Source organism: Nocardia araoensis NBRC 100135 (assembly GCF_000308435.1).
Lineage (GTDB): Bacteria > Actinomycetota > Actinomycetes > Mycobacteriales > Mycobacteriaceae > Nocardia > Nocardia araoensis.
The window spans coordinates 115,344-171,647 of the sequence record NZ_BAFR01000107.1; the positions used below are offsets into that span (position 1 = coordinate 115,344).

General features: G+C 69.2%; 56 protein-coding genes and 2 pseudogenes (2 of these 58 running past the window's edge). 29 read left to right on the forward strand and 29 right to left on the reverse strand.

All coding sequences use genetic code 11. From position 1 onward, the window contains the following. The 3 genes from ON21_RS13610 to ON21_RS13620 all read right to left on the reverse strand — a co-directional run. Positions 1–1,232: the 5' portion of an AMP-dependent synthetase/ligase gene (locus ON21_RS13610; RefSeq protein ID WP_039798202.1), read on the reverse strand. 601 nt of this gene lie to the left of the window's left edge; the window shows 1,232 of its 1,833 coding nt (coding positions 1–1,232); the start codon lies at positions 1,230–1,232; its stop codon lies beyond the left edge, outside the window. A 190-nt stretch (positions 1,233–1,422) separates the two neighbouring features. Next, entirely contained in the window at positions 1,423–2,160 is a 738-nt protein-coding gene (locus ON21_RS13615; protein ID WP_063821066.1) for a GTP cyclohydrolase II, read from the reverse strand. Then, the gene (locus ON21_RS13620; protein ID WP_245562591.1) at positions 2,157–3,638 is read right to left on the reverse strand and encodes a carbohydrate kinase family protein; all 1,482 of its coding nucleotides are present in this window, start codon (positions 3,636–3,638) and stop codon (positions 2,157–2,159) included. The genes ON21_RS13615 and ON21_RS13620 overlap by 4 nt, the downstream gene beginning before the upstream one ends. 764 nt (positions 3,639–4,402) lie before the next feature. Here ON21_RS13620 and ON21_RS13625 point away from each other — a divergent pair. Continuing rightward, positions 4,403–4,792, forward strand: coding sequence for a hypothetical protein (locus ON21_RS13625; protein ID WP_039798204.1), 390 nt, complete (start codon positions 4,403–4,405; stop codon positions 4,790–4,792). A 9-nt stretch (positions 4,793–4,801) separates the two neighbouring features. Here ON21_RS13625 and ON21_RS13630 read toward each other — a convergent pair whose 3' ends face one another. The 3 genes from ON21_RS13630 to ON21_RS13640 are packed head-to-tail and all read right to left on the reverse strand — an operon-like array spanning position 4,802 to position 7,195. Continuing rightward, a complete protein-coding gene (locus ON21_RS13630; RefSeq protein WP_039798206.1) occupies positions 4,802–5,878 on the reverse strand; it encodes a quinone-dependent dihydroorotate dehydrogenase in 1,077 nt (358 codons plus the stop codon). A gap of 4 nt (positions 5,879–5,882) precedes the next feature. Beyond that, positions 5,883–6,182, reverse strand: a complete 300-nt coding sequence (locus ON21_RS13635; RefSeq protein WP_245562592.1) for a DUF5703 family protein — start codon at positions 6,180–6,182, stop codon at positions 5,883–5,885. Further along, positions 6,182–7,195 carry a YncE family protein gene (locus ON21_RS13640; RefSeq protein ID WP_039798207.1) on the reverse strand — a complete coding sequence of 338 codons (1,014 nt, stop codon included), beginning with the start codon at positions 7,193–7,195 and terminating at the stop codon, positions 6,182–6,184. Before ON21_RS13640 ends, ON21_RS13635 begins: the two co-directional genes overlap by 1 nt. Positions 7,196–7,348: 153 nt before the next feature. Between ON21_RS13640 and ON21_RS13645 the strand changes: the two genes are divergently transcribed. Genes ON21_RS13645 through ON21_RS13655 form a run of 3 tightly spaced genes read left to right on the forward strand, consistent with a single transcriptional unit; the run spans position 7,349 to position 10,350 of the window. Further along, the gene (locus tag ON21_RS13645; RefSeq protein ID WP_039798208.1) at positions 7,349–7,705 is read left to right on the forward strand and encodes a hypothetical protein; all 357 of its coding nucleotides are present in this window, start codon (positions 7,349–7,351) and stop codon (positions 7,703–7,705) included. Between the two features lie 6 nt (positions 7,706–7,711). Then, a complete protein-coding gene (locus tag ON21_RS13650; RefSeq protein WP_039798209.1) occupies positions 7,712–8,245 on the forward strand; it encodes a WKL family lipoprotein in 534 nt (177 codons plus the stop codon). Next, positions 8,197–10,350, forward strand: coding sequence for an MMPL family transporter (locus ON21_RS13655; protein ID WP_245562593.1), 2,154 nt, complete (start codon positions 8,197–8,199; stop codon positions 10,348–10,350). The genes ON21_RS13650 and ON21_RS13655 overlap by 49 nt, the downstream gene beginning before the upstream one ends. 349 nt (positions 10,351–10,699) lie before the next feature. On the opposite strand, the gene ON21_RS13660 is transcribed toward ON21_RS13655, so the two are convergent. From ON21_RS13660 to ON21_RS13675, 4 genes are read right to left on the reverse strand one after another with little or no spacing between them, the layout of a single operon-like run. Beyond that, positions 10,700–11,518, reverse strand: coding sequence for a heme ABC transporter ATP-binding protein (locus ON21_RS13660; RefSeq protein WP_051020769.1), 819 nt, complete (start codon positions 11,516–11,518; stop codon positions 10,700–10,702). A 59-nt stretch (positions 11,519–11,577) separates the two neighbouring features. Continuing rightward, a complete protein-coding gene (locus tag ON21_RS13665; RefSeq protein WP_039798211.1) occupies positions 11,578–12,663 on the reverse strand; it encodes a FecCD family ABC transporter permease in 1,086 nt (361 codons plus the stop codon). Next, positions 12,660–13,718 (reverse strand): heme/hemin ABC transporter substrate-binding protein, encoded by a 1,059-nt coding sequence (locus ON21_RS13670; RefSeq protein ID WP_051020770.1) that lies wholly within the window; start codon positions 13,716–13,718, stop codon positions 12,660–12,662. Before ON21_RS13670 ends, ON21_RS13665 begins: the two co-directional genes overlap by 4 nt. A 20-nt stretch (positions 13,719–13,738) precedes the next feature. After that, the gene (locus ON21_RS13675; RefSeq protein WP_039798213.1) at positions 13,739–14,698 is read right to left on the reverse strand and encodes an aldo/keto reductase; all 960 of its coding nucleotides are present in this window, start codon (positions 14,696–14,698) and stop codon (positions 13,739–13,741) included. Positions 14,699–14,974: 276 nt separating this feature from the next. Here ON21_RS13675 and ON21_RS13680 point away from each other — a divergent pair, with 276 nt between their 5' ends. The 7 genes from ON21_RS13680 (at position 14,975) to ON21_RS13710 (ending at position 21,149) form a co-directional block, all read left to right on the forward strand. Next, positions 14,975–15,904, forward strand: coding sequence for an undecaprenyl-diphosphate phosphatase (locus ON21_RS13680; protein WP_063821067.1), 930 nt, complete (start codon positions 14,975–14,977; stop codon positions 15,902–15,904). A 16-nt stretch (positions 15,905–15,920) separates the two neighbouring features. Next, positions 15,921–16,679: a histidine phosphatase family protein gene (locus tag ON21_RS13685; protein ID WP_039798215.1), complete on the forward strand. Its 759-nt coding sequence runs from the start codon at positions 15,921–15,923 to the stop codon at positions 16,677–16,679. 71 nt (positions 16,680–16,750) lie between these two features. Beyond that, positions 16,751–17,335, forward strand: coding sequence for a DUF3090 domain-containing protein (locus tag ON21_RS13690; protein ID WP_039798216.1), 585 nt, complete (start codon positions 16,751–16,753; stop codon positions 17,333–17,335). A gap of 4 nt (positions 17,336–17,339) precedes the next feature. Then, a complete protein-coding gene (locus ON21_RS13695; RefSeq protein WP_039798217.1) occupies positions 17,340–18,149 on the forward strand; it encodes an SCO1664 family protein in 810 nt (269 codons plus the stop codon). Positions 18,150–18,227: 78 nt separating this feature from the next. Beyond that, the gene (locus ON21_RS13700) at positions 18,228–18,650 is read left to right on the forward strand and encodes a hypothetical protein (protein ID WP_051020771.1); all 423 of its coding nucleotides are present in this window, start codon (positions 18,228–18,230) and stop codon (positions 18,648–18,650) included. A gap of 137 nt (positions 18,651–18,787) precedes the next feature. Then, positions 18,788–20,026, forward strand: coding sequence for a cysteine--1-D-myo-inosityl 2-amino-2-deoxy-alpha-D-glucopyranoside ligase (gene mshC / locus ON21_RS13705; protein WP_039798218.1), 1,239 nt, complete (start codon positions 18,788–18,790; stop codon positions 20,024–20,026). 43 nt (positions 20,027–20,069) lie between these two features. Further along, positions 20,070–21,149 (forward strand): MBL fold metallo-hydrolase, encoded by a 1,080-nt coding sequence (locus ON21_RS13710; protein ID WP_039798219.1) that lies wholly within the window; start codon positions 20,070–20,072, stop codon positions 21,147–21,149. Here ON21_RS13710 and fadD11 read toward each other — a convergent pair. The 3 genes and pseudogenes from fadD11 to ON21_RS13725 all read right to left on the reverse strand — a co-directional run bounded on the left by fadD11 (position 21,133) and on the right by ON21_RS13725 (position 24,907). Beyond that, positions 21,133–22,968 (reverse strand): annotated as a pseudogene (fadD11, locus tag ON21_RS13715) (fatty acid--CoA ligase FadD11). The gene ON21_RS13710 and the pseudogene fadD11 overlap by 17 nt on opposite strands. Positions 22,969–23,619: 651 nt before the next feature. Continuing rightward, a complete protein-coding gene (locus ON21_RS13720) occupies positions 23,620–24,270 on the reverse strand; it encodes an enoyl-CoA hydratase-related protein (protein ID WP_039798221.1) in 651 nt (216 codons plus the stop codon). Between the two features lie 34 nt (positions 24,271–24,304). Further along, positions 24,305–24,907: a TetR/AcrR family transcriptional regulator gene (locus ON21_RS13725; protein ID WP_039798222.1), complete on the reverse strand. Its 603-nt coding sequence runs from the start codon at positions 24,905–24,907 to the stop codon at positions 24,305–24,307. Positions 24,908–25,118: 211 nt separating this feature from the next. Between ON21_RS13725 and ON21_RS13730 the strand changes: the two genes are divergently transcribed. Beyond that, positions 25,119–25,667, forward strand: a complete 549-nt coding sequence (locus ON21_RS13730; protein ID WP_039798223.1) for a TetR/AcrR family transcriptional regulator — start codon at positions 25,119–25,121, stop codon at positions 25,665–25,667. Positions 25,668–25,673: 6 nt separating this feature from the next. Here ON21_RS13730 and ON21_RS13735 read toward each other — a convergent pair whose 3' ends face one another. Beyond that, positions 25,674–27,530: a Na+/H+ antiporter gene (locus ON21_RS13735; protein WP_039798224.1), complete on the reverse strand. Its 1,857-nt coding sequence runs from the start codon at positions 27,528–27,530 to the stop codon at positions 25,674–25,676. Between the two features lie 127 nt (positions 27,531–27,657). Here ON21_RS13735 and ON21_RS13740 point away from each other — a divergent pair, with 127 nt between their 5' ends. Together ON21_RS13740 and ON21_RS13745 are read left to right on the forward strand one after the other, a co-directional pair. After that, positions 27,658–28,560, forward strand: a complete 903-nt coding sequence (locus ON21_RS13740) for an alpha/beta fold hydrolase (protein ID WP_039798292.1) — start codon at positions 27,658–27,660, stop codon at positions 28,558–28,560. 173 nt (positions 28,561–28,733) lie between these two features. Further along, on the forward strand, positions 28,734–29,705 hold the full coding sequence (locus ON21_RS13745; RefSeq protein WP_039798225.1) for an enoyl-CoA hydratase/isomerase family protein: 972 nt from the start codon (positions 28,734–28,736) through the stop codon (positions 29,703–29,705). A 208-nt stretch (positions 29,706–29,913) separates the two neighbouring features. Here ON21_RS13745 and ON21_RS13750 read toward each other — a convergent pair whose 3' ends face one another. The 4 genes from ON21_RS13750 to ON21_RS13765 form a co-directional block, all read right to left on the reverse strand. Continuing rightward, positions 29,914–32,127 carry a molybdopterin oxidoreductase family protein gene (locus ON21_RS13750; RefSeq protein ID WP_051020772.1) on the reverse strand — a complete coding sequence of 738 codons (2,214 nt, stop codon included), beginning with the start codon at positions 32,125–32,127 and terminating at the stop codon, positions 29,914–29,916. A gap of 216 nt (positions 32,128–32,343) precedes the next feature. Continuing rightward, positions 32,344–32,931 carry a membrane protein YczE gene (gene yczE, locus ON21_RS13755; protein WP_245562598.1) on the reverse strand — a complete coding sequence of 196 codons (588 nt, stop codon included), beginning with the start codon at positions 32,929–32,931 and terminating at the stop codon, positions 32,344–32,346. A gap of 772 nt (positions 32,932–33,703) precedes the next feature. Then, on the reverse strand, positions 33,704–34,339 hold the full coding sequence (locus tag ON21_RS13760) for a histidine phosphatase family protein (RefSeq protein WP_039798226.1): 636 nt from the start codon (positions 34,337–34,339) through the stop codon (positions 33,704–33,706). A gap of 117 nt (positions 34,340–34,456) precedes the next feature. Beyond that, a complete protein-coding gene (locus tag ON21_RS13765; RefSeq protein WP_039798227.1) occupies positions 34,457–35,491 on the reverse strand; it encodes a uroporphyrinogen decarboxylase/cobalamine-independent methonine synthase family protein in 1,035 nt (344 codons plus the stop codon). A gap of 132 nt (positions 35,492–35,623) precedes the next feature. Here ON21_RS13765 and ON21_RS13770 point away from each other — a divergent pair, with 132 nt between their 5' ends. The 4 genes from ON21_RS13770 (at position 35,624) to ON21_RS13785 (ending at position 40,030) form a co-directional block, all read left to right on the forward strand. Next, entirely contained in the window at positions 35,624–36,328 is a 705-nt protein-coding gene (locus ON21_RS13770; protein ID WP_083880599.1) for a P-loop nucleotide/nucleoside kinase family protein, read from the forward strand. A gap of 369 nt (positions 36,329–36,697) precedes the next feature. Further along, the gene (locus ON21_RS13775; protein ID WP_245562594.1) at positions 36,698–37,417 is read left to right on the forward strand and encodes a metal-dependent hydrolase; all 720 of its coding nucleotides are present in this window, start codon (positions 36,698–36,700) and stop codon (positions 37,415–37,417) included. A gap of 330 nt (positions 37,418–37,747) precedes the next feature. Next, complete coding sequence (locus ON21_RS13780; RefSeq protein ID WP_245562595.1) at positions 37,748–38,746, forward strand: SMP-30/gluconolactonase/LRE family protein; 999 nt, start codon at positions 37,748–37,750, stop codon at positions 38,744–38,746. A gap of 36 nt (positions 38,747–38,782) precedes the next feature. Beyond that, positions 38,783–40,030 carry an esterase/lipase family protein gene (locus tag ON21_RS13785; RefSeq protein WP_039798229.1) on the forward strand — a complete coding sequence of 416 codons (1,248 nt, stop codon included), beginning with the start codon at positions 38,783–38,785 and terminating at the stop codon, positions 40,028–40,030. A 44-nt stretch (positions 40,031–40,074) separates the two neighbouring features. Here the strand turns inward: ON21_RS13785 and ON21_RS13790 are convergent, their stop codons facing one another. After that, a complete protein-coding gene (locus tag ON21_RS13790; RefSeq protein WP_051020774.1) occupies positions 40,075–41,166 on the reverse strand; it encodes a hypothetical protein in 1,092 nt (363 codons plus the stop codon). A 102-nt stretch (positions 41,167–41,268) separates the two neighbouring features. On the opposite strand from ON21_RS13790, the pseudogene ON21_RS40075 reads away from it, so the two are divergent. The 4 genes and pseudogenes from ON21_RS40075 to ON21_RS13805 form a co-directional block, all read left to right on the forward strand. Then, a pseudogene (locus ON21_RS40075) lies at positions 41,269–41,677 on the forward strand (pyridoxamine 5'-phosphate oxidase); the annotation flags it as partial. 72 nt (positions 41,678–41,749) lie between these two features. Continuing rightward, on the forward strand, positions 41,750–43,069 hold the full coding sequence (locus ON21_RS13795) for a family 1 glycosylhydrolase (protein ID WP_039798230.1): 1,320 nt from the start codon (positions 41,750–41,752) through the stop codon (positions 43,067–43,069). Between the two features lie 100 nt (positions 43,070–43,169). Next, positions 43,170–43,991, forward strand: a complete 822-nt coding sequence (prcB, locus tag ON21_RS13800; protein ID WP_039798231.1) for a proteasome subunit beta — start codon at positions 43,170–43,172, stop codon at positions 43,989–43,991. A 551-nt stretch (positions 43,992–44,542) separates the two neighbouring features. Continuing rightward, positions 44,543–45,337: a hypothetical protein gene (locus tag ON21_RS13805; protein WP_039798232.1), complete on the forward strand. Its 795-nt coding sequence runs from the start codon at positions 44,543–44,545 to the stop codon at positions 45,335–45,337. Here ON21_RS13805 and ON21_RS13810 read toward each other — a convergent pair. From ON21_RS13810 to ON21_RS13820, 3 genes are all read right to left on the reverse strand, one after another. Beyond that, entirely contained in the window at positions 45,334–45,723 is a 390-nt protein-coding gene (locus ON21_RS13810) for a VOC family protein (RefSeq protein ID WP_039798298.1), read from the reverse strand. The genes ON21_RS13805 and ON21_RS13810 overlap by 4 nt on opposite strands. 96 nt (positions 45,724–45,819) lie before the next feature. Then, on the reverse strand, positions 45,820–47,118 hold the full coding sequence (locus ON21_RS13815) for an NtaA/DmoA family FMN-dependent monooxygenase (protein WP_039798233.1): 1,299 nt from the start codon (positions 47,116–47,118) through the stop codon (positions 45,820–45,822). A gap of 147 nt (positions 47,119–47,265) precedes the next feature. Further along, positions 47,266–47,445, reverse strand: coding sequence for a hypothetical protein (locus ON21_RS13820; RefSeq protein WP_039798234.1), 180 nt, complete (start codon positions 47,443–47,445; stop codon positions 47,266–47,268). A 227-nt stretch (positions 47,446–47,672) separates the two neighbouring features. Between ON21_RS13820 and ON21_RS13825 the strand changes: the two genes are divergently transcribed. Next, on the forward strand, positions 47,673–47,924 hold the full coding sequence (locus ON21_RS13825; RefSeq protein WP_039798235.1) for a hypothetical protein: 252 nt from the start codon (positions 47,673–47,675) through the stop codon (positions 47,922–47,924). Between the two features lie 12 nt (positions 47,925–47,936). On the opposite strand, the gene ON21_RS13830 is transcribed toward ON21_RS13825, so the two are convergent. Further along, positions 47,937–48,575: a TetR family transcriptional regulator gene (locus tag ON21_RS13830; protein ID WP_039798237.1), complete on the reverse strand. Its 639-nt coding sequence runs from the start codon at positions 48,573–48,575 to the stop codon at positions 47,937–47,939. 76 nt (positions 48,576–48,651) lie between these two features. On the opposite strand from ON21_RS13830, the gene ON21_RS13835 reads away from it, so the two are divergent. The 3 genes from ON21_RS13835 to ON21_RS13845 all read left to right on the forward strand — a co-directional run bounded on the left by ON21_RS13835 (position 48,652) and on the right by ON21_RS13845 (position 50,918). Next, entirely contained in the window at positions 48,652–49,401 is a 750-nt protein-coding gene (locus tag ON21_RS13835) for an SDR family NAD(P)-dependent oxidoreductase (RefSeq protein ID WP_157170833.1), read from the forward strand. Further along, entirely contained in the window at positions 49,398–49,901 is a 504-nt protein-coding gene (locus ON21_RS13840) for a VOC family protein (RefSeq protein ID WP_039798239.1), read from the forward strand. Before ON21_RS13835 ends, ON21_RS13840 begins: the two co-directional genes overlap by 4 nt. A 141-nt stretch (positions 49,902–50,042) precedes the next feature. Next, on the forward strand, positions 50,043–50,918 hold the full coding sequence (locus ON21_RS13845) for a TIGR03619 family F420-dependent LLM class oxidoreductase (protein WP_039798240.1): 876 nt from the start codon (positions 50,043–50,045) through the stop codon (positions 50,916–50,918). Between the two features lie 13 nt (positions 50,919–50,931). On the opposite strand, the gene ON21_RS13850 is transcribed toward ON21_RS13845, so the two are convergent. The 5 genes from ON21_RS13850 to ON21_RS13870 form a co-directional block, all read right to left on the reverse strand. Further along, positions 50,932–51,789 carry a fructosamine kinase family protein gene (locus ON21_RS13850; RefSeq protein ID WP_051020776.1) on the reverse strand — a complete coding sequence of 286 codons (858 nt, stop codon included), beginning with the start codon at positions 51,787–51,789 and terminating at the stop codon, positions 50,932–50,934. Next, positions 51,786–52,565: a helix-turn-helix domain-containing protein gene (locus tag ON21_RS13855; protein WP_039798241.1), complete on the reverse strand. Its 780-nt coding sequence runs from the start codon at positions 52,563–52,565 to the stop codon at positions 51,786–51,788. The genes ON21_RS13850 and ON21_RS13855 overlap by 4 nt, the downstream gene beginning before the upstream one ends. A gap of 168 nt (positions 52,566–52,733) precedes the next feature. Continuing rightward, complete coding sequence (locus tag ON21_RS13860) at positions 52,734–53,315, reverse strand: hypothetical protein (RefSeq protein WP_051020777.1); 582 nt, start codon at positions 53,313–53,315, stop codon at positions 52,734–52,736. Between the two features lie 136 nt (positions 53,316–53,451). Further along, entirely contained in the window at positions 53,452–54,015 is a 564-nt protein-coding gene (locus ON21_RS13865) for a TetR/AcrR family transcriptional regulator (RefSeq protein WP_039798243.1), read from the reverse strand. Further along, entirely contained in the window at positions 54,012–54,953 is a 942-nt protein-coding gene (locus ON21_RS13870; protein ID WP_063821070.1) for an esterase/lipase family protein, read from the reverse strand. The genes ON21_RS13865 and ON21_RS13870 overlap by 4 nt, the downstream gene beginning before the upstream one ends. A gap of 164 nt (positions 54,954–55,117) precedes the next feature. Between ON21_RS13870 and ON21_RS13875 the strand changes: the two genes are divergently transcribed. Genes ON21_RS13875 through ON21_RS13880 form a run of 3 tightly spaced genes read left to right on the forward strand, consistent with a single transcriptional unit; the run spans position 55,118 to position 55,904 of the window. After that, positions 55,118–55,498: an inorganic diphosphatase gene (locus tag ON21_RS13875; RefSeq protein WP_086006413.1), complete on the forward strand. Its 381-nt coding sequence runs from the start codon at positions 55,118–55,120 to the stop codon at positions 55,496–55,498. Between the two features lie 49 nt (positions 55,499–55,547). After that, positions 55,548–55,664 carry an LPXTG cell wall anchor domain-containing protein gene (locus ON21_RS38400; RefSeq protein WP_157170834.1) on the forward strand — a complete coding sequence of 39 codons (117 nt, stop codon included), beginning with the start codon at positions 55,548–55,550 and terminating at the stop codon, positions 55,662–55,664. 9 nt (positions 55,665–55,673) lie between these two features. Then, positions 55,674–55,904, forward strand: coding sequence for a DUF6480 family protein (locus ON21_RS13880; protein WP_039798244.1), 231 nt, complete (start codon positions 55,674–55,676; stop codon positions 55,902–55,904). Between the two features lie 67 nt (positions 55,905–55,971). Here ON21_RS13880 and ON21_RS13885 read toward each other — a convergent pair whose 3' ends face one another. Then, positions 55,972–56,304 carry the 3' portion of an SDR family oxidoreductase gene (locus ON21_RS13885; protein ID WP_039798245.1) on the reverse strand. Its footprint extends 507 nt past the window's final position, so only the last 333 of its 840 coding nucleotides appear in the window; its start codon lies off the right edge, out of view; the stop codon is at positions 55,972–55,974.

Below are 56,304 nucleotides of genomic sequence, written 5' to 3' on the forward strand. Positions count from 1 at the left end.
TCGGCGTCCAGTCGTAGCTCCACGCCGTCGGCCGCGCGCCCGACCGAACCGGGCCGGGGCTTGTCCAGTTCGGTGTAGGTGCCCACGCCGGTGGTCTCCGACATGCCCCACACCTCGCTGACGGTGAAGCCCAGGCCGAGGAAGTACTCCAGGGTCTCCGGCGGGATGGGCGCGGCGCCGGACGAGGCGACCTTCAGTTGATCCAGGCCCAGAGCATGGCGCAGCTTGGACAGCACCAGCGTCTCGGCGATCTTGTGCTGCGCGCTCAGCAGGGGACCGCGGCCGTGACCCGCCAGATCGGCGCGGGCGGCCGCGATTCCGGTGCCGATCGCCCAGTTGGCCAGCGCCTTCTTCACCGGGCTCGGTTCTTCGGCGAGTTTGCCCTCGACACCGGCCTTGATCTTCTGCCAGACGCGCGGGACGCCGAAGAAGGTGGTCGGGCGCGCGTCGGGCAGGGCGGCGGCGACTTCGCGCGGATCGGGCACGGTGGTGATCTGGATGCCGGTGAGCAGGTTGAGCGCGTGCGCGGAGATGCGGTCGGCGACGTGCGCGGCCGGCAGGTAGGACACCACCCGATCGTCCGGGCCGACCTGTAGCGGGCCGCTGAGCAGGACGATGATCTGGGCGAGCACGTTGCGGTGGGTGATCTCCACCCCCTTGGACGGCCCGGTGGTGCCGGAGGTGTAGATCAAGGTGGCCAGGTCGTCGGCCCCGACAGCCTGCCAGGCGGCGTCGAAATCGAAGTCGGCGGCGGGCGCGGCCTCCACCTCTTCCAGGGTGACGGCGCCCTCGGCGGGACCGTCGACCATGACGATGTGCTCGACCGGCACACCGGAGGCGGTGATCCGGTCGAGGAAGACCTGCTCTGTCACCACCACTTTGTTGCCCGCGTTGGTGAACAGATGGGCGATCTGCTCGGAGGAGCTGGTGTTGTAGACGGAGAACGGGGTGGCGCCCAGGTGCAGCGCGGCGGTGTCGACGAGATTGAATTCGGGGCGGTTGGTGAGCATGATGCCGACCGTGTCGCCGTGGCCGACGCCGAGCCCGGCCAGGCCCGCGGCGATCGAGCGCACCCGTTCGGCGTACTCGCGCCAGGTGTACTGCTGTGCGCCGCCCACCTTGCGCAAGGCGATCTGGTCGGGGCGCAGCCGCGCGGTCTCCTGGAATGCGGCGGGAACGGTGTACACCGTTTTGCCCGACCGATGCGCGTATCCGATTTCTGTTGTCGTCATATCCCTGTTCCCGATAGCGCTGGCGTGAACCGGGCGCCGGCCTGCGCCGGCGCCCGATCCGGGACTCGGATCCCCGACAGGGCGCGACGAAGGCGCTGCCGGTCTCGCGAGTGAGCCGTGCCACATGTGGCACGGCTCACTCATGGTAGCCACATGTGGGAAGCCGGGTGGGGCAAACTTCAACAATCCTTCAGGCACCGATCAGATCCGGCGCGGCGCCGGGTCCGGGACGCGGACGGACGTTCTCACCGGGCGCCAGCGCGACCGGGTCCACGGCCCGCGACTCGCCGCCGGGATCGCCGCCGTGCTCGTCCGACGCCCACGGTGCGGAATCGGTCGGGATCCAGTGCTTGCGACGGGTGCGCTTGGCCTCCAGGTACTCGCGGGCGCGTTCGCTCAGCGCCCGCGTGCGCAACGGCACGGGGGTGACTCGCAACCCTTCCTGCCGCAAAGCCTCCACCTTGGCGGGATTGTTGGTCAACAGCTGCACCGAACGCAGTCCGAGGCCGGCCAGCGCGCGTGCGGTGGCCACGTAGGTGCGCCCGTCGGCGGGGTAGCCGAGGGCTTCGTAGCTGGTGAAGGTGTCCGCGCCGGAGCGCTCGCTTTCCCGGTAACCCAGCGCCTTGGCGATCAGCCCCGCGCCGCGGCCCTCCTGTTCGAGGTAGACCAGCACCCCCGAGCCCGCGGCCTGGATGAGATCCAGCGCCTTGTCCAGTTCCGGCCCGCAGTCGCAGTCCTGTGATCGCAGCGCCTCGCCGTACAGGCAGCGCGAGTGCACCCGCACCAGGCAACCGTCGGCGACCGCGCCGAACAACAACAGGTGCCCCTTCTCGCCGTCGGCGTCCAACTCCACCACTCGAACTCGCAGATCTTGCCCGTTGCGACGGAACCGATGCTCGGTGTCGGCAGGATCCACAGCGTTGGTCAATGCTCCTCCGTAGCGAGTTTGTAAATTCGCTCGACCTCACTCACCAGTGGCATTGCCCCGGGGACATCCCCGATCGATTGCGTCGCCACCATCGCGGCGGTCGCCCAGACGTAGTCGTTGCGTTCGGCGGGGCGGCGCGTCGAAACGAGACGATATACCAGCGCGGCGGAGAAGGCAGCGTGAGCGCCCACCGAGTCCTCCAGCGCTGTGGGGAACGGCTGGAAACGGTCGCTGACCTGGTCCGACCACACTTCGCACCGGAAATCCTGGATCGCGCAGACCGCTCCGACGCCGAGTGCGCGCAACCGCGTGGCGATCTGCTCGCCGCCGGGTGTGGCGTCCTCGCCCGCCATCGCCAGCGCGTGCAGGTCCCGGTCGCCGCCGACGAGGTAGTCCACCGCCGCGAGATGCTGATACAGGTACTGGGGACGGTCCAGCCGCGGCGCCGGATGCACCACCACCAGCGGCCGGTCCGGCAGTCCGCGCAGCTGCCCCATGATCTGCTCGATGACGCCGGTGGGCTGCTCGAAGGTCAGCAGCACCGCATCCGAGGTGGCGAGCGCCGAGCGGATCGCGTCGGTGCGTAATTCCTGTGCGCTCAAGCGGATTCGTTCGTCCTTGCAGCCGATCGTGCTGGCCGCGCCGGTGCGGGCCACGACCACCGCGGTCACCGGTGTCGGAGCGAAGGGCACCACCTTGACCAGTTCGGTGTCGACGCGTTCGCTGCGCAGGTATTCCAGGATGCGATCGCCCGCGTCGTCGTCACCGACCGCCGAGATCAGCCGAACCCGCAGTCCCAGCCGGGCCGCCGCGACGGCGCGGGTGAGGCCCTTGCCGCCGGGATGCTCCCGATAGCTGCCGCGCGCGGTCGCGCCGGAGCCGGGGATGCGGTCGACGACGTACATGTGGTCGATGACCGCGTCACCGATCACCGTGACCACACCGCGGTCGTCCGCGGTAACCGTCTCGGAGGCAATGTCTTGCGAGGACGCACCGAAGTCGACGACGTGTGCGCCGTCGAACACCGTTGCCGTGGCCAGTCGCGCGGCCAGCTCGGTGAACGCCCGGCGCTCGGGCGCGCCGCGCAGCGAACGCACCGTCAGCGTGCCGGGAACCGGTTGCACCCCAACGGCTTCGTGCAGCTGCGCCCACCGCTCGGCGAGATACTCGCGCCGCTCACCCAGATCCGCCGCGTAGAGCCGACCGGGATCCACTCCGGCGGGCGGGTTTTCGCGCAACAGCCCCAGCGCCAGTTCCGCGTCGACGACGAGCCGGTCGGTGGGATCCAACCGCAGCGCCAGATCGCGCACCAGCGGCAGCACCGCCTCTTCCCGGTCGACGCCCGCACGCCGCGCGTACTGCCGCACGGCCAGCAGATCCAGCAGGGGTAGTACGTCGATTTCGGTGCTGCGCAAGCGATCCGAGCTCAGCCCGGAGCGTTTGCACAAGCGGGTGAGGATATTGCGAACGGCAACCATTCCCGAATCCTGCGGGACCATGGCGATGCCACCCTCCTCTATCGGTGCGACACCGGGCCGTCGCACGCACGTTGGCCACGCAAATCGGGTTTAGCCAGCGGGCAAATTGTCAATTACCAAATTACAACGGCAATTGCGCGCGGGGAACGGCAAATGCCACACTGAATGTGGCGATCCCCCATCGCACCACCAGGCACATCGGGAGGGCTGGTGATGAGAGTGATCCTTCAGATACGGCAGCCGCGACGGCGACGGCGACACCGCCCCGCCGGATCCGATACCGAGCTGGTGCCCAAGCCGGTGAGGGACTGAACGAGCCGCCGGACACATCCCGTGGCACCGCACCGGTCATCACCCGCCGCACCGCGGCGCACCGGCGCGCCCACCACACGCCGTAGCGCAACCGGCCCCTCGGCGCCGCCACCGCTACCCACCCCGCCCCCTGAACCCGACCACGGCCGTGGCGCACGCCACCGCGCCGATCAGGCCCCGCACGCCGGCACCGGCACGCGACGGCAACCGGCTCGCCCGGCGTCGCGGCCGCCCCGACCGCGGCACACCGGCGAGCAACCCCCTGGACCACCCGGCCCGGCAGCGGAATTCTCCGGCCGGGACACCCCCACCACGCCCGCCGGACCGGCGGAACACACGATGCGGCACAACCACCGCGCCGCACCGGCGGATGCACGACAGGAGGCATTCGTGAGCATCGAACTCAGCATCCTGGAGCAGGCCTCACTCCACCCGTCGCACCGGAGACCGCGATGACCATCCACACCACCGAATGGACGATGACCAGTGACATAACCCCGGAATCGGCCTGCCGCGACACCGACGCGACCGACAGCTGGCGGCTGAGCTGGCTACCGGACCGGCAGCTGACCCGCGGCCAGGCACTGGCCGGGATGTCCCTGGACGAACTGCTCAGCGACCCGCACGTCGTGCACGACCGGATGACCCAGGCCCGCGTCGAGGCCTATGCCGACCAACTGGGCATCCTGCGCGACCACGCGGTGATCCTGCTCGCCAAGCGAATGGCCGCCCGGCTGGGTCAGGAACTACGGCCGAAGGGAGATCCCGCGCCGCCGGGGCGGCGACCACGGTCGCGGCGAGTGCGCGCCCGCACTGTCGAACCGCCGTTCGCACACCGCTGAATCCCTGATTCAGGCGTGGGCCTTGTGCTCCGCGCCGACCGCGTCACCGATGCTGCGGTAGCCCCCGGCCCGCAGCCGCTGCGCCAATCCGCGATGGATCCTGCGCATCCAGAACGGGCCGCCGTAGATGAAACCGGTGTAGCCCTGCAACAGCGTCGCCCCGGCGAGAACGCGTTCCCATGCCTGGTCGACGGTCTCGATGCCACCGACCGAGATCAGCACCAGCCGATCACCCACCCGCCGGTAGAGCCGCCGCAGCACCTCGAGCGAACGGTCGGCGACCGGCGGACCGGACAACCCGCCCGCGCCCATGGCGGCGACCTGCGCCGCGTCGGTGCGCAGACCGTCACGGCGGATGGTGGTGTTGGTCGCCACGATGCCCGCCAACCCCAGTTCCACGGCCAGATCGGCGACCGCGTCGATGTCCTCGTCGGACAGATCCGGCGCGATCTTCACCAGCACCGGCACCCGCACACTGTCCAGCACCGCCGCCAGCAGCGGCCGCAGCGACTCCACCGCCTGCAGATCCCGCAGGCCCGGGGTGTTGGGGGAGCTGACGTTGACCACGACGAAATCGGCCAGCGGCCCCAGCAGCGCGGCGCTGGTGGCGTAGTCCGCGGCCGCGGCCTCGGGTGCCACGATCTTGGTCTTGCCGATGTTCGCGCCGATCGGCACCCCGCCGCGGCGCGCGCGCAGCCGTTCGGCGGCCGCGGCCGCGCCGTGGTTGTTGAAACCCATCCGATTGATCAGCGCGCGATCGGCGGGCAGCCGGAACAGCCGCGGCGCGGGATTGCCCGGCTGCGCCTGCGCGGTGACCGTGCCGATCTCGGCGAAACCGAACCCCAGCGGCGCCCAGGCATCGACGCCGTCGGCGTTCTTGTCGAAACCGGCGGCCAGGCCCAGCGGCGCGGGGAACTCGACCCCGAACGCCTCGGTGCGCAGGATCGGATCGCGGGTGACCAGGACCTTGCCCATCGCCCAGCGCAGCGGCGCGCACCACGCCGCGAACCGCATGACGGCGAAGACGACGTGATGGATGCGTTCCGGCGCGACCAGGAACATCAGTCGGAGTAGCAGGGCGTACATCGGCTCACATTCCGGGTTCGGGCTGGGGTAGTAGTGCGGATTTTCGCCGCCGCAGCAGCACCCGCCTGCTGCCGTCGGTGTAGGCGCGCACTCGCGACAGCTCCCAGCCGCCGAACTCCGCCTGGATCGCCAGCCGCATGGACGCGGTCACCCGCGTGACATCCGGCGGCAGCCGCAACGGAACGTACTCGTAGTCGTCGCTGGTGGTTTCCCAGCCCGCAGGCAGCGCGCGCCCGCGGCCCCGGTGTGCTGCCGGTTCGGTAGCTGCCGCGGAGTCTTCGCCCGCGCGTGGTGTCCGAGCCATCAGTGCCCTCTCTTCCGATCGTCCGCACCGATCCGTTGCAGACCGTCGCCGGTCGCGGACCCCACGAACAGATCACCGGTGCGTTGCTCGACGGCCACCGCGTTCGGTTGCCGGACGGTGGCGTAGCGGCCCACTTCCTTCGGTATACCAGTCGACAGGTCGAATCCGACCACCTCGTTGCGCTGCGTGCACGTCACCCACACGGTGTCCGACCGCTGATCGTAGGCAAGTGCGTAAGGCGAAGATCCTACCGGGAAACGCTGCCGCAACACGAGCGGTCCCGCGGTGTAGACCAGCAGTTCGCCGCCGGCGGTGTCGGTGACCACGAACCGGCCGCGCGTGTCGCCGATCAGCCCGGTGGCCCCGTCACCGGCGCGCAACGCCAATCCGGGACGCTGTTTGCCCGGGTCGAGCTCGAAAATCGCGGTCTGGTGCCGGTCCAGCACGGTCAGCTCGCCGGCGGCCTCGGCCAGCGCGTCGGCGGACACCAGCCCGGACACCGTGCCGGTGACCGCGCCGTCGGGCGCCAGCTCCAGCACCCGGCCCTCGGCGGTGCCCACCAGCAACCCGCCGTCGGGGCGTGCGCGCACCGACCGCACCTCGCCGTCGACGGCCACCGCGGCCACCGACCCGGAGGCCAGGTCCACCCGCAGCACCCGGCCCGGCGCGCCCGCCAGCATCTCACCCGGCCTGCCCGGCGCGAGACCGCTCGCGCGATCCGGCAACGTCACCGTGCGCACCACCGGCTCGGCGGCGTCCGGGTCGAACACGGTGAGCACCGCTGCGTCCAGACCGGCCAGCCACCGGCCCCCGGAATCGGCCTGCAACTCGGCCAGCGGACCCGCGGGCAGCACCCGCCCGACCGGCGGCGTCGTCACCGCGGGCGCCACCGCGGGGGTGGCCGGGTCCCTGGTCGGCAGATCGGGACCGCCGGGACCGGAGGAGCAGCCGGCCAGCAACACCAGCACCGCCACACCCGCGAACACCGAGACGAGCGAGCCGCGAGGGCGCATCCACCGAACTCCTTCTACCGACGAATCTTCCGCAACCTCACCATCTGACCATGATGACGCAACCAACCGACCGACCGGGGTGGCGGCTCGAGCGGAATGTCGGCGACGGAAGCTACGGTGGAGACCACACTGTCCGATACAGGGAGATCCGGGTTGAAAGCCGACCACACGTCGGAATTCGTCATCGACGACATCACCGTCGGCGCGTACGCGCACGGCTTCGGCACCACCGCCGACGGCCACCCCTTCGCGTTCCGCACGATCCGCGCCACCCTCACCCTGGAGATCTACCGCCGCGATCTGGGCGAGGCCGTTCCCGGCCCGGAGGACGTGCTCGCCGTCGCCGAAGCCACGGTCACCGACATCGACCTCGACGACGAACGCAGTGTCGCCGCCTTGGTGCGGGATATGATCCCCGACACCGCGACGATCGACGCCGCCGCGGAACGGGACGTCACGACCGTGCGTGCCCTGCTGGGACGGATCAGCTCCGTCATCGAAGGTATGTAGGAAGTGATGACCCACACACCACTCACCCGCGCCGCGCTCGCCGCCGCGGGCCTGCTGCTGGCGGCGGCGGCCGCCGCGTGCGACACCGGAACCGACGAGGCCGCCGTCGATGCCGCCCGCTCCTCGGCGAACGCGTCGCTGTCGTCCTCGATCGCCGCGTCCTCCAGCGCCGCGCACCCGCCGCTGCCGACGGCCGCCGATCTGGACGCCCAGATCAAACGGGCACTGGACCCGGCGCTGCCCGACAGCGAACGCACCGCCCTCATCGAGGACGGCGAATCCTTCCGCCAGGCCATCCCCGACATGTACAAGGCGCTGCAGGACAACCCGCGCGCCGTCTACGGCGTCACCGACCCGGTCTTCGACAACCACGACGGCACCCTGACCGCCACCATGCGGCTGGACAAGGACGGCACCGGCACCGCGGTCCGCACCACCGTCGTGCACTTCGTGCTCATCGACGGCAAGTGGAAGATCTCGCGCACCGACCTGTGCGGCATCCTGCGCTCGGCCGACTACCGCACCCCGGCCTGCGGCTGACCCGCGACGCGATGCGCCGTTCCGGATCACTGTCGTGGGGGCGGTGGGTCCACCGCAACCGCTACCTCGTTCTGGCGTCGTTTCTGCTGTTGGTCCTGGTCTCCGGCTGGTACGGCCGCGACCTGGCCGGGCGGCTGACCCAGGAGGGCTGGTTCGACGAGAGCAGCGAATCGGTGGCCGCGGCCGAACTCGCCGACCGCACCTTCGGCCGCGACACCGACAGCGACCTGATCCTGCTCTACACCGCACCCGACGGCGCCACCGTCGACGACCCGGCCGTGCGCGGCCCGGTCACCCGGCAGCTGGCCGAATTGCTGGCCACCTACCCCGACCGCATCCAGAAGATCGACAGCTACTGGGACAGCCCGTTCTCGGCCCAGGCCACCGACCCCACCCACACCCACGCCTTCGCCAGCGTCGGCCTGCGCGGCTCGGGCACCGCGACGGTCCAGAACTACGCCGCGATCGAAGACCATCTCGGCGCCGGACGCGCGGGCGCAGGCCCGGGCGGCACCACCGTGCAACTGGCCGGGCTGCAGCCGATCGTCGAAGGCATCAACACCGGCATGCAACGCGACATCAAGCGCGCGGAGATGATCGCCCTGCCGCTGGTGGCGATCCTGCTGTATTTCGTGTTCGGCGGCGTGATCGGCGCGCTGCTGCCGGTACTCATCGGCGGCATGACGATCCTCGGCACCCAGGGCGTGCTGCGGGCACTGACCGACCACCTCGACGTCAACGTCTTCGCCAGCGCCGTGATGACCCTGGTCAGCCTGGGCCTGGCGATCGACTACGGCCTGTTCACCGTCACCCGCTTCCGCGAGGAACTCGCCGCGGGCCACACCGTCGAAGAAGCCACCGCCCGCACCGTCGCCACCGCCGGGCGCACCGTGCTGTTCTCCGCCGCCATCATCGCCGTCAGCCTCGGGGCACTGTTCATCTTCCCCAACGGGGTGCTGCGCTCGGTGCCGCTGGGCGGCATCAGCTCGGTGCTGCTGGCGGCGCTGCTGTCGGTGACCGCGCTGCCCGCGGCGTTGAGCATCGTCGGGCGCCGCATCGACTTCCTGGGCTGGAAACGGTTCTCCCGCAGCAGGACCGAGGCCCAGATCGACGCCGGATTCTTCTCCCGCCTGGCCCTGTGGGCGATGCGCCGCCCCGTGGCGGTGGCCGTGCCGATCGTGCTGGCCCTGCTCGCGCTGAGCATCCCGATGCGCCACATCGAATTCGGCGGCCTGAGCGAACGCTATCTGTCCGACGACAACCCGGCGCGGGTCGCGCAGGAACGTTTCGACACCCTGTTTCCCAGCTTCCGCACCGAACCGTTGAAACTGGTCGTCGTCGGCGCCGACCCGCGGCAATTGAGCGACATCCGCTACGCCGCCAACCAGATCCCCGGCCTGACCGGACGCTTCGAACCCGCCGCACCTACCAAGGACGGCATCAACGTGCTCGCCGCCGGACTGACCGACAAACGCGACGCCGACGCGGTGATCGCCGCGCTGCGCGCCATCCCCGAACCACCCGGCGTGCGGGTGATGGTCGCCGGCGTGCCCGCCTTGGAACGCGACAGCATCAACGGCCTGCTCGACGGCCTGCCGATGCTGCTGGCCATCCTGGTCGCCGCGGCGCTGGCGCTGATGTACGCGGCGTTCCGCTCGGTGGTGCTCGCGCTGAAAGCGGTGGTGATGAGCGCACTGAGCCTCGTGTCCACCTTGGGCGTGCTGACCTGGATGTTCGTCGAGGGCCACGGCGCGGGGATCTTCCACTTCACGCCGGGACCGCTGATGTTCGCGGTGCTGGCGCTGATCGTGACGGTGGTGTTCGGGCTGTCCACCGACTACGAGGTGTTCCTGCTGTCGCGGGTGTCGGAAGCGCGCGCCGCGGGCGCCGACGCGCCCGAGGCCATCCGCTACGGCATCGCCCACACCGGCGGGGTGATCACTTCCGCCGCCGCGATCCTCATCGTGGTCACCGGGGCGTTCGGCTTCTCGGATCTGGTGCTGATGAAATACATCGCCTACGGCATGATCGCCGCCCTGATCCTGGATGCCACCGTCATCCGCATGCTGCTGACACCCGCGGTGCTCAAACTGATCTGGCGGTAGGTCGCGCCGGTCGGCTTTCCCCTCTGCGACACCGGCGTCGGCCGCCGGCGGGCCCGGCTGCGGGTGCGCCGCAGCGGGCAGCGACGGCCGCCGTACCGGGGCAGTGAGGTCGTCACTTCCGATGCGAGCGGACGCTCCAGGGGGAGGAGGGCTTTCGTCTCCGCGTCGAAACCGACCTGACGGTTGGCGCACCGCTCGCCGCGAACCGGCGACACTGACGATCGCCGGTGTGTCCGGTAGAGCGGACCACCCGGCGAGGGCCGCCCCACACCGAACGGTCGCTGGGACTCCGGGTACCGGCCGACACTCGAGACGTGGCATCCACGAGATGACCGGCGGGTCGACTCGATCAGCGGCGTACCGGCAGCACCAGTTGCGCCCCGGTGACCGGATGGTCGAGCACTTCCACCGGGTGCTGGTAGACCTTCGTGAGCAGCTCGGTGGTCAGCACTTCCCGGGGCGGGCCGTCCGCAGCGATACAACCGGCATCGAGGACGGCCACCCGATCGGCGTAGGCGGCCGCGACACCCAGATCGTGCAGGACGACGACCACGGCCGCGCCCGCCGCGGCACGCTCGGCGGCCAGACGCAGCACCGCCTCCTGGTGGCCGAGGTCCAAGGCGGCGGTCGGCTCGTCCAGCAGCAGGGTGGCGGTGTCCTGCGCCAGCACCCGCGCCAACGCGACCCGGGCGCGTTCACCGCCGGACAGGGTCGGGAACGAGCGCGTGGCCAGATGCGCGACGTCGGTGACGGCCATCGCCGCGGCGATCTGTTCCTCGTCGTGTTCGCGGCGTTCGGTGCGCACCCACGGCGCGCGGCCCATCGCCACGACTTCCCGCGCGGTGAACGGGAAGCCGACGGTGTGGGTCTGCGGCAGCACCGCCCGCCGCCGCGCCATGTCCAACGTGGTCCAGTGCGCCAGCGGCTGCCCGTCGAGTTCCACCGTCCCCGCGCTCGGCGCCAGCTCCCCGGCCAGCACGGCCAGCAGCGTCGACTTACCGGCGCCGTTGGGCCCCACGAGCGCCACGACCTGCCCCGCGACCGCCTCGAAATCCACACCGTCGAGCACCCGCCGCGCCTGCCCACCCCCGCGCCGCTCCACACTCACCCCCGACGCCCGCACGGTCACATCCCCCCGCACCGGCCACCCCGGCACCGCGTGCGCCATCCGCACCCTCACCCCGCACCTCCGGTCACCGCGACCCTGTGCCACTCGACGATGCCCGATCACGCCCAGCCTCCGGAGCGGGCGCGGGTGCGGCGCAGCAGGTAGAAGAAGACGGGACCGCCGAGGAGGGAGGTGAGCATGCCCAGGGGGAGGTCGGCGTTGTCGACCAGGGAGCGGGCGGTGACGTCGGCGGCCAGCAGCACCACCGCGCCGACGACGGCGCTGAGCGGGATCAGGGTCCGGTGGGCGGGACCGACCAGCATCCGCACCAGATGCGGCACGATCAAACCGACGAACAGGATGATCCCGGTGAACGCGACACCGGCCGTGGCGAGGATCGCCACCACCACGATCACGTTGCGCCGTAACCGCTCCACGTCGACACCCAGGTGACGGGCCGCCGACTCCCCGAGCGCCAGCAGATCCAGCCGCGGCGCCAGCAGCACCGCCGCCGCCACACCGACCGCGGTCAGCGGTGCCACCACACCCACCGACTCCCACGTGGCCCCGTTGAGCGACCCCAGCTGCCAGAACACGATCTGATCGCGGGCAGCGGGGGAGGCCACGAAAAGCAGCAGCGCGATCAGCCCGCCCGCGAAAGCGTTGATCGCGACACCGGTCAGCACCAACGTGACGACCTCGGTGCGGCCACCCGAGCGCGCCAGCACATACACCAGCAACGTGGTCGCCAGCCCCGCAACGAACGCCGCCGCGGCCACCGACCACGCCGCCACGAACGCCCCGCCCACCACGATCACCGTGCCCGCCCCGACCGCCGCCCCCGCCGACACCCCGATCACGCCGGGCTCGGCCAGCGGGTTGGCGAACACCCCCTGCAACAACGCACCCGCTGTGGCCAGCGCCGCACCGACCAGCATCGCCAGCACCACCCGCGGGAACCGCACCTGCCACAGCGTCACCTCACCGGCCGGATGCGCGGGCATCGGCCCGAGATCCAGTCCGATCCGGTGCAGCACGCTGCCCGCCACTTCCGCCGGCGTCGTCGGCACCTGCCCGATCGCCGCCGAGGCCACCGCCAACGCGGCCAGCCCGGCCACCGCGACCGCGAACACCAGCACCACCCGCGAACGGCCCCGCGACTTCGGCAGCGGCGGCCGCGCCGTTTCGGTCTCCGAAAGACTCATGCGTGCCCGGTGCCGTACACCGCCGCGCTCAACGCCGCGATCACCCGGCCGGTGTTGGGTCCGAAACTCAGCAGCACCGCATCCGACATGTCCACCACACGCCGGTCGCGCCCCGCCGGGGTCTGCGCGATCCCCGGCACCTTCTCCAGCCCCTCCACACCGCCGACGGACTTCAACCCGTCCGACATCACCAGCAGCACATCCGGCGCCGCACCGATCATGGCCTCACTGGTGATCGCGGTGAACTGCTCTTTCACCCCGGCCACCGCACCCGCGTCGCGCGCATGCAGCGCCGCGATCAACGCGTCCGCACCCGACCCCGGCCCGGCGAGCATCGTGATCGCCGTCGAGCGCAGATACAGGAAAGCGATGGTCAGCTGCGGGTCCCGCGCGGGCACCGCGGCACTCGCGGCGGCGATCTCGTCGCGCGTGCGCTGCGCCAGCGCCTGCCCCCGCTCCGGCACACCCAACGCGGACGCCACCGCCTCGATCTGCGGCGCCACCCCGTCCATCGTGCGTTCCGGATCGAAGTACACGACGGTGACACCGGCCGCGCGCAACTGCTCACGCACCGCGGGCGCGGCGCTGGTGGTGTCGGTCAAGAACACCGACGGCCGCATCGCCAGCACCGACTCCACGTTCAGCGACCCGTTGCCCCCGGCCACGTTCGGCACGTCGCGCACCGCGGGAAACGCCGCCGACGTGCTGCGCCCCACCAGCTTGGGTCCCAGCCCGAGCGCGTACACGATCTGGGCGAGCGTGCCGTAGCGGTCGACGGCGATGATGCGGGAGGCGTCGGTGACGGTGACCTCGGCGCCGTCGAACGACCGCACCGTCACCGGCAGCGCCGGGGTGGGTTCCGGCCCGATGGGCACCGGATCCAGATCGGTCAGCGCCGCCGTCGTCGGCCCGTGCCCGCCGTGCGAGGATCCCGCGTCGCTGCCACACGCCACCGACCCGACCAGCAAACCCGCTGCGAACAACACCGTGAGGGCACGCCACCATCCGGCTCGGACTCGGTTCCCACGCCCACCCCCGGTCGCTGCAGTGCTCATGCAGGCAAGGCTAATCTGTGTCACTCGGCGCGTGCACTGACGTCGTCCAGGGCCGCGGCGATCGCCCGCGGCAACTCCAGGGTCTCGGCGGCCAGCACGCCGGTGAGCTGCCCGATGTCACGAGCGCCGACGATCATGCTCGCGATGCCCGGCCGGTCGCGGATCCAGGCCAGCGCCACCGCCAGCGGCGAGGTGCCCAGCCCGTCCGCGGCGGTCACCAGCGCATCCACCACCCGGGTGGCGCGGTCGTCGAGACCACTGCGGATCTCCGCCGCGGTCGCCTCGTCGGCGCCACGCGAATCGGCCGGAACACCGTCGCGGTACTTGCCGGTCAGGATGCCGCCCGCCAACGGCGCGGAGGCGATCACCCCCACACCGTGGAACCGCGCCGCGGGCACGACATCGGCCTCCGCACCCCGCGCCAGCAGCGAATACGGCGTCTGCGCCGCGGTCACCGGCGCCACCGCGGCCAGACTCGCCAGCTGCCAGGCCCCGAACCCGCGTACCCCCGCGTAACGGACCCGGCCCGACCGCACCACCTGCTCCAGCGTCGAGGCGACCTCCTCCAGCGGCGTCCGCGGATCCCACACCGCCACATTCCAGATATCGAGATGATCGGTGCCGAACTCCAGCAGCGTGCGATCCAGCTGCCGCAGCAGCGCCCGCCGCGAGGTGTCCACCGTGACCCGCGCCGCCTCCGGCACACCCGCCGCGGCGAACCCCCACGGCGCGATCCCCGCGCAACCGCTGAGCACCAGCTCGTCGCGGGAGACCAGATCACCCAGCAACTCGGCGAGGATCCGCTGCGCGGCCCCACCCGCATAGGCGGGGGAGGTGTCCACCAGTGTGCCGCCGGCCTCCACGAACGCCACCAACTGCCCCGCCGCGTCCTCGGCGTCGGTGTGCGCACCCCAGGTATGGGTCGCCAGGCCCATCCGCGACACCCGCAGGCCGCTGCGGCCCACCGTCCGCTGTTCCATCACCGTGTCCGCGCATTCGTCACGGCGCCAAGCCTAGAGTGTGGATACGCGACTCGGCGCCCACCAGCGCAGTGGGTCGCGCCCCGGTGCGCGGTCCGACCCGCGACCGCGGCGGCGGCCGCGCGGCAGCCGGGCACGCCGCCGCGGCCTCGGCACTGTACTGTCGCTGCGTAATTGGGGCGATTTTCGGCGGAGCACCGACCGCCCGCCGCACCAATGCCCAGGTAGGAACGCGTATTTCGCGGAAGTGGAGGATGGTTCGTGGTAGGCGAGTCGATGACCTGGGTGCAGGCCCTGGTGCTGGGTCTGGTGCAGGGACTGACGGAGTTCCTACCGATCTCCTCCTCGGCGCATCTGCGCATCGTGTCGTCGGTCTTCTTCGGCGACGACGCGGGCGCCTCGTTCACCGCGGTCACCCAGCTGGGCACCGAAGCCGCGGTACTGGTGTACTTCGCCAAGGACATCTGGCGGATCGTGCTGGCCTGGTTCGCGGGTGTGCGCGAGCAACTGACCGCGCGCGGTCGCCAGCAGATTCCGCTGCACGATCAGCCCACCACGAGACTTCCGGTCATCACCGCCGACCACAAGCGCGTGCTCGACGAGCAGGCCCAGCGCGAACTCGACTACCGCATCGGCTGGTATGTGATCATCGCCACCATCCCGATCGGTGTCCTGGGGTTCCTGCTCAAAGACGAGATCCGCACCGGCGCCCGCAATCTGTGGCTGGTGTCGTTCATGCTGATCTTCTTCGCCCTGGTCATCGCCGCCGGTGAGCACTTCGGCCGCAAGGAACGCCCGATCGAGCAACTGACCACCCGCGATGGGCTGGCCATGGGTTTCGCGCAGAGCCTGGCGCTGATCCCCGGTGTCTCCCGTTCGGGCGCCACCTCCACCGCGGGCCTGTTCCTGGGCTTGGAGCGCGAAGCGGCCGTTCGCTTTTCGTTCCTGCTGGCCATCCCGGCCGTGACCGCATCGGGCCTGTTCAGCCTGCCGGACGCGTTCGAACCCGCTGGTGAGGGCCTCAACGCCAGTGGGCCGCAACTGCTGGTGGCCACCGTGCTGGCGTTCGCGGTCGGCTACGCGTCGGTGGCGTGGCTGCTGCGTTTCGTGGCACGGCATTCGCTGTACTGGTTCGTCGGCTACCGCATCGTGCTGGGCGCGATCATCATGGGTCTGCTGGCGGGCGGGGTGGTCTCGGCGACATGATCGCTAGGCTGACCGCATGACGGTGATCCTGTTGCGGCACGGTGTGTCGACGTCGAACACCGCCCGCACCCTGGCCGGTCGCAGCACCGGCGTCGAGCTCACCGAGCGCGGCGAGGAGCAGGCGAGGGCCGTGGCCGAACGATTGGCCGGGCTGCCGATCGAACGAATCGTGCACTCCCCGCTGCTGCGCTGCCAGCGCACGGTCGCACCGCTGGCGGAAAAGTTCGGGCTGGAACCGGTATTCGACGACCGCCTGCTCGAGGTGGACTACGGCGAGTGGACCGGCCGCCCCATCGCCGAACTGCTGGAGGAACCGCTGTGGAAGGTCGTGCAACGGCACGCCTCCGGCGCGGTGTTCCCCGGCGGGGAAGGGCTGGCGCAGGTGCAGGCCCGCGCGGTCGCCGCGATCCGCGAACACGACCGCGCCCTGGCCGAGCAGCACGGCCGCGACGCGCTGTGGGTGGCGTGCACGCACGGTGACGTGATCAAGTCGGTGCTCGCCGACGCCCTGGGCATCCACCTCGACGGATTCCAGCGGATCCTGGTCGAACCCGCCTCCCTCAGCGTCGTCCGCTACACCCCGACCGCACCGTACGTGTGGCGGCTCAACGACACCGGCGCCGACCTGTCGGCCCTGGCCGCCTCCGGCGGGCAACGGCAGGCCGCGGCACCGTCGACGCCGGGAGGCGAGGTCTCCGGACCAGTCCCCGGTGGCGAGCTCGGCAATAGCGCAAGTGCGGATAATGGGAATGCGGAGCGTCGAGATTCCTTGTAGACAACCGAGCGGTTGTTGTATGGAATCCCCGCACCGCGGGTAGTCGATCAGGGTCATATCAGGAGGTGCATGTGTCACGCGCAATCCATGTATTCCGCACCCCCGATCGTTTCGTCGCCGGGACCGTCGGTGAGCCGGGCGATCGCGCGTTCTACCTGCAGGCCGTGCAGGAACCGCGCGTGGTCAGCGTGCTGCTGGAAAAGCAGCAGGTCAAGGTGCTCGCCGACCGGATGGGTCTGCTGCTGGACGAGGTCGCGCGCCGCTTCGGCGCCGAGGTCCCCCCGCAGGCCGAGGACGTCAGCGACAACGCGCCCCTGGTCACCCCGATCGACGCCGAATTCCGCGTCGGCACCATGGGCCTTGGCTGGGACGCCGACGCGGGCGCGGTGGTGGTGGAACTGCTGGCGATCACCGAAACCGAGGTCGACGAGTCGGTGGTGCTCGACGACACCGAAGAGGGCCCCGACGCGGTGCGGGTGTTCCTCACCCCGATCCAGGCCCGCGAATTCGCGCTGCGCTCCACCCGGGTGATCGCGGCGGGCCGCCCGCCGTGCCCGCTGTGCGGGGAGCCGCTGTCGGCGCGCGGGCACATGTGCGTGCGCACCAACGGCTACAAACGCGGTGACATCTTCGGCGCGGCCGAACTAGAGGAGTGATTCGGTGGCCGAGACCGGGGACGGATTCCACAGCGGCGAGTTGACCGTGATCGGGCGGGTGAACACCGCCAGCAACGTCACCCTGGTCTGCGACGTGAACGACACCGCCACCGGCGACACACCGCTGCGGGTGGTCTACAAACCGATCCGCGGCGAACGACCGCTGTGGGACTTCCCCGACGGCACCCTGGCCGGGCGTGAGGTGGCCTCGTATCTGATCTCCGAGGCGATCGGCTGGGGCGTGATCCCCGAAACCATCTTGCGCGACGGTCCTTTCGGCCTCGGCATGGTGCAGCGCTGGGTCACCGGCGCCGACAACCACACCGACCGCGGCGACCGCCTCGACCTGATCGACCTGTGCCCGGCCGGCGCGGTGCCCGACGGCTTCCGCGAGGTGCTGCGCGCGGTGGACGACCTGGGCAACGAAGTGTCGCTGATCCACGCCGACGATCCGCGATTGCAGCGCGTCGCGGTGCTGGACATACTGCTCAACAACGCCGACCGCAAGGGCGGGCACGCCCTGGAAGGGGTGGACGGGCAGGTCTACGGCGTCGACCACGGCATCTGCCTGCACACCGACCACAAGCTGCGCACGGTGCTGTGGGGCTGGGCAGGCCAGCCCATCGACGACGGACTGATCGCCGACATCACCGCGTTCGCCAAGCAACTGCCTGGCGCGTTCGCCGACACACTCGGCGAGCACATCACCGACGCCGAGATCGACGCGTTGATCGAGCGCACCCAACAGGTACTCGACGACCCGGTGATGCCGCTGCCGCGCACCTCGCGGCCCATTCCGTGGCCCGCTTTCTGATCGTCACCGCTGCCGCGTCCGGGGTTTCCTGGCACAGTTGAAGCTTCGAGCACTCGGCGCGACGACGAGGAGGACGCGATGCCCCACTCCACTCCCGACCGCGCGGCCCCGGTGGTGCGGATCGTCGTCGGCGCCCCGACCTACCGCATCGCCTTGCACTACGTGCACCTCTACGACAAGAAACCGTTTCCGGACACCGACCTGCACCTCTACGACAACGGCGTCTACTGGCTGAGCTCGGAGGGGGAGAACCACTTCGGCGTCTACGTCCTCACCGAGGGCTCGGTGGACTGCGGGCGGTTCACCATGCGGTTCATCTCGTTGCCTTCCGCGGACTGGGGCGATACCGTCGCCTATCACGAACTCGAGTTCGACGTCGCGCGCGGCGTGTTCACCCAGCTCGCGCTGGCCGACACCGATCCCGACATCCCCGAACTGGACGGGACGTTCGCGATCACCGCCAACACCGTCGCCGATCCCACCCGCGGCGCCGACAGCTGATTCAGCGAAACCGTAATTATTGACAACCCACGATTTGCTGGAAGACGCAGGTCGCGGCATCCGACCGCGCCGGCCCAGCGGTCGGAGCCACCGGCCCGGGGAACGATGAGCTCCACCACACCTTTACCCTCGTAAGCATGCAGTCCTGGTCCGATACCGCCCTCCCCACCGTCCCCGGAGCAGGACCGCCGTTGCGGTTGTACGACACCGCCGACCGTCTGGTGCGCCCGGTCACCCCCGGCCCGACGGCCACCATGTACGTCTGCGGCATCACCCCCTACGACGCCACCCACCTCGGGCACGCCGCGACCTACCTGACCTTCGACCTGGTCAACCGGCTGTGGCGCGACGCAGGCCACGACGTGCACTACGTGCAGAACGTCACCGACGTCGACGACCCGCTGTTCGAACGCGCCGCCCGCGACGGCGTGGACTGGCGCGACCTGGGCGCGGCGGAGACCGACCTGTTCCGCGAGGACATGGCCGCGCTGCGGATCGTGCCGCCCCGCGACTATGTCGGCGCCGTCGAATCCGTCGACGAGGTCGTCGAATTCGTGCAGAAACTGCTGGCCTCCGGCGCCGCCTACGTCGTCGACGACCCCGAGTACCCCGACATCTACTTCCGCGCCGACGCCACCGAGCAGTTCGGTTACGAATCCGGCTACGACCGCGCCACCATGGAGCGGCTGTTCGCCGAACGCGGCGGCGACCCGGACCGCCCCGGCAAGCGCGACATCATCGACGCGCTGCTGTGGCGCTCGGCACGTCCCGGCGAACCGTCCTGGCCCGCCCCGTTCGGACCGGGCCGTCCCGGCTGGCACATCGAGTGTTCGGCGATCGCGTTGAACCGCATCGGCGCCGAATTCGACGTCCAGGGCGGCGGCAGTGACCTGATCTACCCCCACCACGAGTACTCCGCCGCGCACGCCGAGTCGCTCATCGCGGGCCGCCGCTTCGCCCGCCACTACGTGCACGCCGGCCTGATCGGGCTGGACGGGGAGAAGATGTCGAAGTCCCGCGGCAATCTCGTGCTGGTGTCCACGCTGCGCCGCGGCGGCGTCGATCCGGCCGCCATCCGCCTGGGCCTGCTGGCCGGGCACTACCGCCAGGACCGGATGTGGACCGACGCCCAGCTCGAGCAGGCGCAGCGGCGTCTGGAGCGGTGGCGCGAGGCCGCCGCGTTGCCCGCGGGCCCGTCGGCCACCGACACCGTCGCCCGGCTGCGCCAGCACCTGGCCGACGATCTGGACACCCCCAAGGCGCTCGACGCGATCGACGACTGGGCTCGCCAGGCGCTGGACTACGGCGGCCAGGACGCCGACGCGCCCGCCTCGATCGCCACCGCCGTCGACGCGCTGCTTGGCGTTCGCCTGTAGCCGATCTCTTGCCCGCCTCCTCCCGCCGTGATGAGGTACGGGGATGTGCAAGATTCCCGGCCCGGGCCTGTTCGGTACCGGCGGCAAACTGACCGCCCTCAGCGCAGGCCGCCTGCGACCGGTGGCCGATCCCGCCGATCCACGGACGATCGCGGCCCGCGCCCGCTTCTTCGGCGCCGACACCGTCGACCCGCACACCGGCGCACTGCGCACCGACCGGGTCGTGCTGTCGTGGGTCGGCTGCACCACCTACGCCATGGCCATCGGCGGCGCGGTGCTGCTGCTCGACGCGTGGGTGCCGCGGCTGACCAGCACCGGCTACGTCCCGGCCACCCCGCAGGACCTGGTCGACCTGGCGCCCGCGGCGATCTTCATCGGCCACGGCCACTTCGACCACGCCGCCGACGCGGGCCGCATCGCCGCAGCCACCGGCGCGGTCGTGCACGGCACCGCCGAACACTGCGCGAACATCGCCGCGCAGCTCACCGATCCGGCGTTCCCCACCGCCGCGCACGGCGACGCGGACACCGCGATCGGCACCAGGGAGGACTTCACCGTGGGCGCGGTCGAGGTGAGCGTCGTGCGGCATCTGCACTCCGCGCGCACCCCACCCGATCCCGTCGGCGGATCACCCCGCTTCTTCCCCCGCCCCGAACCGGGCATCGTGCTCACCCATCCGCCGACGCTGAGCGGTCTGCTGCAAGGCGTGCCGCGGCTGCGCGACCCCGAAGGCGGGGTACTGCTGTATCAGTTCCGGGTGCCGGGCCTGCACCTGGTGTGGCACGACTCGACCGGACCGCTCACCGAACGCGCCCCGCAGGTGTTCGACACCCTCGCCGCGCTACCGGCCACCGACGTGCAGATCGGCGCGGTGCAGGGCTACAACCAGATCAGCAACGGGCTGCGCGATCCCCGCACCTACATCGAAGCCCTCGGCCCGGCGCTGTTCGTGCCGAGCCATCACGACAACTGGCTGCCCGGACTCACCGCACGCGCGGCGACCTACGACGCACCACTGCGCGCGGAGCTGGAACGGATCCGCGCGCCACGGCGACCGGAACTGCGCACCCTGCACGACCCGGCCGACTACGTGCACCCGCAGCGGCTCACCTTCGGGCTGTGACCGCGCCACCGACACGCGAGGGCGCCGCGTCGGGTTCGTGCACGCTCGCGGCGAGGTCCTCGGCGTAGAGCAGCGCGATCTGCTCGGCGTACTTGGCCGCGATCGGCTTGCGCCGCAACTTCATCGTCAGCGTCACCTCGTCGCCGCCGGGTTCCCAGAACACCGGCAGCACGGTGAACCGCTTGATCTGCTCGACCCGCGACAACGTGGCGTTGCCCGCCGCCACGCCGCGCGCGATCGCGGCGATCACCCCGGCGTCGGCCGCCAGCGCCGCCGCCGAGGCGTCCGGCAGCGCGTGCTCGGCGGCATACAGTGCCGCGGTCTAGGCATCGATGACGATCAGCGCCGTGTTGTACGGGCGCGCGTCCCCGATGGTGGCGATGGCGCCCACCAGCGGCGTGGCGGCCTTGATCGCGTTCTCGATGTTGGCCGGGGACATGTTCTTGCCCGCCGAGTTGATGATCAGCTCTTTCTTGCGGTCGACCACCCGCAGGTAGCCCTCGGCATCGACGGACAGGATGTCACCGGTGTGCAGCCACCCGTCCGGGTCGAGCGCTTCGGCCGTCTGCTGCGGCTGTTTGCGGTAGCCCTTCATCACCAGCGGCCCGCGCACCAGGAATTCCCCGTCCTCGGCGATGCGCCACTGCATTCCCGGCAGCATCCGGCCCACCGAACCCAGCCGCGCCTGCTCCGGCGGGCAGGCGCTGGCCACGCAGGTCAGTTCGGACATGCCCCAGATCTCCGAGATCGGGATGCCGATGCCGAAGAAGAACCCCAGCGTCTGCGGCGGAATCGGCGCGGCGCCCGACATCGCCCACTTCAGTTGGTCCAGGCCGATTTTCGCGCGCAACCCCGACAGCACCAGTTCGTCGGCCCGCGCCCATTCGACCGCCAGCTGCTCATCGACCGGCTCGCCGCGCAGCTGGGCGTCGGCCTTGCGCGCCGCCACACCCAGCGCCCATCGCAGCGCGTCGCGGCGGGCGTCGTCGGGTTCGGCGGCGACGGAGAACTCGATGGCCGCCTTCAGCTTCTCCCACACCCGCGGCACCGCACCCCAGATGGTGGGGTGCACGTCGGCGAGCGCGGCCGGCAGCAGCGACCGGTCGGGCACCACCGTGATCTGCGTGCCGTAGACCTGCTGCAGATACAGCGAGCAGAACCGGTCGGCCATGTGCGCCGAGGGCAGGTAGGAGGTCTGCCGGTCACCGAAGCAGACCGGCAGCACCGCGTGGAACGCTCGCGCTTCGGCCAGCAGGTTGGCGTGGGTGATCTCCACGCCCTTCGGATTGCCGGTGGTGCCGGAGGTGTAGACGAGGGTGAGCACGTCCTCGGGCCGCACCGCCCGCCAGGTCGCCTCGAAATCGAAATCGGCGCGGCCCATGGCTTTCAGCTCGTCCAGTCCCACGGTCCCTTCGAGCGCGGCGTCGATGCAGACGATGGTGTCGATGGGCGCGCCGCAGGCACGGATCCGGTCGACGTACTGCTGTTCGCAGATCACCACCCGATTGCCCGCATTGGCGAACACGTAGGCCAGCTGCTCGGGCGCGAGGGTGTTGTACACCGAGAACGATGTCGCGCCGGTGTGCTGCGCGCCGACTTCCAGGGGATAGAACTCCACCCGGTTGCCCATCATCAACGCCACCGTGTCGCCGCGTCCGACACCCAGCGCGGCCAGGCCCGCCGCCACCGAGCGGACTCCTTCGGCGTACTCGCGCCAGGTGAGCGTCTGCTCCCCGCCGATGGAGCGGACGGCCACCGCGTCCGGATCGATCGCCGCGCTGCGCTGGAATGCGGCGCAGGACGTGTTCGGTTCGGTCATCGCACAACCCCGTTCGGTACACCTGGCTTTCCCAGACCGTAGGTGCTCGACCGCGCCGCGCGGGGCGTTTTCGACCGTTTCCCCACCCGCGACCTGTTCCTCCGCGCACCGCCGAACCACCTCTGCCACAACAGGTTCGGTGGATCGGGGCGGGCGGACCGGGGTGTCGCGCAGCCGGGGGTGCGTCCGGTCGCGGACGAACCGCCGCGACCGGGCGGGTCAGGCCGCGCTGCCGCTACCGGCTTGGAACACGGCCGTCATGAGGTCGGCGAGAACAGTCAGCAATTCCACGATCGCTCCATTTCTGTCGGCAGCAAGAAGTCAGCAGCGTGTACGAAGAAGCCGTCTTTTTCGTGAACGACGAATGAATAACAGAAGCCGACCGCATCGGGCTGAGCCACCGGAACTCTTCGGTCACCTATACGTTTCCGAACTGGGATTCTGTGCCGAATCGGCGGCCTCGCCAATGGCCCGTTTCGATGCACGAGCTTCCCGTGCCCACCGTGCCGCATTTCGATGAAACCTGTATGGCAGCGCCGCGAAAAGCTGCGTCACCGCAAGCCGACACGAATTCTCCGCCACGCGGAGTCGAGGACATTATTGCTGTGCAGCAATTTTCGAGCGTCGACCGAACGCGTGGCGATCGCAGCGCTAGGCGGTCAGTGCCGTGACCGCGGTGGCGTACATGGTGTTCTTGATGGCGCCGAGAGTGCCGGGGTCCTTGCCGGCCAGCGGGGCCAGCAGCGCCACCGCGGAGTCGGTGACGGCGCCTTCGGCGGCGGTCGCATCGACGATGTCGTAGGCCGCGGCGTCGACGCCGCCGAAGCGGCGGCCGGTGGTCATCGAGGCGACGGCGCTTTTCGGAGCGAGCTTGGCCTGGATCAACGCGGCCATGCCGGGAGTGAAGGGGATGCGGAGGTCGACTTCGGGGAAGCAGAAGTAGCCGCGGTCGGCGCGCATCACGCGGTAGTCGTGCGCGATGGCGAGCATGGCGCCCGCACCGAAAGCGTGACCCGGTAGCGCGGCGGCGGTGGGCACGGGCAGGGTGAGCATCCGCGCGAGCAGCGCCTGCACCCGTGCGACGTACCACTCGGCGCGATCGGAGTTGGCGCCGAGCCAGTTCACGTCCAGTCCGTTGGAGTAGAACTTGCCGCTCGCGGTGGTGACCAGCCCTTGGGCGCCGTCGGTGAGGACGGTGTCGAGGTGGGCTTCGACCTGGTCGAGGAAGTCGGGGGAGAAGCGGTTCTCGTCGGCGCCGAGATCGAGAACGGCGATCTTGTCCCGGTAGTCGAGTGTGGGCATGGCGGATCCTTCCGGTAGGGGGTGAGAGCGAAGATCAGAGCGGTGGCGGGCCGACGGCGAGGACGGCGCGCACGGCGCCGCGCAGGTATTCGCGCGCGTGGGGGGCGGCCAGCCGGTCGCGGCGCAGCAGCACGGCGGTGGGCAGATCGACCAGGCACAGCGTCATGACGTCGACGGCGTGGCGATCGCCGCGCTGCCACAGCCGCCGCGACAGTCGCACCAGCAACTCCACCAGCACCGCGTCGGTGGCCGCCAGTTCGGCGGCGACACTCTCGGGTACCTCGCCGAGCAACTCCTCGCGCCGCACGGCCAGCAGCAGCCGCGACGAATCGGGATGCCGTTCGGCGAACAGCGCGGGCGCCTCCGCGGCCGAGACGACGGCTTCGACGTCGCCGCCACGGTCGAGTGCGGCGTCCACGAGCGCGGTTTGCAGGTCGAGAAACCGGCGCGCGGCGCGCAACCAGGTGCGCGCGAGCAACTCCGCGCGTGATCCGAAGGTGTGGTAGATCGCGCCGTTGGACACGCCGGTGACGGCGGCGACCGCGCGCGTGGTGACCGCGGCGGGGCCGGAGCGAACGGCCAGCGTTTCCGCGGCGTCGAGCACGGTGTCGGGGTCGTGCGTGCGGGGGCGGGGCATGCCGCCACTATAACAGAGCAATTGCTCTGTTATAGGCCGTGTGTCTTCCGCGCCCAGATCACCCTCGGGCGCTGAATATCTCAGCAGGTAACAGGTACCGAAGCGTCTTCTCGGCGTACGCATCGGTACTTCCCGAGCGCGGTCCGGCCGACGCTACGATGGGGTACTGTTCGGTCCCTCCCCCTGACCGAACGAAGAGAACGGCGCACGTATGTCACGAGTGGTCACCAAGGAGCAGTACTTCGACACCGGCCTGGAAGTGCTCGCCGAACTCGGCTTCAAAGGTCTCAACATCGGCGTGCTGTGCCGCCGGCTCGGCGTCACCAGCGGATCGTTCTACCACCACTTCGGCAGCTGGCAAGGATTCGTCGACGCCCTGCTCGAACACTGGGAGAACCGCCAGGTGCGCATCCTGGGCACCATGCCGTTCAACCAGGGCAACCCCGACGACGACATCCGCGCCATGTCCGACCTCGCCGCCGGGCTGCATCACGCCGCCGAAGCCGCCATCCGCGCCTGGGCGGCCAACGACGAATCGGTCAACCTCGCACTCAAACGCGTCGACGAATCCCGCAGACGCACCGTGCACAAAGCCGTCAAGGGCGTCGTCGGCGACGACGACACCGCCGCCGTGGTCACCTCACTCGGCATGGCCATGCTCGTCGGCTACCAGCAGATCGCCGCCGGCGGGGAAAACCTGTCACTGGACCAGCTGCTGGCCGAGTACGCGCGCCTGATCTACTCCCACGCGCGGCGCTGACCCCCCTCACCCGAGCAACTCGTCCACATAACACCAGCGCCACGCCTCACCCGGCTCCACACTGCGCATCACCGGATGCCCGCTGACGGCGTAATGCTTGCTCGCGTGATTGCCCGGAGAAGAGTCGCAGCAGGCGACATGCCCGCAGGACAAGCACATCCGCAGATGCACCCACGCCAGCCCTTCGGCGAGGCATTCGGCGCATTCGTCCGGCCCGCCGTGCGCACGCACCAGCGGCGCGTCCCGCAGATGCGCGCACGCGTCGTCGGCACCGCTCGCGGCCAGCGGTTCGACCCGTTCTTCCTCGCTCTCGTCGTAGCGATCGATGATCGACTCCTCTAGATCCAACTGCGCCAGCACATGCTGCAGGATCTCGTCGTCGACCGTGCCCGAATCCCGCACCCGCAATACGGTTTCGCGTTCGGCCTGCAACATCGCCAACCGCAGTCGCCGGTACTCCGCCGTCGGCGTCACCAGCTCCGACTCCGCCCGCCCCAACCGCTCCCAGGCGGCGTTGGTCTTCCACAGGACGCGATCACGCAACGTCTGCACCACCCCCGCCGGCGTCTCCGGCGTCGTCTCCCGCTCGAGCACCGCCAAACCCGCCGCGGTGGCCTGCTGCAACACGTTGGCCTTCTGCAACGCGTCCTCGGCGCGACTGGGCGCACGCAACCGCAGCCACCGCACCAGCCACGGCAACGACGTCCCCTGCACCAGCAACGTTCCCCCCACCACCACCAGCGCCAGCAGACGCAGCACCGCCAGCAACGGAGTGTCCTGCGGCAGCAGCAACACCGCCGCCAACGTCACCACCCCACGCATCCCCGCCCACGACACCACGACCAGATGACTCACCGGCACCGCCTCGCCGCCACCGAGACTGCGCGACAACAACGACGACCCGAACACCCACACCGGACGCGCCAGCATCGTCGCGGCCAGCACCGCCAACGCCGACCACAGCAGCGTGGCGTGATCGAGCTCGCTGTGCCAAGCACCCTCCACGATGCCGCGCACCTGCAACCCGATCAGCACGAACACCGCGCTCTCCAGAATGAACTGGATCGTGCGCCAGTTGATGCGCTCGGCGATCCGCGAGGCCGCGCTCTGCCACACCGGCGCGTTGTGCCCGAGGATCATCCCGCACACCACCACCGCGATCACACCCGAGGCGTGGATGCCCTCGGCGGGCAGATACGCCGCGAACGGCGCCAGGAACGACAGCGTCGTGTCCATCACCGGATCGGTGATCCGCCGCCGCAGCATCGCCAGCAGATACGCCACGACCACCCCCACCGCCGCGCCACCACCGGCCGCCAGCAGGAAATCGGCCCCCGCCGCCCACACCGACACCGTGCCCACCATCGCCGCCAGCGCCGTCCGCAACGCCACCAGCGCGGTCGCGTCGTTGAACAGCGATTCGTCCTCCAGGATCGTCACGATCCGCCGCGGCATCCCGATGCGCCGCGCCACCGCCGTCGCGGCCACCGCGTCCGGCGGAGCCACCACCGCGCCCAACGCGACAGCGACCGCGAACGGCACCGGCAGCAGCCACCACACCACCACCGCCACGGCGAACGTCGTGAACAACACCAACCCCACCGACAACAACCCGATCGTGCACACATTCGCCCGGAAATCCACCAACGACGTGCGGATCGCGGCGGTATACAGCAAAGGAGGCAGAAAACCGAGCAGAATGATCTCCGGCTCCAAATGGATCTCCGGCAGGAACGGCAGATACGACGCCGCCACCCCGCCCACTGTCAGTACCAGCGGTTCGGAGATCCCGAACCGACGCGCCAGCGCCGCCAACGCGGCCGCCGACGCGACGAGAACAACCAGGCCGATCGCGACATGCACGGTGGAATTCTCGCAGAGCGCACGACCGGCTAACCGCCCGCGCGGTAGATGACACGTGCACGGCCGACCGAACTGCTGTGCCCGGGCGCACACACGCGCCATGCTTGTCGACGACAAGGAGGTAGACATGGAGGAGTTCGCGTCCTGGCGGGCGAACGGACGACGCCACACCCATCGCGGCCATCAGATCTTCTGGCGCGACGGAGGCGCAGGCACCGATGGGACGCTGGTGTGCATCCACGGATTTCCCACCGCGTCCTGGGACTGGCATCGGATCTGGCCCGGCGTGTGCGAACGATTCGCCCGCGTCATCGCCCCCGACATGATCGGTTTCGGCTGGTCGGCCAAACCCCGCCACTACGAATACCGCATCACCGACCAAGCCGACATCCACGAGAACCTGCTGCGCGAACAAGGCATCGGCCGATTCCACATCCTCGCCCACGACTACGGCGACACCGTCGCCCAGGAACTCCTGGCACGCGACGCCGAACGCCGCGCCGCAGGCGACGAATCCTTGGTGATCGAGTCGGTGTTCCTGCTCAACGGCGGCCTGTTCCCCGAAGCCCACCGCCCCCGCCCCGTCCAACGACTGCTGGCCAGTCCGCTCGGCCCGCTCGTCGGCGTCCTCGGCAGCGAGCGCACCTTCCACCACAGCCTCGCCGCGGTCTTCGGGCCCGACACCAAACCCGCCGACATCGAACTGCACCAATTCTGGCTGCTGTGGTGCAGCAAGCACGGAAAACGCAACGGACACAAGCTGATCCGCTACATGGCCGAACGACGCAAACAGCGGCAGCGCTGGGTGGGCGCACTGCAGCAGGCCCAAGTTCCCGTGCGGTTCGTCAACGGCGTCACCGACCCCGTCTCCGGCGGCCACATGGCGCGCCGCTACCGCGAACTGATCACCACCCCCGACGTCGTCGAACTGCCGCGAATCGGCCACTACCCGCAGCTGGAGGCACCCGAGCAGACCCTGGAGGCGCTCCTGGAGTTCCACGACACCCGCGTTCACAAGCCCACCGCTTGACCACCACCCGAGCACGTTCCGGACCGGGCGGGCAGCCGGTCCGGAACGTCCGGATCGAGCCGCAACAGTAAGGTGTAGGCGACGACCGCGCACGGCCCACCTCCCCGAAAAGCTCTCGCGCGGAGAAATTCTCGCGTCCCCGACCGCTGACATGCGCACCGAAGGAGCCGCCGATGTCCGCCGCCGACCTACCGCTGGAAACCATCGAACTCGACCAGTCCGGGCGGGTACTCACCGCGCGCGTCGTCGCACCCCCGTTCAATTTCGTCACCACCGCGGTCGTCCGCGACCTCGACACCCTCACCGCCGCGGTCGACACCGACGACACCGTCGGCGCGGTCGTACTCACCGGCGGACTGCCCGGCCGCTTCCTCACCCACGCCGACCCGGCCGCGCTCGGCGGCATGATCGAAAAACCGCGCCCGTTCGTCCCCGCCCGCGCCGCCGCACCGTTCCTGCGCGCCGCCTCGGCCGTCCTGCACCTACCCGGCGCCACCGACCTCGTCGAACGCCACGGCGGCGGCCTAGGCGCCGGCCTGGTCTGGGGTTACCGCTGGAAACGCACCACCTTGCGGATGAACCGCTCCGGCGTCGCCTACCTCGCCGCCATCAACGGACCCGCACTCGGCGGCGGCCACGAGATCGCGCTGGCCTGCGACCTGCGCTACGCCGCCGACGCCGATCACGTGCGCCTGGGCCAGATCGAGACGCTGGCCAACCTCATCCCCGGCGGCGGCGGCACCCAACGCCTCACCCGCCTGCTCGGCGCCGCCAAAGCCATCGAGATCACCCTCGAAGGCAAACCCTTCACCGCGCAGGAAGCACTACGCCTTGGCCTGGTGCACCGCCTGCTGCCCACCGCGGACCTGCTCGCCGAGACCCAGGTCACCGCGGCACGGCTGGCCGCACGCAACCCCGTCGCCGTCGCCGAACTCAAACGCGCCGTCTACTTCGGCTCCGACAAATCCCTCTCCCGCGGCCTGGACGCCGAACAAGCCGGCTTCGTCTCCGTCGGCACCACCGCCGCGGCCGCCCGCACCACCAAAGCCTTCTTCGAAGACCTCGACCGCCTCGAAGACACCCCGTTCCTCGCCGACCCCCAACCGTGGCTGGACGGCACCCGCGTCGACCAGGTGAGCAAATGACCCACCTCGCGCAGGTCGCCTCCCGTGCGCAGAAGTTTTGCCCAGCTCACCGCCGCCCCTCCCGCATATGGCACATTCCATCACCTGCATGGTGACTGGCATTGGTTCTGCCTCGGCAGCGCCGGGAAATGACAAGTGTCACACCATCCCATCGACAGAGGGCGCCAGCCAACGGCGATGACGCTGCCGAACAGACAGTCCACACTCGTCAAGCGGTCGGCGCGGGTTCGCGCTCGCTGAGGTCCACACGCTCCCCGAAGTCGACCGACGCCCGCGTCACCGTCACCCACGTGTTGTTCACCGCCGCCGTCCCCGAGAACGTGTCGGTCACCGCCGGATCGTGCAGCAGGTTCACATTCGCGCCCGGCAGCGACGCCGCCACCGTCCACCCGACACCCGGCTCCTGATGTCCCCACCCGTGCGGGATCGCCACCGTCCCGGCCCGGATGTCGTCGCTGACCTCCAACGGCACCACGATCGCCCCGATGCGCGAACGCACCGTCACCGGCTCACCGTCGCGCAACCCGCGCGCCGCCGCATCCTGCGGATGCATCAGCGCCGTGCAACGATCGCGCCCCTTCACCATCGACGGCACATTGTGCAGCCACGAATTGTTGCTGCGCAGATGACGGCGACCGATCAACTTCAAGTCGTAGCCGTCGGCAGGCGCGGTCACCGCCTCACCCCGCTGCGCGTCCGCGAGAACTTCACGCGCGGCCGCCACGAAATCCTCCGGCGCCACATGCACCTTCCGATCCTTCGTCCCGAGCAGCGACCGCAGCCTCGGCCGCAACGGACCCAGATCGATACCGCCCGCCGCCGCACGCGCCTTACCCACCGTCAAACCCTTGCGACCCCGCCGCAACACCCCGTACGGCCCCGCCGCCACCCCGAGCGTGGCGATCCGCACGGGGCTGACCCGATCGAACACCGCGTTGAGCACCCGCGCGGTGAACCGCCGCGCAGGCAACGGCACCATTTCGGTGACCAACCGCGCCATGATCTGCCAATCCTCCAGCCCATCGGCGGGCGGCTCGAACACGCGCGCGTCGAAACGCAGATTGTTGCGCACACTGAACACCGGGAAAAGGATGTTGACGTCCTCGCGCTCCAACGGCGAGATCGGCGGCAGGATGATGTCCGCGTGCCGCGTGGTCTCCGTGACGTACATGTCCACGGCCACATAGAAATCCAGCCCGTCCAGCGCCGCCCCCAACCGGCCGCGCTGCGGCGTGGACAACACCGGATTGCCCGCATACGTGATCATCGCGCGGATCCGGCCCGGGCCCTCGGTCGACATCTCCTCCGCCAGCGCCGCCACCGGCAACTCCGAACGGAACGACTTGTAGGTCCCGGAGCTGTCGGTCCACGCCCCGTACCCCACCGGCAGGTACTTCGCATACCGCGGCGCGTCGATCGGTGGCGTCGCGAACATCTGACCACCGGCCCGATCCAAGTTGCCCGTCACCGCGTTGATCGTGTTCACCAGCCAATGCGTCAACGTGCCGGTCACCTGCTGGCACACCCCGATCCGCGCGTACAGCACCGCCGAGGCCGCCGCCGCGTGCTCGCGAGCCAGCCCGCGAATCGTCTCCGCGTCCACCCCCGTGTACTGCGCCATCCGCTCCGGCGGCGCCTCGGCCACCAGCGCACGCAACCGCTCCCAGCCGGTGCTCGACGCGCGAATCGCCTTCTCGTCACACAGATCCTCGGCGACGAGCACATGCAACATCGCCAGCAGCAGATACACATCCCCGCCCGGAGCCACCGCGACGTGCTGGTCGGCCAGCCGCGCCGTCTCGGTCCGCCGCGGATCGATCACCACGACCTTCCCACCGCGGCGTCGCACGTCCCGAATCCGCTGCTTCGCATTCGGCATGGTCGTCACCGAACCGTTCGACACCGCCGGATTCGCCCCCAGGATCACCAGGCGGTCGGTCCGATCGATATCGGTCACCGGCATCAGCACATTCGAGCCGAACATCCGCCACGCCACGAACTCCTGCGGGAACTGATCGATCGACGACGCCGAGAAGAAGTTCCGCGTCATCAGCACCGACCGCAACAGCACCGCGTACAGCACCGACGAACTGTGCGCGGCCGGATTCCCCAGGTACATGCCGACAGCGCTGTTGCCGTATTCGCGACGCACCTTCCGCAACCGCCGCCCGATCTCCTCGAACGCCTCGTCCCAGCCGATCGGCTCGAACGACGAACCCACCCGCCGCACCGGTGTCCGCAACCGATCCGGATCGTGGTGCAACCCGCCCATCGCCGTCGCCTTCGGGCAGATGTACCCCTTCGACAGCACGTCCTGCGGATTGCCCTCGATCCGGGTCACCTGGTCGCCGGAGACCGTGACGAGAATGCCGCAGTGCGCCTCACACAACGTGCACTGGCGGGCAATGGTGGTAGCACTCATGAATTTTCACCTTCTGCCGGATCGCTTCCCACAGGCTATCTGGGACAGCACGTGGCGTACAGGTCTCTATGTCGAGCGGATACGGGCATGCAGGTGCATGTCGTGCCACCGTATCCGCTGATCGGCATCCTCAGCACCTCTCCCCGGCCTGAGCCGAAACCATCACCGTGACGACCGCGGCGAACGCGGCATGACAAGGGGAGTGGGAACGCCCGGCTACCCGGCCGGGAGTTGCACCGCCGCACCACCGACGACAGGCGCCGGCTTCGCCACCGCGAACCCCGGCAGGAACCGGTTCACCGCGGGAATCATCAGCTGGATCAGCGGTCCGATCCCGAAGGCGTACACCAGAGTTCCGATGCCGACACTGCCGCCGAGCACGAACCCCGTCACCAGCACCGTCACCTCGATCGCCGTCCGCACCACCCACACCGATCGACCGGTCCGCCGAACCAGTCCAGTCATCAGACCATCCCGCGGCCCCGGGCCCATTCCCGCCCCGATGTACAACACACTGGCCACCGCGTTCAGCACGACCGCCGCGCCCATGGCGCCGACCCGCACCACCACCGCATCCCACGACGGCAGCCACGCCAGCCCGGCATCGACCGACACGGCGATCACCACCACATTGCTCACCGTGCCCAGCCCTGGCAACTGCCGCAGCGGAATCCAGGCCAGCAACACCGCGACACCGGTAACCGCCGTGACAGCACCGAAACTGATCGGCACATGCCGCGCCACACCCTGATGGAACACATCCCACGGATCCAGCCCGAGCCCAGCCCGCACCATCACCGCCATCGAGAACCCGTACAACCACAAACCGACGTACAACGCGACCAACCGACGAACCAGCACCGCCCCAGCGTGCCCGCAACTGGCCACCACAACCAGAGCCAATCACCGATCACTGGACCGCACAGCGAAAGCCATGCAATGAGGCCGACGCAACCAGACGTGCCGCTAGGCCAGGGGAGTGCGATCTAGGAAAAATCCAAGACTTACCGATTCCCGCCCCCGAACCACCCGCACACAGTCCGTACCGCATCGATCGGATGGCAACGCATCTGTCGCGGCCCAGCCGGTCGTTCTGTCACCGGGCAGTGAACAAGCCAACGGCACAAGGACCGCGTCGGGTTTCGTCGAAGCCGCGCCGTTCCCTGAAGACGCTGTCCGAGGAGGTGACAATGCGAGGATGCCGAGCCGAGGAGAAACGTCGTGACCTACGAAGACGAGGTGGTGAGCCGCACTTCGTCACAGTGACGAAACCATGCGGAGTCCAGGAAGAGTGGGACATAAGGAGGTGGCAGATAGATGCCACAGCGACACCTCGACGCATGCATAAATATGCATGCGTCGACGCATGATTCGACTACGCAGAACGGGCCTATCCGGAGCTTCCACACAAGCCCGACAACCCTAGAGCCTCGCCGGGTCGACCCGATGCCCACACCGGATCGAACAGCACCACATACGGGCACTGCCGCACTCCCGCCGACCAGCCCGAAACTTCGCCGATAATCGACATTATGTCAACTAGAGTGCCGCCGACTGCTCCGCCGGTCGCGCACGCTCATCTCCCGGCATCCAGATGGGACGTATCGGACAGGGCGAGCATCGTGCGGTTGCGCCAGTAGTCGTCATGCCGCAAATGGGTGATCGCGCCGGGCGCGGTCGCGAACGATGCGAAGCCCACCGCCTCCACCGGCAGCATCATCCACGTCGTGATGACGAATGTCAGCGCGTACCCGTGGGTTACGACGATATGGTCATGGTCGGCGTCCGCCATCAGCTCACGCACACACGCACCGACTCGGGTGGCGACTTCGCGCCGAGTTTCCGCGTCGCGGATCGGACCGCGATGGTCGAGCCGATCATGGTCGGGCGCGGGCACCTGCCGCTGCGCCAGCCACGCGTTCGGCCGACCACCCGCTTCCCCGAAGCTGATCTCGCGCAGTCGCCTGTCCTCCGTTACCCGAACTTCGAGCGCGGCCGCCACAATCCGCGCGGTTTCGGTGCACCGGGCGAGGTCGGACGTCGTGATACGCACCGGCCGCACCGTACCGTCACGCCGACGCGCCAGCTCCGCACCGACCAGATGGGCGTCTCGCTGGCCGCGTGCCGTCAGCTTCGAGTCGTACCACCCGCCGACGAGATCACGTTCGGTGTGCTCCGCGTACGGATGACTCACCGCGTAGAGGTCCTGCATACCACTCCCCCCGGTTCCCTGATGCGCCCAGTCGGCCCGAACGCCTGAGATTACCCACGTGGAGACCTCTGCGCCGGGCCCAACCCCGAAACATGGCCCGGTGCAGAGGGTTCGGACTCAAGACAGCATGTCCGCGAGTTCCGCGTGCAGGTCGAACAAGGCGGGGATCTGGTCTGCCGGGCGACGGCCCATGCCGCACTCGGTGGCGATGCCGAACTCGGCGACCGCGGAGCGGGCGGCCTCGATGCGCTCGAGTGCGCCCGCACGGCCATCGGTGGCGTGCACCAGGCCGAGGTACAAGTCCGTTTCCGGCGGAAGAGCGAGTTCGGCAAGGGGCTCGAAATAGCCGGCGTCGGTGCGCGAGCGGGGCACGGGCAGATGGATCCAGTCGACCGGCCGGTCCAGACCACTCAGAACGCGACCGGCGACCGCCGCGAGCTTGCCGGTATCAGCCGGTTCGGCGAAGTGCCGGTGACCGAAATCGCCGTAGCAGAGGTGATAACCGAGCTGCACCGGTTCGGGCACCGCGGCGCCCAGCCGCACAAGCCGCTGCCCCACTTCCTCGAGCTGCGTCGCATAGTCCGATCCGAACCACGACGGGAAGATGCCCTCGAAGATGGCGAACTCCACCGCGGCATCCCACTGGAGCGCGAGGTCTTCCGCCGGAATCACGCCGAGGATGACGTCGAGTTCGTCGAGCAGCCGCGCCTCGTACCTACGTTCCAACTCCCCCTGCGGCCCCGCGACGAATGCCCCGATCACCGCGATAGGCGTCGGCAAACTCACCTGGAACCGGACAGCCTCGGGAATCGTGCCGTCCGCGCGCAGCTGCTGGAACACCTGCCAGGATTCCAGCGCGGCCTCCGCGTAACCCAAGGGCCCGAAGTCGATCGATGCCGCGTCCACGCCCGGCTTGGGTTGAACCCGTTCGCTGGGACCGTATTCCGGGCTCGGCGGCGGCACGGTTTCCAAGTCCGGATGCGCCTGCATCTTCGGTAACTGCCACACCACCCAGTTGTCCCGAACTCCCGTCTCACCGTCGGGAATGCGTTTGAGGTGCTTCCCGATCCGCCGCGCCGCCTCGGAGAAGACCGTCCGCGCATCCGCCAACGGGACACTGCCGCACAAATGGACTCCGCGACCCTCACTCACCGCAACCTCCTACACGTGGCCTACCACTGGTCGAGACGACCCGATCGAAACCAGACATTTGCCACGTATCCGCACAGAAGGCCGGGACGAGAGAAAGCAATCGATCAGTTCGCCGTATGCGATGCAGCGTAGGTGCAGAATGCGAAGCAAGATCCCCCACATCTGGGAAACTGTCAGCGATCGGTTCACTGCAAGAACACACCAGGTTCAGGCCTTGCCGGTCGTGGTGGTCCGCGACGAGAATCACGCCATTCGCCGACCCGATCTTTTCGGCCGCCTCGGAGGTCCGTCACCATCTGCGAACTACTCGTTCTCGTCAACGGATTACCCGGCTCCGGAAAGTCCACCTTGGCTCCCGCGCTCGCGCGCGAGCTCGGCGCGCACCTGATCACCCGGGACGCCATCAAAGAGGCGCTGGGTTCCGGGCTCGACCACACGGCTGTACTACCGAACATCGGGGCTATCGCGACGGACGCCGCATGGGCGCTCGCCGCCGCGCTCCCCGGCGTCGCGCTGGTGGATTCGTGGTGGTTCAAACCACGCGATGCGCGGTACGCCGCCGAGGGCATCGCGATATCGGGCGCGACGCGAGCAGTGGAGGTCTGGTGCTCGGTGCCGCTGGAACTCGCCCGCGCCCGATACCGCGGTCGCACGCGCGCCGCCCTGTACCACGACGACGCGCACCTCGCGCACGACTGGGATCACTGGGCTCGCTTGGCCGAACCGCTCGCACTCACGCCGGTCGTCACCGTCGACACCACCGGCCCGATCGACGGATCGGACCTCGCACGTCGCGTGATGACTGCGGCGACGGTTGCCATCGGCGACGTCCTATAGGCCTTCCCGAACAGGCAGTTGATCCCCTGGCCTCTTTGCTGTTTTGGGAAGGGGTTCGGTTCTCTTGCGACTGCTCAGTGTTGGAATCATGTATACATGCACACAGGCACATATCGCAATTTTCAAGTCGTCGAACACTTTCATAACGGCCGGCCGACGATCATCACCCGAGAGGGTGCGAGAGAAGAGTTCACGCGCCGATGGTTCAGCACTTCCGAAACCTCCTTTCACCCAACGCCTTCCAACTCATAACAGCACTCCCCTACCCCATCGCCGCACAAGGTCGGACGACCGGACACACTTCCGACTCGGCTTCCCCCCTCGTGCAACGGCATTCGCGAACCGATAGGAAGCTGAACTAACGTTCGAATGGTGCTAGGACATTCACATGCGACCAGTGGCGCGTTGGCCTGGTCGGCGGCAGCGGCGACGCTGCCGGTCACGATCTTCACGTTTCCGGCTCTACAGGATGCGACGGGACATCTCGGCACCGTCGATCTGCTGCTGGGTGTCTTCCTCACCGCGGGTGCCGCACTGCTGCCCGACGCGGACCATCCCGACGGGACCATTTCACATGCCTTGGGTCCGATCACGCACACCGCATGCAAACTCATCTCGTGGGTCTCCGGCGGCCATCGCGGCGCCACCCACTCCTTGGCGTTCGTCGCGGCCGTCGCCTACGGCACGTGGGCCGGCGAGCACTGGCTCGGCCGCTGGTTCACCCTCGGCTTGGTGTTCTTCCTTCTCGCTCTGGCCGTGCGCGCGCTGCATCTGTGCCCGTCCGGCAACAGCTTCAAGGCATGGGGACCGATCGTCGTGCTCGCCTCCGCGGGCACTTTCGCGATGGAGCACTGGATCGCGGACAAGCCGGTCTGGCTACCGTTCGCGGTCGGACTGGGCGCGCTGGCCCATCTGCTCGGTGACTGCCTCACCGAGCGCGGCTGCCGCCTGTTCTGGCCCTTCGGCCTTCGAGTCAGTTTTCCCGTCATCGAGCGCACCGGGAACAAGGTCGAAACCTTCGTCGTGGCACCGCTGTTCACGGTCGGTACGCTGGCGATCCTCTGGTACACCATCACGCACCAGCCCTGACCTTCGGAAGCCGCTGCCCGGGCTGCCCGAACCGGCGAGACCATCGCCGCTACAGGCAACCCGGGCAACAACGCGCGGCGAGCGTTCCGTGTAGTCGTCGCCGATCTTGTACCCCTCCCCCCTTCGATGCTGTTTTGATCTGTTGATTTCGCGTGCGGTTGAAGCCAAGGTGTGTGATGCATTAGTAGATGCGTATATCTACGTAAGAGCATGTTAGTAGCCATCGCATGACAGCTACACCGTTCGCCCGCTCGGCTCCGCCCCCAACTCGCCGCCTACGCTGAACGGTTTCTTCCGAAAGCTCCGCACTCCCCCGGCTACCCTGATGCCATGCTCGCCTCCACCATGCAGCCGCAGCGCTGGACACCGCCGCCCTCCCCCGCCCGGGCACGCCAAACCCGTAGTGCCCCACCCCTTCCCAAGATCCGGCGGCTCGAATTGCCCGGTGCGGGCCCGGAGGATGTCGTCCTCTCCCCCGACGGAAGGCTCATCGCAGGCGTCGAAGGCGGTGCGATCCTCAGCATCGATCCGGCGACCGGCGAGGTACGCCAACTCGCGAACACCGGAGGCCGCCCGCTCGGTCTGCATGCCGATGCCGACGGGCGCGTGCTGATCTGCGATTTCGAGCGCGGACTGCTGGAGTTGGACACCGAGGGTGTGCTGACCGTGCTGGTCGACGAGATCGACGGTGAGCGACTCCGCTTCGCCAGCAATGTGGTGCGCGATGTCGACGGCACGATCTACTTCTCGGCGTCCTCGCGCCGGTACTCGCTCGACGAGTACATGGGTGACATGTTGGAGCACTCCGGCACAGGCCGGCTGTTCCGCCGGGATCCTGCGGGCAAGGTGGAGACGCTCATCGACGATCTGCAATTCGCCAACGGCGTCGTCTTGGCGCCGGATCGTTCCAGCGTTGTCGTCGCGGAGACCGGCGGCTACCGCCTGACGCGCTATTGGCTGACCGGTCCGAAGGCGAGTACGACGGAAAGGTTGATCGAGAACCTGCCCGGGTTCCCGGACAACCTCGGCCTCGGCAGCGATGGGCTGATCTGGATCACGCTTCCCTCGCCGCGTAATCCGTTGCTGGATCGCCTCCTTCCGTTGCCGGGCATTCTGCGGCGCATCGTGTGGACGCTGCCGAAGTGGGTGCAGCCGAAACCGGCGCGGACGGTGTGGGTGCTCGCGGTCGATTTCGACGGCAACGTCGTCCACGATCTCCAGGTCGAGGGCACCGATTATTCGATGGTGACCGGCGTGGTCGAGCAGGACGGTGTGCTGTATCTGGGCAGTCTCACCGAGTCGGCGGTGGCCGTGTCACGGGTGCCTTAGGGTTCATTTTTCAGTGCACATTTGTACACTGAAGCTATGACGGAGGGTGCATCTCAGCGGCAGGCGGAGATCAGGGCGCTGGCTCGGTTGGCGGGTGACGAAGTCGGCGGCGCGGTAGACGGGATCGCGGCTGTGCACCGGGCGATCGCGCACCGCGTGTTCGCGGCGGTGCGCTGGGGCGTGGGACCTGCGGCGGCGCCGGTCGAGCTGGTGCACGATGCGATCGCCGAGAGTGTCTATCGCGTGGTCAGTGGGTCCGCGGTGGCGGCCGGGATGGTCGCGGAACGAGCGGCGGATCTGCCCGGCGTCGCGCCGTCACGCACGGTGTACGGTTCGGGGTTGCTGGCCGCGCTAAAGGGTTTGATCGGTGACGACCTCGAGCGGACGCGGCCGATTCTGGCCGGGCCGATGACGTTCCGGATCGATGGCGCTCCCGTGCCCGCAGAGTTGGTGGGTGCGCGTGTTCGACGGCCTGGTGCGCATGTCGTGGTGTTCCTGCACGGCTTGGTGGAAACCGAGCACGCGTGGCGTTTGGGCGGCGGGCCGACCTACGCGGAGCAGTTGGAGTCCGACATCGGATGCACGTCGCTGCAAGTCCGGTACAACACCGGGTTGCACATTTCGGAGAACGCGGCGCAGTTCAGCGACTTGATGCAAGGGCTGGTCGACGGATGGCCGGTGCCGATCGAGCGGGTGTCCCTGGTGGGGCATTCGATGGGCGGGTTGGTCGCCCGGGGTGCGTGCTTCGTGGCGAGTGAAGCCGGGTTGCCCTGGGTGCGGCGGGTGCGTCAGGTGGTGTGCTTGGGTTCACCGCATATGGGCGCGCCACTGGAGCAGCTGGTGCATTATGCGTCGGCGGCGCTGGTGCGGTTTCCGGAAACTCGTCCGTTGGGGCGGCTGTTACGTCGTCGCAGTGCGGGGATCCGGGATCTTCGGGACGGCTCGCTGGTGGACGAGGATTGGCGTGATCTGGATGCCGACGCGCTGCGTCGCCGGGCGGTCCGCGAGGTTCCGCTGCTGCGGGACGCGGACCACTATTTCGTCACGGCCACCATCACGCGCAGTTCGCGGCATCCGCTGGGGCGCGTGATCGGTGACGGGTTGGTTCTCACGGCGAGCGGCTCGGGCCGTGCTCGATCCCGCCGCGTCGGGTTCGACATCGACAAAGGCATGCATCTCGCATCGGCGCATCACTTCACGTTGCTCAATCACGAGGCGGTCTACCGCGCACTGCGCACATGGTTGACCTCGGAACGTGTTGGGGCGGACGAAATTTCTCGCTGATCTCCCGCGGGGGCTGGTCCGTGCGCCTGCCCCCGCCCCGGCGTTCAGAGGAGGTCTTCGGGGTCCGCGTCGGCTTCGAGGCGCACGTCTTCGGCGAAGCGGGTTTCGGCGTCGTCGTGCTCGGTGTGGGCGGCGTAGAGCAGGAGGCAGCCGCGGATGCCGTCGAGGAGGTCTTCCAGGAGATCGAGGGCGGGGCGGGCGGGGTCGAGGCGGCTGATGCGGAAGCCGGTGAGCATTGCTTCGCGGGTGTCGGCGTCGACGCCGAATCGGTGAGCTTGGGTTTCGATGTCGGCGACGCGGGCCACGAGGCTCCAGGGGGCCGGGATGCGGCCTTCGTGCACGGCCATCGCTTCGGCGATCAGCTCGAGGACGACTTCGGTGGGGGTGTCGCCCGCGGCGAGTCGTTCGAGGACGAGGGTGGGGGTCTCGACTTGGAGGGCTTCGATGTCGTCGGCTTCGGCGACGACATCGGTGGTGGGTACGTTCGCGGCCTCGCCGGCGACTTCCGCGGCGGCGTAGAGCCAGTGTGCCGCGGCGACGGAGGCGGAGGCGGGGTCGAGTTCGGTGAACAGTTCGATGCTGCCGAGCGGGTCAGCGCGCAGGAGTGCGTCGGCGGCGTGGACCTGGGCCGGGGATACGTCGGGGCGGGACAGTTCGACGGCTTGGCGGGCGCGGCCGGAGAGGTCGCCGCGTTCGGCGGATTCGATGGCTTCCTGTTCGGTGCGTACCTCGGCGACGACGGTCTCGAGCAGGGCGGTGTGGTCGATGTCGTGCAGGGTGCGTCCGATGCGATGGGCGGATTCGACGACGCCGCTGTAGGAGACGAGCAATCCTTCGTCGGTGGGCAGGTTGGGGCTGCGCAGGCCTGCTTCGACTTCTTTGAAGTTGCGCCGTTCCTCGGCGCGGCGCCATGCTTCGCTGTTGGGCACGTCGGGGTCGCCCGCGGCGCTGGCCGGGTGGGTGTAGGTGCGCCATTGGAAGCGGGAGAGGGTGGTGAGGTTCGACGCCAGATCGGTTGCCTGGTCCATGGTCACCTGCGGGGGCAGGGTGGCCACCGTCTGGGCGAGGTCGCCTCGTCCGGTCGCCCAGGTGGCGACGAGGGCGGCGCGGTCGGCATCGAATGCGTATCTGGTCACGTGGGCCAGTCTGGTCGATCGGCGGCGGATGCGCTCGGTCAATTGATTCGCTTGTGTGTTGTTGTGCGGTGTTTCCGGGGGACGCGCTGGGCGGATGGGGCTGTGACTGTCGATCATGGTGATCCCCGCCGCTCGCGGGTGGCGGATCCGGCTCGGCCTTCGGCGGCGGAGGAGGCGAGAACTGTTGCGGCGGGGTCGGATACCGCGACCTCGGCGAGTCTGGCGGAGGATGGTTCGCCGTGGGCGTCGTTGGTGACGTATGGGTTGTCGGCGGGGCAGCCGGTGTTGTGTGTCGCGGCCGGCCGAGCACGGGCGGAATCCGGCCGCGGAGGCGCGGGCGCCTTCGGCGGTGGCTCCGGATCCACCTGCGGATCCGTTGGCGGGTGCGCGGGTGCGGCTGTCGGGTGTGGCGGAGCGTCCGGTGGTTGCGGAGGCGCTCGCGACGCGAGAGGCTGTCTTGCGGCGACGGTGGAGTTGGCGCGGCGGTCGTGGGCGGGGTGAGTGCGGATCGTGACGGTTGCGGGACCGGCGACACGCGAGTTCATGCCCTGAACGTCAGCTATCTTCCAGTTACGCTACGGCGATGCGTACACGCACTCACCGGCGCGGGTTCGCCGCGTTGTCGGCCGCTGCGGCGGTGCTGATGGCTTCGGGGGTTTCCGCTGCTCAGCCGAGCCGGGAGCTGCCTGTGTTCGATGGGGATTTCTTGTGGGGTGTGGCTTCGTCGGGGTTTCAGTCCGAGGGGCATGCGCCCGATAGCAATTGGTCGCGTTTCGTCGCCTCGGGTGGGACGGCGGATCCGTATCTGGATTCGGTGGATTTCGCCCGCCGCTATCGCACCGATATCGAGTTGGCGGCCCGGCTGGGTGTGCGGGTCTACCGGGTGGGTATCGAGTGGGCGCGGCTGCAGCCTGCGCCGCATGCCTGGGACGAGGCGGCGTTCGGGTTCTACGACGATGTGATCGACCGGATCGTCGCGGCGGGGATGCGGCCGATGCTGACGTTGGATCACTGGGTGTATCCGGGGTGGGCGATGGATCGGGGCGGGTGGCGCAATCCGGGCATGGTGGAGGATTGGCTGGCGAACATGCGTGAGGTGGTGCGCCGGTATGCCGCGCGGGATCCGTTGTGGGTGACGTTCAATGAGCCCGTCGCGTATGTCGGCACCGAGTTGCGCACGGGCGGGATCGGTGTCGAGGAGGCGCCGGTGATGTTGGACCGGATCGCGCAGGCGCACAACGAGATCTACGACGTCATCCACGGCTGTCGACCGGACGCACAGGTGACCAGCAATCTGGGGTATGTGGCGGGCGCGGAGACGGAGGTGAATCAGCCGATCGTGGACCGCATTTCGGCGAAGTTGGACTTCATCGGGCTCGACTATTACTTCGCTCCGCTGCCGCAGACCGGGGAGGCGGCGCAGGGCGGTGTGGAGGGGGGTACGCCGATCTGGGAGCTGCCGGTGCATCCGGAGGGTATCTACTACGCGTTGCGGCATTACGCGCGCCAGTTTCCGGGTCGTCCGCTGTATGTCGTGGAGAACGGGCTTCCGACGGAGAACGGGCAGGTTCGCCCGGACGGGTACACCCGCGCCGATCATCTGCGGGACACGGTGTATTGGCTGCAGCGGGCGAAGGCCGATGGGATGAACGTCATCGGCTACAACTATTGGAGTCTGACGGACAACTACGAGTGGGGTTCCTACGCGCCACGGTTCGGGCTCTACACAGTCGACGTGCTGACCGATCCGACGTTGGCGCGGCGGGCGACCGATGGGGTCGAGGCGTATGCGCGAGTGATCCGTGCGGGTGGCGTGGCGCCGGCTTATCGGCCGACGCGGGCTCCGGTTCCGTGTGTTCACATCGACGCGGCGGAGACCTGTGTCGGGGAGGACCCGGCCTAGCGCGGTCGTTGTCGCCGGGTGGTGGCGGGGTTCGGGTAACGTCGGGCGGGAGAGCACGCGTTCACGGGTGGTGCAGGCTCCCCGCCCGGAGAGGTGATCCATGACGACCGATAGTCACCTGCCGCTCGGCTTGCGGTATCCGGCGGCGTCCTTCTCGGAGTATCTGCGCCGGTATGCGCCGGAGTTGTTGCCGGAGCGGGATTTCGGCGGTGGTACCGGTGCTGTCGCGCCGCATGGGACGACGATCGTCGCGATCCGTTATCGCGGTGGCGTGTTGGTGGCGGGTGATCGGCGGGGCACGATGGCGCATCTGGTGTCGACGCGCGATATGCAGAAGGTGTTCGTCACCGACACGTATTCGGCGGCGGGTTTCGCGGGCACGGTCGGGATGGCGGTGGAGATGATCCGGTTGTTCGCGGTGGAGCTCGAGCATTACGAGAAGATCGAGGGGGCTTCGCTGACCTTCGACGGTAAGGCCACGAAGTTGTCGGCGATGGTGCGGGCGAATCTGCCTGCCGCGTTGCAGGACATGGCGGTGATCCCCGTGCTGGTGGGTTATGACCCGGATGCCGCGGATGCGGAGCGGGCGGGGCGGATCGTCTCGTATGACGCGGTGGGTGGCCGGCAGGAAGAGCGTTTCGGTTACACCGCGGTCGGTTCCGGTTCGGTGTTCGCGAAGTCGTCGTTGAAGAAGACCTATCGCCGCGATATCGATGCGGAGACGGCGTTGCGGCTGGCGGTGCAGGCGCTGTTCGACGCGGCCGATGACGATACCGCGACGGGTGGTCCGGATCTGTTGCGGGATATCTATCCGACCGCGGTGCTGGTCGATGCCGACGGCGCGGTGGAGGTGGCGCAGGAGCGTCTGGCGGAGCTCACCCGCGCGGTGGCGGCTGAGCGTGCGGCCGCGGAGGGGCACTAGCGGCATCGGCTCGATCCGCTTCGCGCGCCGATCCTCGGATTGCGTGCGGGCGGCGGGAATTCGCGATTTTTCGGCCGCGCCGAGTTCGTGCTGCGTGGATTTGTGACCCAGGTCCCAATGAAGTCTTGTTAAGCCTGTCACAGCAATCGGGGGTCGGCGGAGCCGGGATCGTTGTGATGAAACTGCGTATATCGAGTTCAACGCCCTACCCGAAATGTTACTCACCGGTTGGGTCACTCTCCCTCGGCATGCCCTGGTAGCTGCGACGATGCGTGGGAGATCGATCACGCTTGCCTGCTGTCGCGCAGGTGCTTACGGTTAATTCGGTCGATGGCCGATGACGCCCGATCGATTTACATCTCATTGATGTGCCGCGAATTCGGCTTCCGGGGCAATTCCACTGTTATTGCTTTCGGCAGCAGCGCTATTCATGCGGCACCGGCGAAAATGGAGCGATGGTACAACCAACCCCTTGGCAGGTAAGCGAAGCGCGAGACCGTCGGAGCCGCGGCTCCGGAGGCACCGGACGCGGGGCGAGGCCACCACGGGGTGTGGACTGGGGCTTCTTGTTCGCGGCGGTCGCGAGTGCGGTCGGCTTCGCTCTGCTGTTCCAGCCGTGGCTTTCGGCGTCGGGTTCGGGTGGTGTGGCCCGCTCCGACGCGTTCGGCCGGGTCACCGGGGTCACCAACGGTTTCGACGAGTGGTCGGTGTCGAAATTCCGTGACGTGAACATCAGTGGCGCGTGGGGTCTGCTGGCCGCGGCCGCGATGCTCGTCACCGTGTTCGCCGCGCTGGCGCAGATTCGGGTGCGCACTCGCGCGCTCGCTGCTCTGGTGATCGGCTCCAGCGCGACCGCGGCGATCGTGGTGCTGATCGCCCTGATGTATCTGGATGCCAGGGGGCCGGAACTGAGGATCCTGATCGATCCGGGTGAGGGTCTCGGCGCGGGGTTGGTGCACCGGTTTCTCGGCGAGTTCGGGAGTGCATCCGGTTCGGGTGAGCGGCGTATGGCCAGCGCGGGACTGACCTCGATGGCGTTGCTCGCCGGAGTGCTGAGCTCCGCCGCCGCGGTGGCCGCGATCGCGCAGGGCACTCGCCGCTACGGCCTCAGCCCGATGCGCGCCCTGTCGTGGTTGGTGACGCCGCTGCCCGCCGAGCCGGAGCAACCCGTGGCCGTCGCCGAGGCGCCACGGCCGGTGGCGCAGCCGACGCCGGACGCCGCGGAGCGGCTGCTGTGGGACGAGCTGGTGTTCGACGACGACTTGGTCGCCAACGTCACGTGGGTGCGGAACCCGCCTCGGCCCGAAACGCCCGGGGATCGGTCGAAGCCGGTCCTCACCCGCTAGCGGCCGGCGGCCGGTCCCAGCACGCGCGCCCGTGTCTCGGGCGACCACTGCACGTATTCCACTTCCGCGCCGTCGGCGTGCCGGACGTACACGAAGGTCCCGGTGGCGCTGGTGAGCGGGCCGGCGATCAGCTCGGCGCCGTATTCGCTCACCGTCCGCAGTACAGCGTCGAGATCGTCGACTATCACCGGGCCGACCGTGGTCCGGTAGCGCTCCACATCGTCGGGGCGGCCCGCGATGAGCAGGAAGTCGCCGACGGCGGCGAGTTCGGCGCGCTCGAAGCCGAAACGGAGATCGGCTTTCGCGCCGGCCAGCCGTTCGTAGATCGGCAGGGCGGTGTCGAGGTCGGAGACGAACACTCTGGCATAGGTTTTCAGGATGCGCACCGGGTCGAGTATCTCCTCGTTCCTATGGGAGACGGGTTGCTGCACGGTATGTGCGCCGCGCGCTCATCTCGTCGAGTTGCTGCGGCAGCGGCCGCGTCAGTCCGGGAGCGGGGGTAGTTCGAGGTTTTCGCGGAAGGTCGCGCCGACGTAGTCGGAACCGGCGATGCCGCGGCGGCGAAGTTCCGGCAGCAGTCCGTTGACGACGAAGTCGCGGGTGCGGTCGTCGGCGAGCCCGCCCAGGGAGATCACGTCGAGAACGCCTGCGTCGTAGCGCTCTTCGATCGCGTCGGCAAGTTGTTCGGGGGTTCCGGCGGCGGCCCAGTGACCGGTGTCTTTGGCGGCGATGATCAGCTCTCGCAGCGTCTTTCCCGATCGCGCGAAGTTGCTGAAGATCTCGACGCGGCCGCGTCTGCGCTGCACGGAGGCCACGTCGGGCAGCAAGCTGTCCGGTAGGGGTTTGTCCAGCGGCAGGCCGGACAGGTCGACGCCGCCACCGAGCATGTCGGCGAGGGCGGCGCGGCCGGACTCGAAGTCGGTCGCCTCGGCCTGTTCCCGCGCGAGGCGCTGTGCTTCGGCTTCGGTGGCGCCGTAGGTGGCGTGGAACGAGCTCATGATCAACGGCAGGCCCTCGGCGCGGCCGAGTTCGCCGGCGCGGGCGCGGATGCGTTTGGTGTAGGTGACCGCGTCTTCGAGGGTCGGCAGTGAGGTGAACACGACCTCGGCGAACCGCGCGCCCAGTTCGATGCCGCCCGCCGATTGCCCGGCCTGGAACTGTACGGGTCTGCGTTGCGGCAGCGGCGGGATGTTCAGTGGCCCACGGACGGTGAAGTACCGGCCCGCGTGATCGATGGGCCGCACGCGGGTGGCGTCCAGGATCGCGCCGCCGTGCCCGTCGGAGGTCAGCGCGCCGGGGCGCCAGCTGTCGAACAGGGCGTTGACCACCTCGAGGGATTCGGTGGCGCGGGCATACCGCTCTTCGGGGCTGGGCAGTTCCTGGTCGCCGTAGTTCTCCTCCCCCACCGAAGAGGTCACCGCGTTCCATGCCGCGCGGCCGTTGCTGATGTGGTCGAGGGTGCCGAAGAGCCGGGCGAGGTTGTAGGGGTGGTGGAAGGTGGTGGTCACCGTCGCGATGAGCCCGATATGCGAGGTGACGGCGCTCAACGCGGACAGGAAGATCAACGGTTCCTGCGCGCCGATCGCGCCTTGCGCGCCGAAACTGAGCAGGTCGGCGGCGAAGAGGGCGTCGAACTTGTGTTGTTCGGCGATCTTCGCGATCTCGATCGAGGACGCGACCGTGGTGGTGGCCGGATCGATGGCCGCCGCGTACACGCTGACCGCACCGCTGACTCCCGTGACGATCTTCAGGGGCCGTCGTCGCCCACCAGCATTGCCCATTGCGGCGACGCTACCGGCGGGCGGCGTTGTCGGAACGGGTTGCGATCAGCGAGATGTTTTCTGCCCGACGGGAAAACACCGGGCCCGGCAGATGTCGAATGCCCGTCGCCCAGGCGATTCGGCGTGGTTTCGTACACCGGGGCCGATCTAGGCCTGCTCCGGCCCTTCGCCGTGGTCCTCGGTCCTGGGCCGGGGAGCATGCGGCACCCGCACCACTCCGGTGTCGAGATCGATGTCGAAGCGCGGCGTATAGGTCTGTCCGTCGCTGTCCTCGCTGCCCTCATGGGTCAGCTTCTTGCCCGGAAACAGCTCGCCGATCACGCCCATACGATCACCTTACGCGCGAGCGGGCCCGTCGCCTGCGCATCCCCGCACGGCGCACGATCGATGAGTGGGAGGGCCGATCGCCGGGCGATAGCCACTGGACGGGTTCCATTTCGGCACCGAGAGGATGCTGCTCGGTTAGCATCATGTTCTGCTCCTACCGGCTGAGGACCGCGGCACGGGGAGCTCTGGGCGACCGACACCGGAGTGACGACAGATCGGCCTACCAAATGGAACAAGACGCCGACCTCGCCCAGGCCAGGGTCTTCTTGGAGTTGCTGACCCGGCGAGCCCAGACGTTGGCGCGGGACATGGAATCCGCTCACCGCCGCGATCCCGCCGCGCGGCACGAACTGTACAGCGAACTGTGCGTGGTGCGCCGCTATATCGAGCGTCTGCACCGCAGATTCCCGGAAACCGCCGGGCCGCAAGCGCATCGGCAGCTGGCCGCCGTCCCGGCGACCCAGCGGACGCTGGGTTGAGCCGGGCCGGGTTCAGCGCCCCGGCGCGGCGGTCGTGCGCTCGGGGACGGGCACGGTGAGCATGGCGACGATCATGTCCACGATCTCCGCGGCGTCGCCGGGGTGGGCGGTGCGCACACCCGCTTCCAGGGTGCGCTCGTAGTCGGCGATCAACGCGAACATGACGGTGGCCATGGTTTCCAGGCGCTGTCTGCGCAGTCGCCGCGGCAGGCCGGTCAGCGCGGCGTCGAGGCGGGTGGCGATGATGCGGACCGCGGCGCGGTCGGCGCCTGCGAGGCGGTGCGCGTCCGCGACGACGGGATGGGTGCGTACCACGTCCAGGAAACGGCCGAGGTGGGTCACCCGGTCGTGGCCGAGCAATTCGAGGATGGGGGTCGCGAGCATGGCGACGAGGGCGTGCACGTCGTTGGCGCGGCCGTCGGCTTCGTGGGCGGCCAGCAGGTGCATGCGCCGCTGTTCGAGCCAGTTCATCCGGCGCTCGACGATGGCTTCGATCAGCCCGGTGCGGGAATCGAAGTAGTAGTGCACGGCGGAGTTGTTGCGCTGGCCTGCGGCGGCGGCGATGTCGCGCAGCGGCACGTCGACGCCGCGTTCGGCGATGAGGCGTTCTCCGGCGTCGAGCAAGGCGGTGCGCGAATCGTCGCTCGGCATAACCGCACTGTACTAAACACGAGTATTGACGATGTTAAACACAGATGCTTAATTGAACGGCGTGGATAATGTGGCGGTGGTCACCGGTGCCGCGTCCGGCCTCGGCGCCGCGCTGTGCCGCCTGCTGGCCGCGCGGGGCGTCGCGGTCGTGGCCGCCGACATCGATGCCGCCGGGCTGGTCGGGCTGGCCGCCGATACCGCGATCCACACCCAGGTCGTCGACGTCTGCGACGACGACCAGATGCGCCGCCTGGTGCACGGCACCGTGGCAGAGCTGGGGCGCATCGACTTCCTGTTCAACAACGCGGGGATCCGGCTCGGCGGAGCCGCCGAACAGATGCCGTTGGCGCAGTGGCGGCGGCTGGTGGATGTGAACCTGTGGGGCGTGGTGCACGCAACGCGCCACGTCTATCCGCTGATGCGCGCGCAGGGCTGCGGGCACATCGTCAACATGACGTCGCTGGCGGGACTGACACCGGTGGCGCCGTCGGCGGCGTACGCGATGACCGAGCACGCGGTGGTCGGGCTCAGCACCGCGCTGCGCGTCGAGGCGGCCGCGGCCGGTGTCCGAGTGAGCGTGGCCGTGCCCGGCGGGGTCGCGCCCGACATCGTCGATTCCGGGATCGACCTGCCCGGGTATTCGTATCGTGGTCCGGCCCGCCGGATGCCGGTCGGGATGACCGGTTCCGAACGCGCCGCGCGGCACATTCTGCGCGGCATGCGGAAGAACCGGCCCTACATCGTCTTTCCGCACTACAACAGGGCGGTCGTCGCCGCCCACCGGTGGTGTCCCGGGCTGATGAGCCGCCTCGGGGGCCGCCGATGATCGCCGGCGGACCGATCTTCCAACTGTGCTGGGTGGTGGGTGATCTGGCCGCGGCCTGCCAGGCGTTCACCACCCGGTACGGAGTCGGCGAGTGGTTCACCATCCCGGATGTCCACTTCGGCCCCGATGCCGCCGAACTGCGTGGCGCTCCGGCCGATTACACCATCGGCGTGGCACTCGGCTACGCGGGTGGCCAGCAGTTGGAGCTGATCGAGCCGCGCGGCGGGGTGAGCCTGTATTCCGAGCATCTGGAGCGTGTCGGCCCCGGACTGCATCACGCCGCCTGGGTGCCCGAGGACTACGACGCCGCGCTCGCCGAGGCCGCCGCGGCGGGTATCGAGATCACCGCGCGCGGCAGCTTCGACGGCGTCGGGATGGAGTTCGCCTACCTCGACGGCGGGCCGATCGGCTCGCACATCGAACTGCTGCGGTTGTCGGCGGAGATGAAAGTGCTGTTCGACCACTTGATTCCGGAAGGCTTCACCAACCCATGGCAGTAGGCGGCAGCCCTCGTGCCGTCCTCGACATCGTCGAGGCGGCTCGGGTTGTCGTCTGCGGCAGTTCCCATCACGTCCCGGTGACGGCCCCGGCCGGCGCAGGGACCCGTGCGGCGCGCTGGACGCGCCAGGAAGGCGAGCACCATGCGTTTCACCTACGCCGAGACGATGACCGATCCGTCGTACTACCTCGCTTTGGCCAAGGCCGCCGAGGAGGCCGGTTACACCTCCATGGCGGTGGCCGACAGCGTGGCGTATCCGAAGGAATCCGACGCGAAGTACCCCTACACCCCCGACGGCAGCCGGGAGTTCCTGGAGGACAAGCCGTTCGTCGAGGCGTTCGTGCTCAGCGCGGCGATGGCGGCGGTGACGACCACGCTGCGTTTCACGCCGTTCGTGCTGAAGCTGCCGATCCGGCCGCCGGTGCTGGTGGCCAAGCAGGCCGCGTCGGTGGCCGCGCTCAGCGGCAACCGGTTCGGGCTCGGTGTCGGTATCAGCCCGTGGCCGGACGATTTCGAGATCATGGGCGTGCCGTTCGACAAGCGCGGCGCACGGATGGACGAATGCATCGACATCGTGCGCGGGCTTTCGGCCGGCGGGTACTTCGAATACCACGGGCAGTTCTACGACATTCCGCCGATCAAGATCAGTCCCGTCCCGACCGAACCGGTGCCGATCCTCGTCGGCGGGCACAGCAGGCCCGCGTTGCGCCGGGCCGCGCAGCGCGGCGACGGGTGGATGCACGCCGGTGGCGACGGCGCCGAACTGGACCGGCTGCTGGGCGAATTGGACGCGTTGCGCGCGGAGTACGGCACTCGCAAGGACTTCGAGGTGCACGTCATCTCGCTGGACGGATTCACCGTCGACGGGATCAAACGCCTCGAGGACAAAGGGGTCACCGATGTGATCGTCGGCTTCCGGCTGCCCTACACCACCGAGCAGGACACCGAGCCGCTGGAGACCAAGATCGCCAATCTTTCCCGCTTCGCGGAGAAGGTCATCGCCCGGGTCAACGGGTGACGCCGGGTGTGGGTCAGGACCCGAGCGCGGCGGCGGCCGCGGCGAGGGTCCGCGCCCGGTAGCCCGCGCCGAACAGCGCGACGTGCACCAGCAGTGGATGCAGCTGGTGCAGCGGCGTGCGGGTGCGCCATCCGTCGGCGAGGGGATGGGTTTCGTGGTAGGCGGCGCGGATGCGGTCCAGGTGCGGTGCGCCGAAGAGGGCGAGCATGGCCAGGTCGGTCTCGCGGTGGCCCGCGTGCGCGGCGGGGTCGACGAGCATCGCCCGTTCCCGCGTCCACACGATGTTGCCCGACCACAGGTCGCCGTGGATGCGGGCGGGCGGTTCGGCCGGGCCCGCCAGCTCATCGATGCGATCGATGACGCGCTCGATCAGGCGCACGCCGTCGGCGCCGAGCGACGCGGCCGCCCGGCTGAGGTAGGGCGCGAGACGCTGCTGGGCGTACCACCGCGACCACGGTCCGTCCGTCGGGGCGTTGGGCAGCGGCAGGCTCGCGATCCAGCCTTCCCACGACGCACCGAACAGCTCGGCGCGGGCGGTGTGCAGTGCGGCCAGTTCACGGCCGAATCGCTCGGCGGCCGCGGGGGTGGGGGCGGTCTCGTCGAGCCACGGCAGCACCAGTGTCCGGTCGTCGGTGGCCAAGACCTCCGGCAGCAGGGCGGCGGCCGGGCCGGGCGCGGTGGCGCGCAGCCAGGACAGGCCCGCCGCTTCGGCCGCGAAGACGGGGGTCGGCTCGGCCGAGGCCTTCACGAAAACTCTTCGGCCGTCGGCTGTCTCGGCGCGGTGCAGCGTCCAGGCGTGGCTGGCGCCGAGATCGGTGACGGCGCGGACGGGCGTCTCCAGCAGGGCGGACAGCTGGGTCGCGCGGCTCACCGGGCGCCCGCGGTGAGCCGTTTCATGGTGTCCTGGTCGGCGGGGAAGAACGACTCGATGGCCAGTTCGGCGACGGTGACGTTCATCGGGGTGCCGAACACCGTCGTGACGCTGAGGAACGACAACTCGTTGCCGTCGTGCTCGATGCGCAGCGGGACCACCGCCTGGTCGGGTTCGGGGACGGCGAGCTCCACTTCGCCGCCGGGGTAGGACCGCAGTTCCTCGAGCAGCTCGGCCAGGTCCCGGGAGCCGGTGACTTCGGCTTGGCGCGCCAGGCGGGCGAAGATGTGACCGCGCCATTCGGCCAGGTTGCGGATGCGGCCGGCCATGCCGTCGGGGTGCAGGCTCAGTCGCAGCGCGTTCACCGGCGGTTTCGTCAATGCCGGATCGATACCCGCGATGAGCACGGACACGCCGCTGTTGGCGTCGATCATCGTCCAGTCCTTGTCGATGGCCAGCGCGGGGTAAGGCTCGTGGCCGGCGAGGATCTGGCGCATGGCGCCGCGGACGGCGTCCATGGCCGGGGTGTCCAGGCCGGGTTGCGCGTAGGCGGGCGCGTAGCCCGCGGCGAGCAGGACGCGGTTGCGTTCGCGCAACGGGATCTCCAGGTGCTCGGACAGGTGCACGATCATGGTGCGGCTCGGGGTGGCGCGCCCGGTTTCGATGAAGCTCAGATGCCGTGCCGAGGTGTCGGCCCGTCCGGCCAGCTCCAGCTGGCTGAGCCTGCGTTCCAGGCGCCAATGTCGCAGGAGGTCACCTGCCGTTGGGGTAGTCACGTCCCGATCCTACGAACGGCCGACCGGTGCGGCCATTACCTGCCGGGTAATGGCCACCGATACCCGAACGGTTCGCTCCGTGCCCGGCCGTGCCGCTGCCCGGCACCGTGCCCGAACATGAACGCGTCCGGCCGGAAGCATGTGCTCCCGGCCGGATGTCGGTCGATCTCAGGCCATTTCGGGAACGCGCAGATGCGCGAACGCCAGGTCGAACTCCCCGACCTCGAGCACATTGGCGCCTACGCGCTGGGTCGCCGCGCTCCTGATCCGATTGCTGTGCTCGCGGGTGGCGTCCATCGCCTCGCGAGTCGCCCACACCATCGCCCCCACCCCTCGGCCGCTGTCCCGGTCGACGAACAGGCTGGCGCTGCAGAACCCGTCGAGCGTTTCGATCTGTGGTAGCACTTCCATCCGGAACGTGTCGATCAGGCGCTCGACCTGTCCCGGATCGACCTGCACCCAACTGCACCGGGCGCAGGCGGTGTCGTCGGCCGGATGGTCACGGTGCATCGCCGCGATCTCCCACTCCTCGACGCGCTCCACCGCGCCGCCGAGTTGCCGCGCGAGCCCCTCGCGCAGTTGCTGGGCTCGTCCTCTGCTGGCCTGCAACGCCTCCTGCGACTCCCACGAGGTCGACGCGATGCAACGTCCCGTCGACCGGTTCACCAGCAACGACAGTCCGACCCACCCTTCGGATTGCGGCAGATTCGCCATCACTTCATCGCGGAGATACGCGATTCCGTCGTCCATCGATGATGGTTGGGCCGCGATTGTGCTGGAACGTGCGTACACGAGGCCACCTCCCACCCTGCTCGGGGTGGCGCCCGGGTGGCGCCACCGGACATACTCACCTTCCTCCAGCCCCCGCCCCCACGCAATGCCTCGGCTACTGCCCGGCTGTCCCACCGCTGCGGGGTCCGGTGGCCAGGCGCACCAACGCCGCACGCAGGTCCGGGCGGGCCCGCGACGCGGTCAGCTCCGCCAGCGCGATATCGGCGATCGCGGCCACGATCAGCGTCGCGACCGGTTCCGGGTCGTCCCATCCGACGGCGGCGAGATCGTCGGTGATGATCGACGCGGCTTGCCGATTGCGCGCGGCGACCTGCTCGCCAAGGCCCGCTTCGGAGCGCGCCTGGATCAGCAGGGCTTTCGTCGCGGGCTGGGCCAGGCAGCCGTCGAGGTAGGCGTGCATGCCCGTGGTCAGCCGCTCGATGCCCGGCGCCGTGCCCGAGACGGTGTCCAGCACCTGAGCGAACAGATCCTCGTGGAAGACGTGGTGCAGCGCTCGGATGTAGTCGCCGCGGCTGGACCAGTGCTGGTAGAAGCTGCCCTTGGCCATGTTCGCCCGCGCGACGATCGCGTTCACCGACAGTTTGGCCAGATCCGCCTCACCCAGCAGGGTCTGTCCCGCGTGCAGCAGTGCCTTCCGGCCCGGCTCGGCCGACCTCACGACCCGGCCACCGGGGTGAGTGGTCCGACGATGGGCGCGACCACCGGGCACTCCGCGGGCCGGGAGTGCTCCGGATCCAGCGCGTTGAGCACTTCGCGCACCGCGACCGGATCCGAGGTGAGTCCGTAGTGTTCGGAGTAGTCGGTGGCGCACACGTCCTGCAGCACGATGTTGCGGGCGTTGGGTCCGTGGAGCATGCCGGTGGTGTAGGGGGTGGCGATCTCGTCGTAGCGGCTGACGATGCTGACGAACTGCACGCCGGGCACCAGCCCGGCATCGGCCTTCAGTTCGTTCAGGAACGGCGAGTCGGGCGACATCTGGCAGGGGCCGCAACCGGCGACGACGTCCTCGGTGCCCGGCAGATCCCGCAGGGGTTTCGCCGCGGTGTCGGCGCCGCTGAGCGTGGACCCGTGATAGGGAGCGCCCAGCCCGATGTGGCGGGCGACCTTTTCGGCGCCGCCGAGGTGGTGGAAGTAGTAGAAAGGCACCGCACCGCCCATCGAATGTCCCACGAGGTCGACCTTCGACGCGCCGGTCGCGGCCAGGACGCGGTCGATGAACGCGCCGATCTGGCGAGCGCTCTCGGGAACCGGCGCCACCGCGCCCAGCGCCGGACCGAAGGCCCCGGTGCCATAGGTCGTGGTGTACACGCAGTAGCCCTCGGCCGCCAGCAAGGGCGACAAGGTCTGCCAGGTCACCGTCTCGTTGCCCAGCCCGTGCAGCAACACCACGGGATTCGGATGCGCCGCACCCGGATGGCAGGTCCGATCGTTGGCTCCCGGCGGAGGCGCCCCCGGCGCCCCCAGCTGCGCGGCCAACCCCGCCAGATAGCTGTAGGGAACGCTCGCGGGCTCCTGCGCCCCCGCGACGGGCGCCACTGCGATGAGGCACATCGCGGCGGCCGCCGCCGATGCGGCGATCCGGGACAAGGTTTTCACCTGCCACTCCTTCACTGAACACGTTATGACCGACCGGTCGGTCATAGCGTACAGGCGGTGCGGCCGGGCGGGAAGTGCGAAAGGAAGTCCGTCCTGGAGCCGTTGCCCGCCGAACCGGCGTGCGCTCCGGTGACGGCATGATCGCTCTGCCGTAGCCTGAAGCGGTGATCGAACAGGGGGAGCTCGAGGATTCGGAGTCGTTGCGATTGGCGCGGCTATTCCTCGGCCGCACAGTGGATCTCGTCATCGACCGCCCCTACGGCAGCCGCCATCCGCGGTGCGGGTTCCGCTATCTGCTCAACTACGGCTACGTTCCGCTCACCCGCGCCCCCGACGGCCAGGAACTCGACGGCTACTTTCTGGGGCCGCCCGAACCATTGGTCTTCGCCCGGGGCCGCTGCGTGGGAATCATCCACCGGTTGTACGACGATGACGACAAGCTGCTCGTCGTCCCGACCGGCAGCCCCGCGCTCGACGACGCGGCGGTCGCGGAGGCGGTCGAGTTCCAGGAGACCGCCGGGCACTACGTGATCATCGGCAGATGACCCGGGCGGGAACTCGATTGGGCCCGCGGATACCGGGTAGGTCCCTGCCATGGAACTGTTGGTGATTCTCGGACTCGCGGTGCTGGTCGGCGCGGTGATCCTGTATCGCAAGAGGTCCGGCAAACGGCCCGACGCACCCGAGGCACCCGGAAACGACGGCGTGTAGGGAGCGGCTATGAGCGCGATGGATCCCGATCCCGCGAAAACCCCCGACCTGGAACCCGGCGGTGGTGTAGCGCCCGGCGCCACACCACCGGACACGCCGCAGACGTCCGGTCTGTCGGCGCCGGAGCCCCGCACCCGACACCATTTCCCGGTCACCGGTGTGATGGCGATGCTCATCGGGGCGCTGGTGATCCTGCTGTTCGTCGCGGTCGCGGTCGGGCTCGTGGTATCGATGCTGTGACCCGGTCACCGCCGACGGTCGGCCGATCCGTCGGATCGGCCGACCGCGGGTCATCGTGCGCCGAGGGTCACAGGATCGGCCTGCCGCCGGTGACGGCGATCCGAGCGCCGGAGACGTAGCTGCCGTCGTCGGAGGCCAGCATGACGTAGGTGGGCGCCAGTTCGGCCGGTTGACCGGCGCGGCCCAGTGGGGTGTCGTCACCGAACCGGGTGACCTTCTCGACCGGCATGGTGGACGGGATCAACGGAGTCCAGATCGGTCCCGGCGCAACGCTGTTGACCCGGATGCCGCGCTCACCCAGCAGCTGCGCGAGGCTGGCGGAGAAGTTCGCGATGGCGGCTTTGGTCGCCGCGTACGGGGCCAGCGTGGGCGAGGGCATGTCGGAGTTCACCGAGGAACT

Coding starts and splice junctions, on each gene's coding strand:
- ON21_RS13620 (WP_245562591.1), bottom strand. CDS start 3,638: ATGGTTGCCGTTCGCAATATCCTCACCCGCTTGTGCAAACGCTCCGGG.
- ON21_RS13625 (WP_039798204.1), top strand. CDS start 4,403: ATGACCATCCACACCACCGAATGGACGATGACCAGTGACATAACCCCG.
- ON21_RS13630 (WP_039798206.1), bottom strand. CDS start 5,878: ATGTACGCCCTGCTACTCCGACTGATGTTCCTGGTCGCGCCGGAACGC.
- ON21_RS13635 (WP_245562592.1), bottom strand. CDS start 6,182: ATGGCTCGGACACCACGCGCGGGCGAAGACTCCGCGGCAGCTACCGAA.
- ON21_RS13640 (WP_039798207.1), bottom strand. CDS start 7,195: ATGCGCCCTCGCGGCTCGCTCGTCTCGGTGTTCGCGGGTGTGGCGGTG.
- ON21_RS13650 (WP_039798209.1), top strand. CDS start 7,712: ATGACCCACACACCACTCACCCGCGCCGCGCTCGCCGCCGCGGGCCTG.
- ON21_RS13660 (WP_051020769.1), bottom strand. CDS start 11,518: ATGGCGCACGCGGTGCCGGGGTGGCCGGTGCGGGGGGATGTGACCGTG.
- ON21_RS13665 (WP_039798211.1), bottom strand. CDS start 12,663: ATGAGTCTTTCGGAGACCGAAACGGCGCGGCCGCCGCTGCCGAAGTCG.
- ON21_RS13670 (WP_051020770.1), bottom strand. CDS start 13,718: ATGAGCACTGCAGCGACCGGGGGTGGGCGTGGGAACCGAGTCCGAGCC.
- ON21_RS13675 (WP_039798213.1), bottom strand. CDS start 14,698: ATGGAACAGCGGACGGTGGGCCGCAGCGGCCTGCGGGTGTCGCGGATG.
- ON21_RS13680 (WP_063821067.1), top strand. CDS start 14,975: ATGACCTGGGTGCAGGCCCTGGTGCTGGGTCTGGTGCAGGGACTGACG.
- ON21_RS13685 (WP_039798215.1), top strand. CDS start 15,921: ATGACGGTGATCCTGTTGCGGCACGGTGTGTCGACGTCGAACACCGCC.
- ON21_RS13700 (WP_051020771.1), top strand. CDS start 18,228: ATGCCCCACTCCACTCCCGACCGCGCGGCCCCGGTGGTGCGGATCGTC.
- mshC (WP_039798218.1), top strand. CDS start 18,788: ATGCAGTCCTGGTCCGATACCGCCCTCCCCACCGTCCCCGGAGCAGGA.
- ON21_RS13710 (WP_039798219.1), top strand. CDS start 20,070: ATGTGCAAGATTCCCGGCCCGGGCCTGTTCGGTACCGGCGGCAAACTG.
- ON21_RS13720 (WP_039798221.1), bottom strand. CDS start 24,270: ATGCCCACACTCGACTACCGGGACAAGATCGCCGTTCTCGATCTCGGC.
- ON21_RS13725 (WP_039798222.1), bottom strand. CDS start 24,907: ATGCCCCGCCCCCGCACGCACGACCCCGACACCGTGCTCGACGCCGCG.
- ON21_RS13730 (WP_039798223.1), top strand. CDS start 25,119: ATGTCACGAGTGGTCACCAAGGAGCAGTACTTCGACACCGGCCTGGAA.
- ON21_RS13740 (WP_039798292.1), top strand. CDS start 27,658: ATGGAGGAGTTCGCGTCCTGGCGGGCGAACGGACGACGCCACACCCAT.
- ON21_RS13745 (WP_039798225.1), top strand. CDS start 28,734: ATGTCCGCCGCCGACCTACCGCTGGAAACCATCGAACTCGACCAGTCC.
- ON21_RS13750 (WP_051020772.1), bottom strand. CDS start 32,127: ATGAGTGCTACCACCATTGCCCGCCAGTGCACGTTGTGTGAGGCGCAC.
- yczE (WP_245562598.1), bottom strand. CDS start 32,931: ATGGCGGTGATGGTGCGGGCTGGGCTCGGGCTGGATCCGTGGGATGTG.
- ON21_RS13760 (WP_039798226.1), bottom strand. CDS start 34,339: ATGCAGGACCTCTACGCGGTGAGTCATCCGTACGCGGAGCACACCGAA.
- ON21_RS13775 (WP_245562594.1), top strand. CDS start 36,698: ATGGTGCTAGGACATTCACATGCGACCAGTGGCGCGTTGGCCTGGTCG.
- ON21_RS13780 (WP_245562595.1), top strand. CDS start 37,748: ATGCTCGCCTCCACCATGCAGCCGCAGCGCTGGACACCGCCGCCCTCC.
- ON21_RS13785 (WP_039798229.1), top strand. CDS start 38,783: ATGACGGAGGGTGCATCTCAGCGGCAGGCGGAGATCAGGGCGCTGGCT.
- ON21_RS13795 (WP_039798230.1), top strand. CDS start 41,750: ATGCGTACACGCACTCACCGGCGCGGGTTCGCCGCGTTGTCGGCCGCT.
- prcB (WP_039798231.1), top strand. CDS start 43,170: ATGACGACCGATAGTCACCTGCCGCTCGGCTTGCGGTATCCGGCGGCG.
- ON21_RS13815 (WP_039798233.1), bottom strand. CDS start 47,118: ATGGGCAATGCTGGTGGGCGACGACGGCCCCTGAAGATCGTCACGGGA.
- ON21_RS13820 (WP_039798234.1), bottom strand. CDS start 47,445: ATGGGCGTGATCGGCGAGCTGTTTCCGGGCAAGAAGCTGACCCATGAG.
- ON21_RS13825 (WP_039798235.1), top strand. CDS start 47,673: ATGGAACAAGACGCCGACCTCGCCCAGGCCAGGGTCTTCTTGGAGTTG.
- ON21_RS13830 (WP_039798237.1), bottom strand. CDS start 48,575: ATGCCGAGCGACGATTCGCGCACCGCCTTGCTCGACGCCGGAGAACGC.
- ON21_RS13840 (WP_039798239.1), top strand. CDS start 49,398: ATGATCGCCGGCGGACCGATCTTCCAACTGTGCTGGGTGGTGGGTGAT.
- ON21_RS13845 (WP_039798240.1), top strand. CDS start 50,043: ATGCGTTTCACCTACGCCGAGACGATGACCGATCCGTCGTACTACCTC.
- ON21_RS13860 (WP_051020777.1), bottom strand. CDS start 53,315: ATGGACGACGGAATCGCGTATCTCCGCGATGAAGTGATGGCGAATCTG.
- ON21_RS38400 (WP_157170834.1), top strand. CDS start 55,548: ATGGAACTGTTGGTGATTCTCGGACTCGCGGTGCTGGTCGGCGCGGTG.
- ON21_RS13880 (WP_039798244.1), top strand. CDS start 55,674: ATGAGCGCGATGGATCCCGATCCCGCGAAAACCCCCGACCTGGAACCC.